49 protein-coding genes and 1 tRNA gene (1 of these 50 running past the window's edge) are annotated in these 54,387 nt (G+C 59.4%); 22 read left to right on the plus strand and 28 right to left on the minus strand.

The features are described from left to right. Positions 1–745, minus strand: the 5' portion of a protein-coding gene (locus B060_RS28060; RefSeq protein ID WP_018082474.1) for a PAS domain-containing protein. It extends 2,549 nt beyond the left edge of the window; the window shows 745 of its 3,294 coding nt (coding positions 1–745); it begins with the start codon at positions 743–745; the stop codon falls past the left edge of the window. A gap of 115 nt (positions 746–860) precedes the next feature. Beyond that, positions 861–1,532, minus strand: a complete 672-nt coding sequence (locus B060_RS26170) for a DUF6629 family protein (RefSeq protein ID WP_155847889.1) — start codon at positions 1,530–1,532, stop codon at positions 861–863. Positions 1,533–1,775: 243 nt separating this feature from the next. On the opposite strand from B060_RS26170, the gene dnaG reads away from it, so the two are divergent. The 3 genes from dnaG (at position 1,776) to B060_RS0114275 (ending at position 6,748) form a co-directional block, all read left to right on the plus strand. Next, the gene (gene dnaG / locus B060_RS0114265; protein WP_018082476.1) at positions 1,776–3,677 is read left to right on the plus strand and encodes a DNA primase; all 1,902 of its coding nucleotides are present in this window, start codon (positions 1,776–1,778) and stop codon (positions 3,675–3,677) included. 118 nt (positions 3,678–3,795) lie between these two features. Next, positions 3,796–5,895 (plus strand): RNA polymerase sigma factor RpoD, encoded by a 2,100-nt coding sequence (gene rpoD / locus B060_RS0114270; RefSeq protein WP_018082477.1) that lies wholly within the window; start codon positions 3,796–3,798, stop codon positions 5,893–5,895. A gap of 238 nt (positions 5,896–6,133) precedes the next feature. Next, positions 6,134–6,748, plus strand: a complete 615-nt coding sequence (locus B060_RS0114275) for a hypothetical protein (protein ID WP_018082478.1) — start codon at positions 6,134–6,136, stop codon at positions 6,746–6,748. A gap of 151 nt (positions 6,749–6,899) precedes the next feature. Here B060_RS0114275 and B060_RS0114280 read toward each other — a convergent pair whose 3' ends face one another. The 7 genes from B060_RS0114280 to B060_RS0114310 all read right to left on the minus strand — a co-directional run bounded on the left by B060_RS0114280 (position 6,900) and on the right by B060_RS0114310 (position 11,910). Next, positions 6,900–7,097 (minus strand): CsbD family protein, encoded by a 198-nt coding sequence (locus B060_RS0114280; protein WP_018082479.1) that lies wholly within the window; start codon positions 7,095–7,097, stop codon positions 6,900–6,902. 182 nt (positions 7,098–7,279) lie between these two features. Further along, positions 7,280–8,080 carry a hypothetical protein gene (locus B060_RS0114285; RefSeq protein WP_018082480.1) on the minus strand — a complete coding sequence of 267 codons (801 nt, stop codon included), beginning with the start codon at positions 8,078–8,080 and terminating at the stop codon, positions 7,280–7,282. Continuing rightward, entirely contained in the window at positions 8,077–8,364 is a 288-nt protein-coding gene (locus tag B060_RS0114290; RefSeq protein WP_018082481.1) for an HPr family phosphocarrier protein, read from the minus strand. Before B060_RS0114290 ends, B060_RS0114285 begins: the two co-directional genes overlap by 4 nt. A 76-nt stretch (positions 8,365–8,440) precedes the next feature. Further along, positions 8,441–8,845, minus strand: coding sequence for a PTS sugar transporter subunit IIA (locus B060_RS0114295; protein ID WP_018082482.1), 405 nt, complete (start codon positions 8,843–8,845; stop codon positions 8,441–8,443). A gap of 220 nt (positions 8,846–9,065) precedes the next feature. After that, the gene (locus B060_RS0114300; protein ID WP_031221152.1) at positions 9,066–9,491 is read right to left on the minus strand and encodes an HPr kinase/phosphorylase; all 426 of its coding nucleotides are present in this window, start codon (positions 9,489–9,491) and stop codon (positions 9,066–9,068) included. 83 nt (positions 9,492–9,574) lie between these two features. Continuing rightward, positions 9,575–11,128, minus strand: a complete 1,554-nt coding sequence (locus tag B060_RS0114305; RefSeq protein ID WP_236621668.1) for an ATP-binding protein — start codon at positions 11,126–11,128, stop codon at positions 9,575–9,577. A 71-nt stretch (positions 11,129–11,199) separates the two neighbouring features. Continuing rightward, entirely contained in the window at positions 11,200–11,910 is a 711-nt protein-coding gene (locus B060_RS0114310; protein WP_026172853.1) for a two-component response regulator ChvI, read from the minus strand. 252 nt (positions 11,911–12,162) lie between these two features. On the opposite strand from B060_RS0114310, the gene B060_RS0114315 reads away from it, so the two are divergent. Next, positions 12,163–13,875 (plus strand): hypothetical protein, encoded by a 1,713-nt coding sequence (locus tag B060_RS0114315; protein ID WP_018082486.1) that lies wholly within the window; start codon positions 12,163–12,165, stop codon positions 13,873–13,875. Here B060_RS0114315 and B060_RS0114320 read toward each other — a convergent pair. The 4 genes from B060_RS0114320 to B060_RS28250 form a co-directional block, all read right to left on the minus strand. Further along, complete coding sequence (locus tag B060_RS0114320; protein WP_018082487.1) at positions 13,872–14,264, minus strand: VOC family protein; 393 nt, start codon at positions 14,262–14,264, stop codon at positions 13,872–13,874. The genes B060_RS0114315 and B060_RS0114320 overlap by 4 nt on opposite strands. A gap of 70 nt (positions 14,265–14,334) precedes the next feature. After that, the gene (locus tag B060_RS0114325) at positions 14,335–16,017 is read right to left on the minus strand and encodes a methyl-accepting chemotaxis protein (protein ID WP_018082488.1); all 1,683 of its coding nucleotides are present in this window, start codon (positions 16,015–16,017) and stop codon (positions 14,335–14,337) included. Positions 16,018–16,206: 189 nt separating this feature from the next. Then, on the minus strand, positions 16,207–19,053 hold the full coding sequence (gene polA, locus B060_RS0114330) for a DNA polymerase I (RefSeq protein ID WP_018082489.1): 2,847 nt from the start codon (positions 19,051–19,053) through the stop codon (positions 16,207–16,209). Positions 19,054–19,142: 89 nt separating this feature from the next. Then, positions 19,143–19,265, minus strand: a complete 123-nt coding sequence (locus B060_RS28250) for a hypothetical protein (protein WP_018082490.1) — start codon at positions 19,263–19,265, stop codon at positions 19,143–19,145. Between the two features lie 246 nt (positions 19,266–19,511). On the opposite strand from B060_RS28250, the gene B060_RS0114340 reads away from it, so the two are divergent. Next, complete coding sequence (locus B060_RS0114340; protein WP_155847978.1) at positions 19,512–19,802, plus strand: hypothetical protein; 291 nt, start codon at positions 19,512–19,514, stop codon at positions 19,800–19,802. An 89-nt stretch (positions 19,803–19,891) separates the two neighbouring features. Continuing rightward, positions 19,892–20,182, plus strand: coding sequence for a hypothetical protein (locus B060_RS0114345; RefSeq protein ID WP_018082492.1), 291 nt, complete (start codon positions 19,892–19,894; stop codon positions 20,180–20,182). Here B060_RS0114345 and B060_RS0114350 read toward each other — a convergent pair whose 3' ends face one another. The 7 genes from B060_RS0114350 to B060_RS27230 form a co-directional block, all read right to left on the minus strand. After that, a complete protein-coding gene (locus B060_RS0114350) occupies positions 20,183–20,638 on the minus strand; it encodes a VOC family protein (RefSeq protein WP_018082493.1) in 456 nt (151 codons plus the stop codon). It abuts the gene before it with no gap. Positions 20,639–20,640: 2 nt separating this feature from the next. After that, the gene (locus B060_RS0114355; protein ID WP_018082494.1) at positions 20,641–20,856 is read right to left on the minus strand and encodes a zinc-finger domain-containing protein; all 216 of its coding nucleotides are present in this window, start codon (positions 20,854–20,856) and stop codon (positions 20,641–20,643) included. A gap of 252 nt (positions 20,857–21,108) precedes the next feature. Then, positions 21,109–21,720, minus strand: coding sequence for a glycosyl hydrolase family 8 (locus tag B060_RS26175; protein ID WP_023447476.1), 612 nt, complete (start codon positions 21,718–21,720; stop codon positions 21,109–21,111). A gap of 171 nt (positions 21,721–21,891) precedes the next feature. Beyond that, positions 21,892–22,572: a glycosyl hydrolase family 8 gene (locus B060_RS26180; protein WP_155847976.1), complete on the minus strand. Its 681-nt coding sequence runs from the start codon at positions 22,570–22,572 to the stop codon at positions 21,892–21,894. Positions 22,573–22,752: 180 nt separating this feature from the next. After that, positions 22,753–22,962 (minus strand): hypothetical protein, encoded by a 210-nt coding sequence (locus B060_RS0114365; protein ID WP_018082495.1) that lies wholly within the window; start codon positions 22,960–22,962, stop codon positions 22,753–22,755. Positions 22,963–22,974: 12 nt separating this feature from the next. After that, complete coding sequence (gene aceA / locus B060_RS0114370) at positions 22,975–24,306, minus strand: isocitrate lyase (protein ID WP_018082496.1); 1,332 nt, start codon at positions 24,304–24,306, stop codon at positions 22,975–22,977. Further along, positions 24,303–24,461 carry a hypothetical protein gene (locus B060_RS27230; protein ID WP_018082497.1) on the minus strand — a complete coding sequence of 53 codons (159 nt, stop codon included), beginning with the start codon at positions 24,459–24,461 and terminating at the stop codon, positions 24,303–24,305. Before B060_RS27230 ends, aceA begins: the two co-directional genes overlap by 4 nt. A gap of 164 nt (positions 24,462–24,625) precedes the next feature. Between B060_RS27230 and B060_RS0114380 the strand changes: the two genes are divergently transcribed. The 3 genes from B060_RS0114380 (at position 24,626) to B060_RS0114390 (ending at position 27,322) form a co-directional block, all read left to right on the plus strand. Next, positions 24,626–26,032 carry a helix-turn-helix domain-containing protein gene (locus B060_RS0114380; protein WP_018082498.1) on the plus strand — a complete coding sequence of 469 codons (1,407 nt, stop codon included), beginning with the start codon at positions 24,626–24,628 and terminating at the stop codon, positions 26,030–26,032. Between the two features lie 160 nt (positions 26,033–26,192). Next, on the plus strand, positions 26,193–27,185 hold the full coding sequence (locus B060_RS0114385) for a LacI family DNA-binding transcriptional regulator (RefSeq protein WP_018082499.1): 993 nt from the start codon (positions 26,193–26,195) through the stop codon (positions 27,183–27,185). A gap of 60 nt (positions 27,186–27,245) precedes the next feature. Beyond that, a tRNA-Arg gene (locus B060_RS0114390) sits at positions 27,246–27,322 on the plus strand. A gap of 120 nt (positions 27,323–27,442) precedes the next feature. On the opposite strand, the gene B060_RS24670 is transcribed toward B060_RS0114390, so the two are convergent. From B060_RS24670 to B060_RS0114415, 4 genes are all read right to left on the minus strand, one after another. After that, positions 27,443–27,736, minus strand: coding sequence for a Dabb family protein (locus B060_RS24670; protein ID WP_201768133.1), 294 nt, complete (start codon positions 27,734–27,736; stop codon positions 27,443–27,445). Between the two features lie 368 nt (positions 27,737–28,104). Next, positions 28,105–29,508: an efflux transporter outer membrane subunit gene (locus B060_RS0114405; protein WP_018082502.1), complete on the minus strand. Its 1,404-nt coding sequence runs from the start codon at positions 29,506–29,508 to the stop codon at positions 28,105–28,107. Continuing rightward, positions 29,508–32,741, minus strand: a complete 3,234-nt coding sequence (locus B060_RS0114410) for an efflux RND transporter permease subunit (RefSeq protein WP_018082503.1) — start codon at positions 32,739–32,741, stop codon at positions 29,508–29,510. Before B060_RS0114410 ends, B060_RS0114405 begins: the two co-directional genes overlap by 1 nt. A gap of 242 nt (positions 32,742–32,983) precedes the next feature. Then, complete coding sequence (locus B060_RS0114415; protein ID WP_018082504.1) at positions 32,984–34,171, minus strand: efflux RND transporter periplasmic adaptor subunit; 1,188 nt, start codon at positions 34,169–34,171, stop codon at positions 32,984–32,986. Between the two features lie 338 nt (positions 34,172–34,509). Between B060_RS0114415 and B060_RS0114420 the strand changes: the two genes are divergently transcribed. The 8 genes from B060_RS0114420 (at position 34,510) to B060_RS0114455 (ending at position 41,575) form a co-directional block, all read left to right on the plus strand. Next, the gene (locus B060_RS0114420; RefSeq protein WP_018082505.1) at positions 34,510–35,193 is read left to right on the plus strand and encodes a TetR/AcrR family transcriptional regulator; all 684 of its coding nucleotides are present in this window, start codon (positions 34,510–34,512) and stop codon (positions 35,191–35,193) included. 105 nt (positions 35,194–35,298) lie between these two features. After that, entirely contained in the window at positions 35,299–35,538 is a 240-nt protein-coding gene (locus B060_RS0114425; RefSeq protein WP_018082506.1) for a FeoA family protein, read from the plus strand. A 1-nt stretch (position 35,539) separates the two neighbouring features. Continuing rightward, positions 35,540–37,375, plus strand: a complete 1,836-nt coding sequence (gene feoB / locus B060_RS0114430) for a ferrous iron transporter B (RefSeq protein ID WP_018082507.1) — start codon at positions 35,540–35,542, stop codon at positions 37,373–37,375. 1 nt (position 37,376) lies between these two features. Then, entirely contained in the window at positions 37,377–37,637 is a 261-nt protein-coding gene (locus B060_RS0114435) for a DUF6587 family protein (RefSeq protein WP_018082508.1), read from the plus strand. A gap of 72 nt (positions 37,638–37,709) precedes the next feature. Then, positions 37,710–38,129, plus strand: coding sequence for a GlcG/HbpS family heme-binding protein (locus B060_RS0114440; protein WP_018082509.1), 420 nt, complete (start codon positions 37,710–37,712; stop codon positions 38,127–38,129). A 5-nt stretch (positions 38,130–38,134) separates the two neighbouring features. Then, positions 38,135–39,175 (plus strand): L-glyceraldehyde 3-phosphate reductase, encoded by a 1,041-nt coding sequence (mgrA, locus tag B060_RS0114445; RefSeq protein ID WP_018082510.1) that lies wholly within the window; start codon positions 38,135–38,137, stop codon positions 39,173–39,175. 107 nt (positions 39,176–39,282) lie between these two features. Continuing rightward, a complete protein-coding gene (locus B060_RS0114450; protein ID WP_018082511.1) occupies positions 39,283–40,317 on the plus strand; it encodes an ABC transporter substrate-binding protein in 1,035 nt (344 codons plus the stop codon). Between the two features lie 112 nt (positions 40,318–40,429). Beyond that, on the plus strand, positions 40,430–41,575 hold the full coding sequence (locus tag B060_RS0114455; protein WP_018082512.1) for an aminotransferase: 1,146 nt from the start codon (positions 40,430–40,432) through the stop codon (positions 41,573–41,575). Between the two features lie 47 nt (positions 41,576–41,622). Here the strand turns inward: B060_RS0114455 and B060_RS0114460 are convergent, their stop codons facing one another. Then, positions 41,623–42,726: a cupin-like domain-containing protein gene (locus tag B060_RS0114460; protein ID WP_018082513.1), complete on the minus strand. Its 1,104-nt coding sequence runs from the start codon at positions 42,724–42,726 to the stop codon at positions 41,623–41,625. 524 nt (positions 42,727–43,250) lie between these two features. Here B060_RS0114460 and B060_RS0114465 point away from each other — a divergent pair. The 4 genes from B060_RS0114465 (at position 43,251) to B060_RS0114480 (ending at position 51,530) form a co-directional block, all read left to right on the plus strand. Continuing rightward, on the plus strand, positions 43,251–46,703 hold the full coding sequence (locus B060_RS0114465) for a TonB-dependent receptor (protein ID WP_018082514.1): 3,453 nt from the start codon (positions 43,251–43,253) through the stop codon (positions 46,701–46,703). A 191-nt stretch (positions 46,704–46,894) separates the two neighbouring features. Further along, positions 46,895–48,442 carry a tryptophan halogenase family protein gene (locus tag B060_RS24675; RefSeq protein ID WP_051081085.1) on the plus strand — a complete coding sequence of 516 codons (1,548 nt, stop codon included), beginning with the start codon at positions 46,895–46,897 and terminating at the stop codon, positions 48,440–48,442. Beyond that, positions 48,435–49,952: a tryptophan halogenase family protein gene (locus tag B060_RS0114475; RefSeq protein ID WP_018082516.1), complete on the plus strand. Its 1,518-nt coding sequence runs from the start codon at positions 48,435–48,437 to the stop codon at positions 49,950–49,952. The genes B060_RS24675 and B060_RS0114475 overlap by 8 nt, the downstream gene beginning before the upstream one ends. Positions 49,953–49,991: 39 nt before the next feature. Further along, the gene (locus B060_RS0114480; protein ID WP_018082517.1) at positions 49,992–51,530 is read left to right on the plus strand and encodes a tryptophan halogenase family protein; all 1,539 of its coding nucleotides are present in this window, start codon (positions 49,992–49,994) and stop codon (positions 51,528–51,530) included. 7 nt (positions 51,531–51,537) lie between these two features. On the opposite strand, the gene B060_RS0114485 is transcribed toward B060_RS0114480, so the two are convergent. Both B060_RS0114485 and gabT read right to left on the minus strand, forming a co-directional pair. Continuing rightward, positions 51,538–52,239: a DUF6445 family protein gene (locus tag B060_RS0114485; protein WP_018082518.1), complete on the minus strand. Its 702-nt coding sequence runs from the start codon at positions 52,237–52,239 to the stop codon at positions 51,538–51,540. Positions 52,240–52,276: 37 nt separating this feature from the next. After that, a complete protein-coding gene (gene gabT, locus B060_RS0114490; protein ID WP_018082519.1) occupies positions 52,277–53,554 on the minus strand; it encodes a 4-aminobutyrate--2-oxoglutarate transaminase in 1,278 nt (425 codons plus the stop codon). 111 nt (positions 53,555–53,665) lie between these two features. Here gabT and B060_RS24680 point away from each other — a divergent pair, with 111 nt between their 5' ends. Continuing rightward, positions 53,666–54,154: an esterase/lipase family protein gene (locus tag B060_RS24680; protein ID WP_157405645.1), complete on the plus strand. Its 489-nt coding sequence runs from the start codon at positions 53,666–53,668 to the stop codon at positions 54,152–54,154. On the opposite strand, the gene B060_RS0114500 is transcribed toward B060_RS24680, so the two are convergent. Further along, on the minus strand, positions 54,126–54,387 hold a 262-nt coding region (locus B060_RS0114500), incomplete at its 5' end, for a transposase (RefSeq protein ID WP_018080771.1). The genes B060_RS24680 and B060_RS0114500 overlap by 29 nt on opposite strands.

The raw sequence follows: 54,387 nt of genomic DNA on the forward strand, positions 1-54,387 counted from the left end.
TGCCGCGGGCTATCCGTCTCTCGCCGGTCGTATAGACCTGATCAAGCAGTTCAAAGTACCCCTGGTCAGCCAGTTCAGGGAAGACATCGCGGAAGCGCTGCCCGATAAACTCGCCCTGACGCTCCGCTATCCGGACATAGGCGTCGTTGACATAGTCGTAGACGTAGTCGGGGCCAGAGACGACCGCGACGAAACCCGGCATCTGCTGCAACATGGCCTGCTGGCGTTCACGCTCGGCCCTTGCCTGTCGTTCGGCCAGGATGCGCTGTGTGGTCTCGTTGACGATAGCGATGACCCCCGCCGGTTTGCCGGTCTCGTCCGGCACCGGCGAATAGTCGAGGTTCATCCACACCTGTTCGGGCTTGCCGTTGCGCAGCAGGGTCAGTTCCTGATCGGTATAGGCCAGGGTGCCGCCCGCCAGGCAGACCTTCATGACGTTGTCGTTGAAATCGGCGACCTCCGGCCAGCCCAAACGCACGGGTGAGCCCAGAAGCCACGGGTGGCGGCCGCCGGCGAAGACCGAATAGGCGTCGTTATACAGCATGAAGCCGTCCTCGCCCCACAGCATAACGATCGGCAGGGGGGAGCGCAGCACCATGCCGGTGGCGGTGCGCAAGGACGGCGACCACGTCTCGATAGGCCCCATGGCGGTGCTGGCCCAGTCATAGTCGGCAATCAGCCGGCCGGTTTCGCCGCTGTCATTACTCAGACTTTCGATAAAATGGGCGGCCGGCGTGTCAGTCATGACGGCTCTTTACGCACGAAAGCAATGTCGCCATGACCATAGATGAAGCCCCGGAGTATCTTCTGAAATATCGAGAATTATGGGCAAGCCATATAAGGGATCAATAAGAAAATGCTCAGCTCGCTTCGGTGGTGGCTGTGTCGGCGGGGGCAGCGGCTATGCGCGAACGGCGGAAATGCAGGTAGATCAGCGCGCTGACGATGGCGGCGAAGAAGCACCATACCGAAGGCCAGTTGAGGCGATAGAAGCTGAAAGCGACGCCAAAGCCTGCCACCATGGCGACGCCGATCCAGCGCACCGATTTGTGCGACGACACAAAGTAAGCGGCGCAGGTGGCGATGACATAGGCCGAGCGGATCACGAAGCCGCCGCCAACCGGATTGCTGTAGACCAGGCACTGATTGACCACTTGTACGCCGACGCCATAGCGCACGATGATGCCGAAGGTGCCGAGCGCCACGATGACGCCGATGGCCAGCACGGCCATCATCAGGCGGCGGCGGATCAGGCCGGGCTCGATCATGAGGATGCCGAGCGGTATCATGATCGGCCAGATGACCCCGATGAAAAAGGCATAGATCTGCACCAGCCCGTGCGTCGTGGGCGCGGTCCCGACATGGGGCAGCAAAAGCCACAAAACCCCTTCGATGAATTGCTGGATGGCGAACAGGATAGGCACGCTGGCGAAGGGGCGCTCGGCCGGTTTTTGCGTGGCGCGAATGGCCAGGATCCCGGCGGAGGCGACAAAGGCGCTGGCGGCGAAACTCACCGGGGCGGAAAAACACATGAACACCAGAACCTTGTTGAACGGTATTTTGTTGTGAGTGAACCAGACCGCATTTCCCAAGGGATGTAAAGGCGATCGTTGGCGCGGGTCACATTCTTGCGCCTGTGCGCATGATATAGGTCCGCAAGCCGCCAACAGGAAAAACGAAGCCGCTAAACTGGATGGCCTGCGCAAGGTCGAAACTTCTGTTAATATGTGTTAATTCCGTTACCCAGCCGCCAGCCTAAGGCCTATAGAGATACTGTGCGTTTTGACGATCATTTCCTCGAAGAGCTGAAACAGCGTCTGCGGCCCTCCGAGGTCATAGGCAAGAGCGTCAAGCTGCGTAAGCAGGGCAACGAATGGGCTGGCCTGTCGCCTTTCACCAAGGAAAAGACGCCGTCCTTCTACGTCAATGACGTCAAGGGGTTTTACCACGACTTCTCGTCGGGCAAGCACGGCGACATCATATCCTTTTTGCAGGAAACCGAGCGCTTAAGTTTCAGCGAGGCGGTTGAGAAGCTGGCCGGCATGGCCGGCATGTCGCTGCCCGCCGTCACGCCGCAGGCCATTGCTGCGGATATGAAGCGCCAGTCGCTCAATGACTGGATGGAACTGGCGCACAAGTGGTTCATGGCGCGCCTTCAGGATAAGACGCCGGCTGCGCAGAATGCCCGCGAGTATCTGGAGCGGCGCGGCCTTTCCGCCGAAGACATCGCCACCTTTGGCCTTGGCTATGCGCCGCGTGATCGCACGGCTTTGAAGGACGCGCTGGTGCAGCGCGGCGCCAAGGTGTCCGAACTGGTCGAATGCGGCCTGCTGATCGAGGTCGAGAACGGCAGCGCGCCCTATGACCGTTTCCGTGATCGCCTGATGTTTCCGATCGAGGATCAGCGCAACCACGTCGTCTCGTTCGGCGGACGCGCGCTCAATCCGGATGACAAGGCGAAATATCTCAACGGGCCGGAAACGACGCTGTTCCATAAGGGCAATATGCTGTTTGGCCTGCCCAAGGCCTTGAAACTGCTCGGCGCCGAAGAGACCAAGTCCGAACTGGTGGTGGTCGAAGGCTATATGGATGTGATCGCCTGCCAGCGCGCCCATGTGGCGGCCGTGGCGCCGATGGGCACCGCCCTGACCGAGGAACAGATCGATATTCTGTGGCGTCGCCACCCTGAGCCGACCCTGTGTTTCGATGGCGACAAGGCCGGCCAGCGCGCCGCCTTCCGCGCGCTTGATCGCGCCCTGCCAAAGCTCAAGCCTGGCCGCTCGTTCAAGGTCTGTCTGCTGCCCGGCGGTCAGGACCCCGACGACATGCTGCGCGAAAAGGGGGCGCTTGCCCTGCGCGAGGCGCTCAAGGAGACCAAGCCATTCGTCGAGGTGCTGTTTAACCGTGAGGCCGACCTGGAGCCGCTCGATACGCCGGAGCGCAAGGCGGGCTTCAAAAAGCGCCTGCGTGCCCTGGCGGCCCTGATCGAGGATAAGGATCTCGCCGAGGCCTATCGCAATGACATGCTGGAGCGTTACGATGTTCTGGTGACGCCCCAGCGTCCGACCAAGGCGCCATTTGTGCCCAATCAGGGCGGGAATAATTTCAATGGCCAGCGCCAGCCGTGGAAGCCGGGTCAAAAGCGCGAGGTCTACATCCCGCCGGCCATGGAAGAAACCCGCCGCGCCGCGCACAATCTGAAGGTGGGGATCGACCCGACCTGTGCGGGGCTGGCGCAGGGGCTGATCGACAATCCCGACTGGATGATGGATCAGGTCGAGGGTCTGGAAGCCTACGGTTTTGGCGATGAAGCGCTCAGCCCCCTGTCGAATGCCCTCATAGCGATCAGTTTTCAGCACGAGGGGCTTGACAGGGAAGCTTTGAGTCGCCATCTGCACAGACAAGGACTTGGAGCATTGTTAAGCGAGATTCAGAAGGCGGCCCTCAAGAGCGGCGCGCCATTCCTCTCACCGGACATATCTTTAGCTGATGCCCATGCCCGCTGGTTACAGGCGTTTAACGCGGTCTCGCGTTTGACGGCCTTGGATCGTGCCTTGAATTCGGCCCGCGAACAGGTGGGGACAGAATTTTTTTCACGGCTCAAGCTCGAACGCGATGCCCTGCGGCGGTCCTTGCGAAGCGGACAAATCTGGCAGGATGAGGCTAACAACGCCTAACCTAAATGCTATGGCATTTCATGGGGTTAAGGTTTCGTTTAGACTAGTCCTTAATAAGACATAACAGCAGCCCTGAACTTTTCAGGTTCGTTGCGGAGACCCATATGAGCGTGACAAAATGAGCACACCTGCGGATAAACCGGAAAATGAGTCCTCATCCGACGGCCCCTTGCTCGACCTGACCGATTCCGCGGTCAAGAAGTTCATCAAGGCCGCCAAGTTGCGCGGCTACGTGACCATGGACGAACTCAACAAGGTTCTGCCGTCTGAGGAGTTTACCTCCGAACAGATCGAAGACACCCTTGCCATGCTCACCGAGATGGGCGTGAACGTCATCGAGTCGGAAGAAGACGCGCAAGAAGGCGGCGAAGTCGTCGTGCGCGAAGAAGCCGGCGCGGTGGTCGAAACCACCAAGACGTCCAACTATGATCGCACCGACGATCCCGTGCGCATGTATCTGCGCGAAATGGGTTCGGTCGAACTGCTGTCACGCGAAGGCGAAATCGCCATCGCCAAGCGGATTGAAGCCGGTCGCGACACCATGATCCGTGGCTTGTGCGAATCCGCCCTGACCTTTGAAGCCATCATGATCTGGCGCGAGGAACTGGGTTCCGGCCGCATCCTGCTGCGCGAAATCATCGACCTGGAAGGCACCTACGGCGGTGGCCCGCAGGAAGGCCCGCCTCCGGGCGCGCTTGGCGAAGAGGTCGAAGAGGGCGAAGTGCCGGTCGGTGCGCCTGTGCGCCCGATGCCCGCCGTTGCCCCCGCACCGGTGGTGAGGGCGCCTGAGCCTGTGGTCGAGACTAAGGCGGTTGTCGAAGCGAAACCCGTTGAGCCGAAGAAGGCCAAGGGCGACGATGACGACGATGACGATTACGTCCCCATGGACGAAGAAGAGAAGAAGCCGGAAGTCGTCGAAGAAGAAGACGAAGACGATTTCGATGACGGCGCCGGCCCCACGGTTTCTGCCATGGAATCCGAACTGCGCGAAGGCGTGATGGAGACCCTCGACGCCATCGCCGGCGAATTCGAGACCTATCGCCATACGCAGGAAAAGATGCTGACCGCCAAGCTTGAGGGCCTGCCCCTCGATCCTGCGGACCGCGCGGCTTACGATGAAGTGACGGCCACCATTACCCGCCACCTCAAGACGCTGAAACTCAACAATCAGCGTATCGAAGCGCTGGTCGAGCAGCTTTACGGCATCAACAAGAAGCTGATCGGTCTGGAAGGCCGCCTGCTGCGTCTGGCTGACAGCTACGGCATTTCGCGTACCGAATTCCTCACCGCCTACTACACCCGCGAACTCGACCCATCATGGAGCGAGAAGGTGCGTGAAATGGGTATCCGCTGGCAGAAGTTCATCGATAACGACGGCGCCGCGATCAACCGCATCCGCGCCGAAGTGACGACGCTGGCCACAGATATGGGCGTGGCAGTCGATGATTTCCGCCGCATCGTCCAGACCGTGCAGAAGGGCGAGCGCGAAGCCCGTCAGGCCAAGACCGAGATGGTCGAGGCCAATCTGCGCCTCGTGATCTCGATCGCCAAGAAGTACACCAATCGCGGCCTGCAATTCCTCGATCTCATTCAGGAAGGCAATATCGGCCTGATGAAGGCGGTCGATAAGTTCGAATACCGTCGCGGCTACAAGTTCTCGACCTATGCGACCTGGTGGATCCGGCAGGCGATCACCCGTTCGATCGCCGACCAGGCCCGCACCATCCGTATCCCGGTGCACATGATCGAGACGATCAACAAGATCGTCCGCACCTCGCGCCAGATGCTGCATGAAATCGGCCGCGAACCGACCCCGGAAGAACTGGCCGAAAAGCTGGCCATGCCGCTGGAAAAGGTCCGCAAGGTGCTGAAAATCGCCAAGGAGCCGATCTCTCTGGAAACGCCGATCGGCGACGAAGAGGATTCGCACCTGGGTGACTTCATCGAGGACAAGAACGCCATCCTGCCGATCGATGCGGCCATCCAGTCCAACCTGCGTGAAACCACGACACGGGTTCTGGCCTCGCTGACCCCACGTGAAGAACGTGTGCTGCGGATGCGTTTCGGCATCGGCATGAACACCGACCACACGCTGGAAGAAGTTGGCCAGCAGTTCTCGGTTACCCGCGAACGTATCCGTCAGATCGAGGCGAAGGCGCTGCGCAAGCTGAAGCATCCGTCGCGGAGCCGCAAGCTGCGGAGCTTCCTCGACAGCTAAGCAGGGATACGTCACTGCAGCCATAAGCTGGAAGATCAAAACCCCGTCGATGTAAATCGGCGGGGTTTTACGTTGGCGATGTGCGAACCTTTTGGAATTCGGGTATTTGGGCGCCGCGTGCTTCCAATGCGAAAAGAGTTTCTGGCCCCTCTTCCTTCTTTGTAAAGCAACCGGTTTCATGACGGCTGGACAAGCGGTCAAATCCGGCGTTTCATACAGGCAAACACGGGGAAATATCATGCGCACCAGTCTGAAACTTGTCTTATCTGGCGCCCTGATCGCGGTGAACGTGGCGGGCTGCAATAAGCCGGCTGAAAAGGTCGCCGAGCCGTCGCAGGTCATGAAAGATACCTTCGCAAGTTGCACATGGGAAAAGGTCGAGGGCAAGTCTCTGTCGATCTGGAGCTATGCCTGCGGCCCGGACATGGGTAATGTCCGGCTGGTGGCGGATGATAAGGTCGGTGGATTTTCGCTGGCCGCCATGCCGCCCGATGCCCTGACGCCGCGTGTGGTCATTCGCACCTTTGCCAAGGATAAGGCCGCAGCCGTGACGTCAGTTCTGCCGGCGGTGCTCAAGGCTACAGGCGCGCATGGCGCTTCCTGTCAACTGGTCGAGACCGATTACGGCGATTGGGGGAAAGTGTACCTGCTTGAGCCCACTGGCGCTGAAAAAGCGGGCTATGACAAACTTAATGCCATTGAGCCTCAGCCTAACCCGTGTGGTGAGCTAGGCATCGGTCCGGCGGGCGATCGGTTTTTCAGGGTCATGGCCGATGATCCGGCCAAGGTCATCTATTATGACATGGGCAGCGAAATTCAGATCTTCGATCCGGACACGCTGCACTCAAAGTAAACAGGGCGGGCCAAATAAAATAGGGCGGGCCAAATAAAATAGGGCGGGCCAAATAAAACAGGACGGGAAAGCGCATCTGAGGAAACGCCTTCCCGCCCTTATCGTCGCAACCATCCGGCGGGAAAGAAGCGACAATCTCTAAAAGAATGAATTAATCCCGGCTGTTCCAGTCCTTGATCTGCTTTTCAGCCTCGTCTTGGGCGATGCCGTAGCGCTCCTGCAGCTTGCCGGCTAAGAGCTTGCGGTCGCCTTCGATCACATCGAGATCGTCGTTGGTGAGCTTGCCCCATGCCTTCTGGACATTGCCCTTGACCTGTTCCCAGCTGCCTTGAATGCGGTCGTTGTTCATAATTCGCTCCTATATTCAATATGTTAGGTTGGGTTTCATCTTAGCCGCAGCGCACCTAAATTTTCGACGCTTGAGGGGGGCTGCTTCATAAGAAAGGCATAAGGCGCGCAGGGAGACAGGCTTAGCGCCTGCTTGAAAAGCAGGGCTAAGGGACAGAGCGCAAGTGCGCTGAACGTTAGAGTTTAGAAAAGGGCGTTGGGCAGCTTTTGCGGCTTGCAATAGCCTTTTTCGCCGCGATGGGCGTCCTTGCCGATGCGTTTGCTGTCGGTCTCTTCGGCGTAGAAGGCGCCGTTGGAGCGATCAAGCGTGATGCGCAGGGCGCTGCCGCGTTTGGTGACGCGATTGACCAGATAATAGGCCGTGCCGGTCACATTGGCGGAGCACATCGTGTCGAGGCAGATCGACTCGCGGATCAGCGACGGGTGCGCCGGGTCTACGAACAGGAACTTGAAATCGGCCTGTTCATCTGGGAAGACGGCCGAGGGAAAGAGGTCGATAAAGAAGGTGCCCTGCGAGAGGAAGCGCTTGCCTTCGGTCAACTGGGTTTCGCATTTCAGGCTGATCTGAGCGCTTTGCCAACTGCTGTTTTGGGAGGGCTGAGGCGTTGAAAGAGGTGCTTGTGGCGGCGGCGCGGTGATCGGCTGCACCGCGAGGGGCGCAGGTATGATGGCCACGGGCGGGGGCAGGGCGGGCAGAGGCGCGGGCTCATGCGCCACGCCCGGTGCCATGCTTGGTGTCTTCCCGGGCGTAAGAGCCTTGGCGATATCTGGACTGGCGGCATAGGCACTGTAGGCAATCGGCGCGGCTGGGGTGCTGGCGACCGGCGCAGGTTTGGGCTTCGGCTTAGGTTTCGGGCGCTTTTTGACCACCGGCTTTGGGGCGTCTTCGGCGGTCGGGTCACCGTGTGGCGTACCTTCGGCGTGGACGATACCGCCCATCGTTAAGGCCAAGAATGAAAGGCTTAAGGGGATGAGGCGCTTCATGCGTCTTCGTCAAAGCGGTTGTTGACCAGGTCGACTAGGGCACTGACGGCTTCATCGGCCTGCGCGCCCTCGGCTTCTATAGCGATCGAGGTGCCCTTGCCGGCGCCGAGCATCAAAAGGCCCATGATCGACTGGGCATCGACCTTGTTGTCGTCCTTGATGACGTAAATCTGCGCATCGAACGACGAGGCCAGCTTGACGAACTTGGCCGACGCCCGCGCGTGCAGACCCTTGTTGTTGCAAATTTCGACGTCCGCGCGCACGGTCTGTTCAGTCTCGCTCACTCATGCCTCCCTCTTGGCAAGGCTTATACGCGCGGAGAATGCGTTCGTTCGGGACTTTAGTCCAGAGGGAAAAGGCTTAGTTGTCGCCCGACAAAACGTAGGAGGCGACGGTGACATATTTACGGCCGGCTTCCTGAGCGTGACAAACGCAGGCGCCGAGATCTTCGTTTTTGCGCAAAGATGCCAGCTTGATGAGCATGGGCAGGTTGAGGCCGGCGATCACTTCCGCCTTGGTCTGCTCCATCACCGAAATGGCGAGATTGGAAGGGGTGCCGCCGAACATGTCGGTCAGCAGGATGACGCCGTCCCCGGTATCGCTGGCAAACGTAGCGTCCAGAATATCCTTGCGGCGCTGAGCCACGTCGTCGTCGGGACCGATACAGATGGCCGAGACCTGACTTTGAGGGCCGACCACGTGTTCCATCGCCGATACGAACTCGTCAGCCAGCTTGCCGTGAGTAACGATGACCAGTCCGATCATAAAGCCCTAATCCTTACACATTTTGTGCTACTCCGCGCCGGTCATGAGGCCGGCAGGCAGGGGTAGCCCATGATACTAGTCCCGATTTCATCGCACTGCAAAACGAGATTTGCGACTGACCTGCAAATTTCGCGCCGCATCATGGCAGGTGTGTCAAATATGACAGAGGGCACATTTACAGAACATCCGTGGCGGGCGCCTGGTCTCTAAGTGGGTATTTTTAAGGGACTTTCAAGCGGGTCAGGAGTTTGCTTAAGGAAGAGGCTTCGCGTGGGTTGAGACGTATGGTGGGGATGGTCTGTCCCAGAACGGTCGTGGTCTCATGCTCCGGCATGCGCTCGATCGGATCGGATTGTGCCAGGACGGCGAGGTCGATGCGGGTCAGGTGGCGGGCATTTTCGGCCACTATCCCCAATCCGCGCACTTCCATGCGTCCGGCGATGGATTCGGGCGCCGAGGCATAGAGGCGTCCGCCGGAGATCCACAACAGGCTGTAATCATCGCTGACGAGCGCGCACCCCTTTTCCAGCGCGCGAAGGGCCAGATCGCTCTTGCCGCTGCCGGAGGGGCCCATGATCAGCACGCCGCGCCATACGTGCCCGACCAGAAGGCTTAAGGAGGTGGCGTGGATAACGAGCTTACTCATGGCCATATTTAGGCACAGACCCGCACGGAATGCAAAAGGGGATGCGTATCTCCAGCTTCTCTCGCAATCTGGCGAGGCACGCCTTAGTGCAGGTTCGGCAGCAGGATGGTGAAGCGGGCGCCGACGATCTGGCCATTGTCGTCCTTGCGGTTTTCAGCCCAGATGCGGCCGTGGTGGGCCTCGATGATCTGGCGCGAGATCGACAGGCCGAGACCTGAATTCTTGCCGAACGACGTGCCCTTGGGGCGTGAGGTGTAGAAACGCTGGAAGACGGTCTCCAGATTGTCCTCCGGGATGCCGGGACCATCGTCTTCAAACACGATGCTGATGGGCAGGGCCGGATCAACGCCGGGTGCGATGGTGACGCGGACCTGGCCGCTTTCCGGCGAGAAGGAACGCGCATTGTCGATCAGATTGCGGAACACCTGTCCGAGCGGGCCTTCGCGGCCATTTACGGTCGAGGCGGCCGGCGGCAGGGTGCGTGTCAGGATCACGGCGGTCTCGCCCATGACGTGGCTCTGCTGATAGAGCGAGATAATGTCTTCGAGCAGGGTGCCGATCTCGACCTTTTTCGGCGTGTCGCGTGACAGTTCGGCGTCGAGGCGCGAAGCGTTGGAGATATCGGTGATCAGGCGGTCGGCGCGGCGGACGTCCTGATTGATGACCGCCATCAGGCGTTCGCGCGCTTCGTCAGTCTTGACCAGCGGCAGGGTTTCCAGCGCCGAACGGATGGAGGTCAGCGGGTTCTTGATCTCGTGCGACACATCCGCGGCGAAACGGTCGATTTCCTCCATGCGCCGCCACAGGGTATCGGTCATGCTTTCCAGCGAACGCGCCAGCACGCCAATCTCATCGTTTCGGCTTTCCAGATCGGGCAGGGAGATGGCGCGGGTGCGGGCCATGCGGACGTTATCGGCAGCGGCGGAGAGGCGATGGATCGGCCGGCTGACCAGCCAGGCCAGCAGCAGCGACGACAGCATGTTGACACCGAAAGCGATCAGGATAAAGGGCAGCATGGCCCAGCGCTGGTCGGCCACGATCTTGTCAACGTCGCCACGCTCGATGGTGAGGACGCCCAGCACCTCCTTGACGCGGCGCAGGGGAATGGACACCGACACCACCTTGATGCCCCGCTCATTGGTGCGGACGCTGGCCACCGGCGGGGAGCCGGAGAGCGCCATCATCACCTCGGTATGGAGCTGGTTGTCGGCCGCCAGGCGGCGGGCCTCGCGCTTGGCGGTCTTGTCCTTGGGCTGGGCCTCATCAGGTTTGCGCGCATCGGGCAGCTTGTAGACGTCTATAGTGTCCGACACCTTGTAGGAATCGGAGATCAGCCGACCTTGTGCATCGAACAGGCGCGCGCGCTGGCCGGCCGGAATGAAACGCCCGAGCACGAAGGCGGCGTTATCGGCTTCCAGATGCGGTTCGGCATCGCCCTCGCTCGTGGCGACTTCGGCGATGACCTCGCCCATCAACTGGGCTTGCGAGGTCAGGGAGTCCATCTGGGTCTTGATCAGGCCGCGGCGCAGATCACTCAGCACCAGCGCCCCGATCACCAGTATGACCAGGCCGAGCAGATTGAGCCCGAAGATCAGCCGTCCGAGACGTGACTGACCGAACGGGAGCTTCCTGAGCAAGGGCCTGAGCATAAAGAGGGGATTCCAGAAAAATGCCGGGAAGCGGTGTTCACCTCCCGGCTTGGTACTTTTTAGATTTCGCGGTAGCGATAGCCGACGCCATAAAGGGTTTCGATCGAATCGAAGGTCGGATCGACAACACGGAACTTCTTGCGCATGCGCTTGACGTGGCTGTCGATGGTGCGGTCATCGACATACACCTGGTCGTCATAGGCGGCGTCCATCAGGTTGTCGCGGCTCTTGACGAAGCCGGGGCGCTGGGCCAGGGCGTGCAGCAGCAGGAACTCGGTGACGGTCAGGCGGACCGGCCTGCCTTCCCAGGTGCATTCGTGACGGGCGGCGTCCATCACCAGCTTGCCGCGTTTCAGCGACTTGGCATTGAGCGCCTCGGTGACTTCCGGGGCCTCGCCCTGTTCGACGATGCCGGCGCGACGCAGCACGGCCTTGACGCGTTCCAGCAGCAGGCGCTGCGAGAACGGCTTGTGCATGTAGTCGTCGGCGCCGAGATTGAAGCCCAGCACCTCGTCGATCTCATCGTCCTTCGAGGTCAGGATAATGACCGGCAGGTTCGAGGTGTTACGCAGGCGGCGCAGCACTTCCATGCCGTCCATGCGCGGCATCTTGACGTCGAGGATGGCCAGATCGGGCGGATCTTTTTCAAGAGCGGCCAGACCGGCGGCGCCATCATAGAAGGCATTGACGGTGTGGCCGCCGCTTTCCAGAGCTAATGATACGCTGGTGACAATGTTTTCGTCGTCATCCACCAAAGTAATTCTGGCCATAAGGTCTCCATTCTTGGGGCGCTCAAGCGCTGCGGGGCTTACCTCGCAACGGCTCGGGCAGCCTAAAATCGTCAATTGCCGCCCTTGCCGATCCGGGGCGGATCGGAAGCGACCGTGGTTATGCTTTCACCCTTAAGCTAGTTCTTTTAAAGGCGTCAACGCGGCGAATTCGCGGCTCTCAATCATAATTTAACACGATATGTGTAAGATTTGTAAGATTATCAAGCCCGTATACCAGTCTGCAGGGACAAGATGAGCCACCATAAGGTGCATTTCGAATTGTTTTCCCGCCGCACGCCTCAAGCCGCGTGGGCCCTGGAAATGGCGTCCGAGACGCGCGCAACGATCATGCAGAACGCTGAGGAGATGCTGAAAAGCGGCCGCGCCGCTGTCCGCGTAACCAAGGAGGTCTTCGATCAGGACAGTGGTGAATTCAGCAGCGTCACGGTTTTCGAAAAAGGCATATCGGCGCCGGTCAAGGCCGCCAAACTGGCGCCCACCACGGATTCGGTCTGCACGAGCCCGCACGATCTCTACACCCCTATCGCCCGTGAGAAGATCGCCCGCCTGCTCGAAGACTGGCTGCACAAGCAGGGCGTAACCCCTTTCGAACTGTTGCACCGCCCCGATCTGGCCGAACGTCTGGAAGCCTCCGGCAGCGAACTGCTGCACGTCGTCCAAAAACTGGCGGTGCCGGAAGCGCAGGAGTCCGGTCACAATCTGCATGAGTTGATGCGGCGCTGGAGCGCCTTGTTTGATCGCGCCTGTACCCGCCTGATCCAAGACGGCCGCAAGAAGATCTTTCCGACCATCACCCCGACAACCTGTCTGGCGACCGTCGATAGCCTGAAAGACCATGCCGACCGCGCTTATCTCTTCGGCGGTGCGCTGTCGGCAGCCCTGGCCGAACATCGCAAGCCAGCGGCCAAACTGGAATTGCTGCTGGCTCACGCCGGTATTTTGGCGGCCAATTTGCCGGGGCGTGAATGGGCGCTGCAAATGGTTGAAATGCCGGTGGTGGAAATCTTCTCGGCGCGCAATACCCTCAACGATGTGCTGGGCCGTGAGCCCGATCCCGGCGGCGCTATGATTGTGCTGATCCACGTGGCGGCCGGCCGCGAGGTCGAGCTGATTTCAAAAGCCGACCCCCGCGTGGCGCGTCTGATGCCGCCGCTTGAAGGCGTGCTCGGTGGTTATCACGATCTGATCCGCGCCGGTCATTTCCAGAACCTGCGCTACAGCCTGTCCAAGCGCCTGATGCACGATCTGAAAAGCCCGCGCCGCCTCAAGCCGAACGACGCCGAAGCCGAAATCGAAACGCTTCGTGTGCTGGCCCTGTGCATGACCGCCGCCGGCCGTGACGAAACCCAGCGCGAGGACATCACGAACGCCTTTGCCGAACGTTCGAAAAAGCTGGTCTCGGCCGATTTCGTCACCAGCCTGCTGGAAGGCGCCGGTGATCCGGCTCTTGAGGTTGAACGCCTGATCTGGCTATGTGAAAACATGGTCGGCGTGTCCAACAAGCGTCAGGCCGCGCGCTGGCTGCAACAGACGATCAGCGCGGCTAAATTCGAGCGCCATATGCGCGAAAGCTGCCAGTCTGCCGCGCAGCGTTTGCTGACCCTGGCGCAAATGCAAGGACGCATTGTGGCGTCATCACTGATTGATCAGGATGGGCACGATATCAGCCAGAAACTCGGCCAGATCGGTGCGCTGATCGCTACCGACGTCAAGCTGCTGGCGCATATTCTGCGCGGTGGTGCGTCGCCGATGCAAAAGTTTTCCATGCTGCTGAGCTTCGCTTCGGGGCAGTCGGCGCCGATGGGACCGCTCAGCGAACAGGCCAAGGGCGAAGTTATGCGGATGATGCGCGATCCTGATATCCGCGCCGGTCTGTCAATGCAGCCACAGATTCTGGCCTCGCTCAAACCGATGATGCAGGCGGCGGGCGTTCTGGCGGCTTAATATCGAAAGTTAAGTTCCAGAAGTACATTGTTGGGATCGGTGACGAAGAGTTGCGTCAGCTTGATCTCCGGCAGTTCGGCGCGCTCAAAGCGCAGGCCACGTGCCTCCAGGCGGACGATGGTGTCGTCAAGCCCGTCACATTCAAACGCCACATGATGAATCGCGCCGGTCGGGCCGCCGGAGATGACCTCGCGTGGGTAGGTGTTATCGGTGCCGAAGAGATTAAGGTGGATGACGGCGCGATCTCCCGCATAGAGCCACTGGCGCTCTTCCGGCTTGCGGCGTGGGGCGGTCTTGGCCACTAAACCGAGCAGGTCGCTATAAAAGGCGATGGTGGTCGCCATGTCGCGGGTCTGGATATTGACGTGATCGAGGGTTTTGACGGTCATGCCGCCAGCATAGAAGAGGGCGCGACGATGATCAATCGCCGCGCCCTTCAGATATGTCCGCAGATTACTTTTACGCCGCTCTCACATGCGCGAGGAAGCTGTTGATCTGGTTGCGCAGATTGGCGGCCTGATGGGCCAGTTCGCCGGAGGCCGACAGCACCTGAGCGGCGCCGGCGCCGGTTTCTTCGGCCATGCGGGCCACGCCTGTGATGTTGGCGGTGACCTCCTGCGTGCCCATGGACGCCTGATTGACGGCCTGGACGATCTCGTTGGTGGCCGAGCCCTGTTGCTCGACGGCGGCGGCGATGGTCGACGAGGAGTCGTTGATGTCGCGGATCGTGCCGGTGATGTTGCTGATGGCCTCGACGGCGCGGCGGGTGGTCGACTGGATGCTGCCGATGTGCTGGCTGATCTCGGCGGTGGCGCGGCTGGTCTGGCCGGCGAGAGCCTTGACTTCCGAGGCGACGACGGCGAAGCCCTTNCCGGCTTCCCCGGCGCGGGCGGATTCGATGGTGGCGTTGAGCGCCAGCAAATTGGTCTGCGAGGCGATGCCGGTGATCATGTCGACAATGCCGTTGATGCGGTCGGCGGCTTCGGACAGTTCCTGCACGATGGCGGCGGTGGAATCGGCCTCACGGACGGCTTCCCGCGCCTTGATCGACGAGTGCTCGACCTGACGGCCGATTTCCTGCACTGAAGCGCCCAGTTCTTCGGCCGAACCGGCGACCGAGGTGACNTTGGTGCCGGCTTCTTCGGCGGCGGCGGAAACCGAGGTGGCCTGCGCGGCCGATTCATGCGCCGACGAGGTCAGTTGCTGAGCCGTGGCCTGCATTTCGGTAGCGGCGGAGGACACCATATCGACAATGCCGCCGACGGCGTTCTCAAACTGGTCGGCGAGGTCGTACATGGTCTTCTTGCGCTGTACCTCGGCATCTGCGCGGGCCTGACGGGTTTCTTCTTCGAGGGCACGCGTGCGGATCAGATTGTCCTTGAAGACCTCGACCGTTTTGGACATCTCACCGATTTCGCTGCGTTCGCCGACATTGGGTATCACCACGGCGGTGTCGCCATTGGCGAGCATACGCATGGCGTCGGTCATCTTGCGGACGGGGTTTGAAATGCTAGTGATCATCACCCAACCGATCATGCCACCGATCAGGGCGACCAGGGCCATGGCGCAATAGATCAGGTTTGAAGCCGATTTGCCGAGCGCGGTGCCGCGAGCCGCTACCGCAGTAACGTTCTTTGTCTGGAAGTCAATTTCAGCGTTGAGCGCAACGCGCAAGGGGTCAACCAAAGGCTGCATATCGTAGATATAGCTGTTTCGGGCGGCCGTTTCATCGCCTGACCTGATTTGTGCGGTCACACCATCGGAGCCCTTGAGATAATCATCGATTGCTTTTTGCAAATCGGCGGCCAGCTTTGTTTCCTCGCCTGGCGCGACGAGGGGGGCATAGGTCTTCATGTCGGCGACGAGGAGTTCACGGGTCTGCGCGGATTTCTTCAGGTATTCGTCACGCTTATCGCCGCTTTGCATCAGGGCGATGCCCTGCTGCATACGGTAGCGCTCGAAATGCGTGCTGACCAGGCCAATGACCTGGGTCGATGGCAGCCAGTTATTCGCCATATCCATCGTCGTGGCATTGACCGCCGACAGGCGATTGACGGCGAACAGGCCTACGCCACCCGATATCAGAACCAGAACAGCGACTGCCGCGATGACGCGAGCACGGATAGTGAAATTCTTAAGCATGACGCCCCAGTTCCCTAACGGCCAACCCAGCCGAAAACCGATGAATTAAGTAGATGGCGTTGTTTTGGCCATGCGCCGGTTAAAAGGACGTTAAGTATATATATTGTGTGAAATTAAGTCGCGGCTGGTTTAAATGCAAAAACACCTGTAAACGTTATTTTGCAGGTAAAGCGGCAGCACGTTTGAGAACTAATGCGCCTCATCCCAGTTGAGCGCGGCATGGGCCTCGACGACCAGCGGCACGCTGATCTCATAGGCCGGCAGGTAAGCGTTCGACATGATGTCCTTGATCAGTGGCATCACGGTCTCGACCTCGGCATCCGGCGCCTCGAAGATCAGTTCGTCATGGACCTGTAGCAGCATTTTTGTGGCGAAACCGGCATCCAGCAGCGCCTTCGGCATCCGCATCATGGCGCGGCGAATGACATCGGCAGCGGTGCCTTGGATCGGCGCATTGATGGCGGCGCGCTCGGCGAAGGACTTGATCGCGCCCTTGCCGTTGATTTCGGGGATATGGATCTTGCGGCCCATCAGGGTGGTTACGAACCCGTTCGCATTTACGAAGGCCTTGGTCACGTCCATATAGGCCTTGATGCCGGGGAAGCGGTCGAAATAGGTCTCGATGTAACGGCCAGCCTCGCCGCGCTCTATGCCGAGCTGGTTGGCCAGTCCGAAACCGGAAATGCCATAGATAATGCCGAAATTGATCGCCTTGGCGCGACGGCGGATTTCCGAGGTCATCTCATCCATCGGTACGCCGAACATTTCCGAGGCGGTCATGGCGTGGATATCATCACCGCGCGCAAAGGCTTGTTTTAGCTGCGGAATGTCACCGATATGGGCCAGGATGCGCAGTTCGATCTGGCTGTAGTCGGCGCTGATCAGCTTGTGGCCAGGTTTGGCGATAAAGGCCTGGCGAATCTTGCGGCCTTCGGCGTTACGGATCGGGATGTTTTGCAGGTTCGGCTCATTAGACGACAGGCGTCCGGTCGGCGTAGCCGCCAGGTGGAAGCTGGTATGGATGCGCTGGGTCGTCTTGTCGGCATATCCCACGAGCGCGTCGGTATAGGTGCCTTTCAGCTTGGCCATCTGGCGGTAATCGAGCAGCATTCTGGCGAGTGGCTGACCGCTTTCCGCCAGTTCTTCCAGCACCTTGACGTCCGTGGCCCATTGGCCGGACGCCGTGCGCTTGCCGCCAGGAAGCTGCATTTCGTCGTAAAAGATGGCGCCGAGTTGTTGGGGGCTGTTCATGTTGAACGGCCGGCCCACCAGCGCCTGTGCCTCCTGCTCGATGGCGTTCATGCGCGTGCCGAAATCGTGCGACAGGCTTTGCAGAATGGCGGGATCAATGCGGATGCCGGCCAGTTCCATTTCGGAGAGTGTGGCAGGCATCTGGCGTTCCAGGGTCTCATAGACGGTCAGCAGACCTTGCTGGGCCAGGCGTGGCTTAAGAATGTGCCATAGGCGCAAGGTGACGTCGGCGTCCTCGGCGGCGTATTCGGTTGCCTCTTTCAAGCCGACATATTTGAACGACTTGGCCTGTTTGCCGGAGCCCGCTACCTGCTTGAAGGTGATCGGCGTATGGCCAAGGTGCAGTTCGGAAAGTTCGTCCATGCCGTGACCGTGCACGCCGCCTTCGAGTACATAGGAGATCAGCATGGTGTCGTCGTAAGGCGTAACATCAATGCCGTGGCGGTGCAGCACCGACAAGTCGTACTTGATATTCTGGCCGACCTTGAGAATGGTCGGGTTTTCGAACAGTGGTTTCAGGGCGGCTATGGCCTGTTTGAAATCGATCTGCTGGAGACCGCCGCCATCTCCAAAATCAAAACCCTCATTGGAGGTGTGCGCCAGCGGAATATAGCAGGCCTGATTGACACCGACTGCCAGCGAAATGCCGACCAGTCCGGAATGGGAGGCCGAGAGATCATCGGTCTCGGTGTCGATGGCGATGACGTGGGCTTCATAGGCGCAGGCGATCCACTTCTCTAACGCTTCCATCGTCTGGACGCATTCGTAGGTTTCGCGGTGCACCGGCTGGATGGCAGCCTCGGCAGGGCCCTTTTTCGGCGCGCCGTAGAGCGGACGCAGGATCGGCGCGGTGGGGAGCTTGTCGAGCGCTGACGAAGCCTGCAGCAGGCTTAAGCTATTGCCGCCAACACGCTTGGCCAGCGTATTGAACTCCATCAGCGCCAGAAAGGCCGCCAGCACGTCCTGCTCGGGTTCTTTGAGGATAAAGGTATCGATATCGACCGGCGTAGGCGAGTCGCATCGCAGGGTCACCAGTTGGCGTGACAGAAGAATCTGCTCCCTGAAGTCGATCAGCGTCTGGCGGCGCTTCTCCTGCTTGATCTCGGAGGCACGCGCCAGCACATTATCGAGATTACCGTATTCGAGCAGCAGTTGCGCGGCGGTCTTGACGCCGATGCCGGGGGCGCCCGGCACATTATCGGCGGAATCCCCGATCAGGGCCTGGGCATCGACCACCAGTTCGGGCGGCACGCCAAACTTCTCGATCACACCTTCGCGGCCGACCAGCGTGCCCTTGACCGGGTCCATCAGGCTGACATCATCATCGACCAGTTGCATCAGGTCCTTGTCGGACGAGATGATGGTGACCTTGAAGCCGTCTTTCTTGGCCAGATGGGTGTAGGTGCAGATCAGGTCGTCGGCCTCGAAATTTTCCATCTCGACGGCTGGCAGGCCGAAGGCGCGCGTGGCCTCGCGGATCAGCGGGAATTGCGGGATCAGGTCTTCCGGCGCCGGCGGACGGTGGGCCTTGTACTGATCATAAAGCTCGTTGCGGAAGGTCTTCGAGCCGGCGTCAAAAATGACCGCCAAATGCGACGGCGCGTCGTCGCCGCGGTTTTCCTTGATCAGCTTGAACAGCATGTTGCAGAAGCCGCTGACGGCGCCGATCGGCAGGCCGTCCGACTTACGCGTCAGGGGCGGCAGGCCGTGATAGGCACGGAAAATATAGCCGGAGCCATCGATCAGGACGAGGCGTTTTTGCTTTTCGGGTGTGGCTTCTGACATTCAAGGCTCTGTTCGGCTGGGAATCGACGTTGGCCTTTCATAAGGCCATATGATCCCTATACCAAATCAAAGCTGCGGGCCAAATTAAGTCACCATCGTTCGCGGCAGGCGAGATAGATGACGAGCGCCAGACCCACCGGCAAGAGCGCAAAGGCTTTGGCGGCGTCTAAAAACGATGAGCGGTGATCGGCGGCGATAGCGGCCTTGGTCATGTCAGCACCTCAAACGGAGTATGTGCGGACGTCGCAACCCTGCGGCTGTCTGGGCCGTCTTTTTGCGGCGACCTTACACCTTACGAAACGCCGTTATGGCGGCAAAGGCAATCCACAAGTCCGTGATAGCTAACTCTGCGTTAAGCTTATCGGGCGGGTGTTGCTATTGGGCAATATGCCGCAGTGCAGCGGCAGAGGTTTCGTGCATAATATCCATAATCTTAATAAGGAAATGGAAGTCGCCTCATGTCTATGCTTAAGGATGCCGATCACACAGCCTTGCGGATTAATATCAGCCGCATTCTCGAACTCTTCCAACGCGGGGATATCGATCCGCCTGACGCGGTCGCTGACCTCTTGAAGCTGTGCCATCCTGACTTTGTCGGTCATGACGGCGAAGGCCTGGATAGCTATCTGGCCAAGACCCTGGCCATGGTCACGGTCGGAGAGGTGAGCACGGATAGCGCCCTGACACATCTCATCCGGCTGGCGACGGCGAAGACCGTGGAGGCGGATCACCTGTCGGTTTTGGGCTGATCCCGCTCGGGGCGGATGACGTTATGCCGCAGTGCAGCAAAGTGCCTTTTCGGCTATGAACATGGCAGTATAAAAACCGGAGTTCCCCCATGTCCATGATGAAAGAGACCGACCCAACCCGCCTGCGCATCGCTGTGAGCCGCGTGCTTGAGGCCTTTCTCGACCGGCGCGTTGATGGGCCCAAGGCGGTCGCGGATCTTGTGCACTTTTGTCGCCCTGACCTGTGCCACCTGAACGGCCCAGGTATTGAGACCCGCCTGGCCGATACCCTGGCGCTGGCCGCGACGGGCGAGATCGGTCCGGATTTTGCCCTGACGCATCTAGTGAGGCTGGCGACCGCGCATGTACTGTGCGTTGAGTCATCCTACGCCTTCGGCTGATTACCAGCTTCCGGTATTGGCCATCGAAACCCACGGTTCCGCCGGCGCCAGCGATCCATTCTTTTGCAGCAGTTCGACCGAAACGCCGTCCGGCGAGCGCACAAAGGCCATGTGGCCGTCGCGCGGCGGACGGTTGATCACCACGCCCATGTCGGCGAGGTGCTGACAGGCGGCATAGATGTCGTCAACCTCATAGGCGACGTGGCCGAAATTGCGGCCGCCGGTATAGACCTCAGCCTTGCCGTCGGTATCCGGCCAATTCCAAGTCAGTTCCAGTTCGGGGGCCTTGAAGGCGTTGGCATGGTCTTCGTCGAGCTTTGCTGCCAGATAGACCAGCGTGAAACGGCCCGCCTGAGACTCCATCCGACGGGTCTCGATCAGGCCTAAGCCCTGACACCAGAAGCTCAGCGCGGCGTCGAGGTCATGTACCCGCACCATGGTGTGCAGAAAACGCATATTTAGTGGTCGCCTTCCGGACGCGGCGCCGGATCGACATAGTCATGCGCGTGGTCTTTATGGACAAACTTGCGGTCGCAATAACCGCATTCAGCCGTACCGTCTTCACCGAGATCGTAATAGGTCAGTGGATGACCGAGCGCGCCGCCACCGCCGTTACAGGCGACCTTGTGGGCGTCGACATAGATGACTTCGGGGGGAGGGATGATGTCGCTCATGATGCGCAAAGCCTTTGGGACAAATTAGAAACGTTCCAAATTCAATTGAACTTATTCGATTGAATTTGGCAAGCACAAGCGTGCGCCGCTGCTGTTGCGGCGAGCCTGCGCGGCCTGTGAGCGCCTTAAAGCAAATTGCGGCGGTGCGCAATTTGCACTTTCGCTCAAACCATGAAAACCTTGCCGCAAGGCATAGTGTGTGGCTCCTGCTCCCGATGCGAAGGTGAAAGCGGCCTTCCATCCGGATGAAGGCTAGTCCTTCCGCTCCGTCGTCGCTTCGATGATGCGGAACTCCCCGCTGAGGTGCATCAGGCTCATCAGGTAAACCAGACCGTCGAAATAGCGCTGCTCGCCGGCCGGCGCTGGCGTATTCCATAACTCTTTCAGAAAGGCGTCCGAGACCTCGCCCGGCGTGGCTGTAAGACTGCCAACCGCGGTGGCCGCCACCATGCCGGTGGAGTGACGATCAGGCAGCGGCTGGCCGTCAAGCGTATAACGATCGGCGAAGGTACTGATGCCCTGGCCGTACAGGAAGGCCTGGATACGATCGCTGCGCGTTTTCGCCCGCGCATCCTTGCCCCACCAGCTATAGTCTACTGACCAGTTGCTGGCCGTGCGCCAACTGTAATAGGCGAAGGTGCTGGGCTTGCTATCCCAGCCCATGGCCGGGGTGCCGTCAAATTCGCTGCGATCCGGCGCCAGGCCGGTTTTCGGATCGCTGACCTTGTCAAAAAAGTCACGACTGACATCGGCGGCACGGAGCCAGAAGGCGCGATCCTCGGCCGGACCCCAGCGGCCCCACAGTTCATAAAAGGCCGGCAGGTGATAGGAGGCGTCGGTGCCCGGAATGCTGGTTTCAGCCACACAAAGCGGATCATGGTGTGGGCTTGATCGACCATCGGGCCGACCGTTACCGAATGCGGCGTTCGCGGGGGGCGATAGGGCGGCCACGGCTTGCCATCCTTTAGCGCTTGGGCCTGCGCCGTGCGGTTATTGGGGCTGGGCCAGGGTGTCGCTGGCTCGACGAAGGGCGCGTCACCGGGGTGGATGCGGAATGACGTGGTGGCGGTGACGGCCGGGTGATGGCGCATCCCGCTCAGGATCTTGTCGGCCTCGGCCTGATAATTGTAGATGCCTTGGCCATTGCCCCAGCGGTGCGCCGCGAAATAGAGCGCCATGGCGTAATATTCCTCGCCATCGGGGGGGGGCGGCGCCCACCGCGCGCGCTGAGCCATCCGTGCCCATCGACCAGGCGAAATAGCCCAGCGACGGATTTTGCGGATCGGTGGTCAGCATATAGGTCTTCGACCAGTTCCACAGGGCGTCGAACTCACGCTTTTTATCAAGCTGCACGGCGATCATCATGCCATAGCTCATGCCTTCGGAGCGCGCGTCGTTATTGGCCCAGTCGGTGATATAGGCGAGCGTGCCATCGGCATTGGCGCTGGTCTCGAAATAGATGCGCTCTTCCTGACCATCGCCATGGAAATGCTGCTGGAACGTGTCCTCGATCCGTTGCGCGGTCTCGGCTTCACTGTGGCCCAGCCATTCCACGAACAGGTTGCGATAATGGCCGGTCTTGTAGGCGCCTGTGCCTTCGCCGGGATAGGCCTTGACCGCGGGGACAAGCGCTGCAAGGCGTTCGGCCAGGGCGGGCATGGCGAGCGTAAGTATGATAGCGGTAACACCGGTTGTCAGCACAAGGTGCTTTCTCATGTCATTTGTCTATCCTGGTCAAGTTACGCGGGGCGGGGTTGTCCCCGTTATGGCCGCGTCGATGGTCCCTGTGACGTCAGCATGACATGCAATCTGCGTCTGGGAAAGCGTGAACACGGCTGCGCCCTCTTCGCAGGTTTGAAGAGGGCGCATGGCCGGAGACCAAGCGGGTGCCAGGGCTTATTCGTAGCCGTGGGCCGCTTCATTGATCACGATTGGCGGCATGTTCGAGAAATCGACCGACACCGGTTGCGGAATTTTCGACTGGTAGGTTTTGATGACGTGTTCAAGCCGGCGATACACCTCCTGCGCGGCCTCGCTTTGCGGGTTGAGGTGCAGGGGCGCCAGGCAGAACTCGATGATGGCTTGCGGGCGATTGAGGGTTTCCATTTTCATGTCTCCTTATTCAGCTGCCACAGTTTGCGATGCGCTACCGCGCTGCTGTTTGAGCGCGAACTGTGCGGTTTCTGTTGAGGCCTTCATTGCCGTGGTGGAGGACTGACCGTTGCTGATGGTCAGGGCCACCTTGTCGAAGTAACCGGTGCCGACCTCGCGCTGGTGACGGGTGGCGGTGTAGCCGGCCGCTTCATTGGCGAATTCACGCTGTTGCAGTTCCGAATAGGCCGCCATGCCGCGATCGCGGTAACCATCGGCCAGTTCGAACATGGAATTGTTCAGCGAGTGGAAACCGGCCAGGGTGACGAACTGGAACTTGTAGCCCATGGCGCCGAGTTCGCGCTGATATCGGGCGATGGTGGCGTCATCGAGCTTGGCCTTCCAGTTAAAGGACGGCGAGCAGTTATAGGCCAGCAGCGTGCCGGGATGGACCTTGTGGACGGCTTCCGCGAACTTGCGGGCATCTTCGAGATCGGGGTGCGAGGTTTCCCACCACAACAGGTCGGCCACGCTGGCATAGGACAGGCCGCGGGCAATGCAGTGGTCAAGGCCGGTGCCGGGCTTCAGGCGATAAAACCCCTCGGGCGTGCGGTTTTCACGCTCGATGAAGGGATGGTCCCGCTCATCGATATCCGAGGTGATCAGTTGCGCGCTTTCTGCATCGGTGCGGGCGACGACGAGGGTTGGCACACCCATGACGTCGGCGGCGAGACGGGCAGAGGTCAGGGCGCGTTCGTGGGCTTGCGTCGGGATCAGGACCTTGCCGCCCAGATGGCCGCACTTCTTCTCCGAGGCCAGTTGATCCTCGAAATGGACGCCGGCAGCGCCCGCTTCGATAAAGGCCTTCATGATCTCGAAGCAGTTGAGCGGCCCGCCGAAACCGGCCTCGGCATCGGCGACAATCGGCGCGAACCAGTCGCGTTTAGCGCCGCCTTCGGAATGCTCGATCTGGTCGGCGCGTTGCAGGGTCTTGTTGATGCGCTTGCACAGTTCGGGCGCGGCATTGGCCGGATAGAGCGATTGGTCGGGATACATGGAGGAGGCGGTGTTGCTATCCGCCGCGACCTGCCAGCCGGAGAGATAGATGGCCTTCAGGCCGGCGCGAACCATCTGCATGGCCTGATTGCCTGTCATGGCGCCTAAGCTGTTGATGAAGGGTTCGCTGTGCAGCAGATCCCACAGCTTGTTGGCGCCGCGTTCAGCGAGCGTGTGCTGGATGGGGAAGGAGCCGCGCAGACGCAGGACGTCTTCGGCAGAATAGGGACGGGTGATGCCGTCAAAGCGGCCTTGTGGAGCGGAGGGAACCAAATCCTGGAAGGTGGTCTTAGACATAATCATGTCGATTGTCCTTGTGAGGGTTGCGGTGTGGATGCGGTCATTTGGCGGCGGGCGGCCATGAGCAGGCCTGGCGCAAACAGTCCGAAGGCGGCGGCATAGAGCGTGGCCATATCGAACGGGCTGGCAAAAGGTGTGGGTATGGGCACTTCTGTCATAATATGTCTCATCATCTGCGGCGTGCCGCTGTTGAGTGTGAAGACATGAAGCGCTTAAAATTTAAGGAAATATAGGGTTCTTGCAGCCAAAATGGCGTCATTTGGAAAATTGTGACATTGTAAGGTTTGTAAATTCATGACAATACTTGCATCTGGAGGGCGTCATGGCTGAACTCGATCGCAAACTCTTCCTTGGCGGACGTCTCAAGCGGCTGCGCCATGATCTCAGCCTGACCCAGACGCAGATGGCGACCGATCTCGGCGTTTCGGCCTCCTATCTCAATCATCTTGAGCGCAACCAGCGCCCGGTGACGGCGCAGGTGCTTCTCAAGCTGGCGGCCACCTATGATCTCGATCTGCGCACCTTTACGGATGATTCAGAGCCGGCGGGTGAGGCCGATCTGGTCGAAATCTTCGCCGATCCGCTTTTCAAGGATCTGCACCTGCCGCGCCGTGAAATCTCCGAACTCGTGGCCTCTTCCCCGATGGCCGCTGAAGCGGTGACGCGGCTCTATCGTGCCTATACCGAACGCCGGAAACGCGACGCGCTGGTGGCAACTCCGGAAGAGGCCGAACAATCGCCGACCGACTGGGTGCGTGACCAGATTCAAAGCCATCACAACTTCTTCCCCGAACTCGACGAACTGGGCGAGCAGCTTTTCGCCACCCTCGGCGGCGATCCGCATACGCTGGAAGAGGCGGCGCAAAGGCGGCTCAAGGACCAGTATGGCATTGATATCCGCTTCATGCCGGCGCAGGTGATGATGATGTACCAGCGCCGTTACGATCCGCACCGTCGCCGGCTCATGATCTCGGAAACGTTGGGCCCATCGTCGCGGCGTTTCGCGCTGCTCTATCAACTGGCGCTCAGCGAATACGCCTCTGACATCAATGCCATGACAGACAAGGCAAAAGCCCCCGATCTTGCCACATCGCGGCTCTACAAGATTGCCCTGCTGAACTACCTGGCCGCGGCCGCCCTGATGCCCTACGGCCGCTTTCTGCATGAGGCGGAAAGCAATGCCTATGATATCGAGTTGTTGCGCGCACCCTATCAGGTGTCCTACGAGCAGGCGGCCCAGCGCCTGACCACCTTGTCACGGCCCGGCAGTCGCGGCGTGCCCTTCTTCCTGATGCGGATCGATTCCGCCGGCAATGTGTCCAAGCGCTTCGCCGCCGGACACTTCCCATTCTCCAGATATGGCGGCGCCTGTCCGCGTTGGAACATCCATCAGGCCTTCCAGACGCCCGGGCGCATCATCACCCAGGTCATTGAAACACCCGACAAGCTGCGTTATTTTACCCTGGCGCGCACGCTGGATCGCAATTTGAGCGCCTATGCCGACGGCGCCTATTCGCAACAGGCGATCGGTTTGGGCTGCGAGTTGAAATATGCCGAGAAGCTGATCTATGCGCGCGGTCTGAACCTGGCTCAACCCAATGCGGTCGAGACCGGCCCGATGTGCCGCCTGTGCGAACGGCCCAATTGCCGCGAACGCGCCGCGCCCCCGGCGGTCAAGGCACTACAGATCGATGAATGGATCAAGGGCGTGACGGCTTTTCCGTTTTAACATTTTACAGCTCAGGCGCCGCCAAATTCTTTCGAAGGGCTGGGCTTCCTCGTATATGCTCGGGCGGCCTTTGGCCTTGCCAGGTTTCATACTGAAACCTGGAGAGTAACTTTACACTTCGTCTTCAACGCCCTACACCTGATTCAACAAAGGAGAGCATATGGCAGGGGCCACTCTTAAAGATGTTGCGCGTGAAGCCAATGTGTCGATCGCCTCGGCGTCGCGCGCCATCAATGGCCTCGATAATGTCGCCGAGGCGGTGAAAGTGCGCGTGCTCGAAGCCGCCGCCCGCCTTCGCTATGTGCCGCATGGCGGCGCCCGGTCTCTGGTCACCTCGCGCACCAATACGATCGGCGTGTTGCTCCCCGATATCTATGGCGAGTTCTTTGCCGAAATCATTCGCGGCGTTGATGTGGCGGCGCGGGCGCGCGGCCTGCACCTGCTGGTCTCCGGATCGCACGGTAACCCCGATGAGGCCGTGCGGGCGATGCGCGCCATGGGGGGGCGTGTCGATGGCCTGCTGGTCATGTCGCCCTTCGTGGAATCGCATGATCTGGCGGCTATCTTGCCGCTCAGCCTGCCGGTGGTGACCATCGCCAGCCGCATCGGCAGCGGGCAGGGCTCGATCAGCGTCGATAATTTCGGCGGCGGCGTCACGGCGGTCAAGCACCTGCTGGAGCAGGGCTGCAAGCGCCTGGCGCATATCTCCGGTCCGTCGCACAATTTCGAGGCCGAGGAGCGCAAGCGCGGCTTTTTGTCGGCGGTTCGCCAGCCCTCACCGGTAGTGTTCGAGGGGGATTTCACCGAAGAGTCCGGCTATCGCGGCGCCAAGGCCTTCCTGGCATCGGGGCCATTGCCCGACGGTATCTTCGTGGCGAACGACATGATGGCGGTTGGCTGCCTGCTGGCTCTCAGCGAAGCCGGGGTGAAGGTGCCGCAGGACGTGGCGCTGGTTGGTTTTGATGATATCCCGATCGCGCGTTTCACTTCGCCCCCTCTGACCACGCTGCGGGTGGGCATCTTTGATCTCGGTCGGCGCGGACTGGAACTGCTGGTTGCCGCGCTCGATGAAGGCGGTATGCAGGAGCACGAAGGTCTGGTCGTCACGCCGGAACTTGTGCTGCGCGACAGTTCGCGGCACAAAACAGGATAAGGCGATTTTTGCGGTTGAGTGTGGCTGCGCTTTAGCTTAGGTAGCTTGATCTGGCCACAGGCACCCATAGCTCAGCTGGATAGAGCGCTGCCCTCCGAAGGCAGAGGTCAGAGGTTCGAATCCTCTTGGGTGCGCCAGGGCCACAAGCCTTGGACCCTTTACTTATTGGCTTGTTTTTTATCAAATAATTTCAATTGTAGTGATTAGATCATACGTTAGATCAAATCTATTTCCATGAAATCAACGACTTCCGGAAGTCAGCGGGTCTGGACGAAATCCACATGCGCCGGGTGGATATTATAGGCGTCATAAGCGGCCCGATCGGCGAAGGCCATGGAGACGCAGAAGGTAAAGGCGTTCTTCGGGCTGACCTGACGCGATAGCTCAAAGGCCTGCACGCCCGGAATATCGGCCAGCTTGCGATTAGCGCTCAGAAAGTCGGCCTCTTCGGCAGAGTTGGGTGCGTGTTGGAGGCGGAACGGTACGACATGGCGAATCGTGGCGTGCTCCGTGAGTGGCTTGATGCCATCATTCCAGTTTAAAAGAGGCAGAAGCGTTGCATCTTTGCGTCGTTTTTACCGCCCCCTTATAAAATGGAGCTCAGAAGAGTCGCAAACTTCATTTTTTGGCCTCAACGATTGCATATTGCGGTGCAACAAATTATGGCTTTAACACTTGGATAAGGATGAATCGTCGTGGCGAAACGCAATTCAATTGTAAAAATTCTGCTGTTCCCCATCGCGGCCACAATGTGGGCTGTACTTGACGCGGCGGCCTGGGCTCTGCAACTGCCACGCCCGAGCACGCGCCATGCGCGCCGCCGTCGTTCGATTTATCGCAGCTAACCTCTCCCAAGCATAAAAACAGGCGCGCCACACTTTGGATGACGCGCCTGCGAAGAACCAGCCTGTCCGCCAGGTCAGGTGGTCCAACCTCCGCCGAGCGCCCGGATCAGACCGACCGTCGACTGATACTGTGAAGCCCGCACGCGCAGGGCCTGCCGGCGGATCGCCAGCAATTGCCGCTGGGCATCCAGAACCTCAAGCTGAGACGATGAGCCGTTGGTGTAGCGTGATTGCGACATGGCCATGGCCCGGGTGGCGGCCGCAACTGCCTGATCCTGCGCCGTCTGCTGCTGTCTCAGATAGCTGATATCCGATAACTGATCCTCGACATCGGCAAAGGCCGCCAGCACCGATTGCTGATAGCCGGCGAAGGCGATATCAAGTCCTGCCTTGCTGTAATCGATATTGGCGTTGCGACGGCCGCCATCGAAGATGGCTTGTGACAGGATACCGGCCAGCGACCAGTTCTTAGCCACGTCTTCAAACAGATTGCCGGCGTCACCGGCGGCATAGCCGCCATTGGTGGTCAGGCTAAGGGTGGGGAACCACGCCGCCTTGGCGATGCCGACCCGGCGCTGTGCCGCATAGAGCGAAGCTTCCGCCGCGATGATGTCCGGGCGGTCTTCGATCAGCCTGGCGGGCAGGCCGGCCGGGATGACCGGCACAGAACCGGCCCAGGGCTGCGATGCCCAGGAAGCCGTGGTCACGTCGAAGGTGCTGGCGGGTTCGCCGAGCAGCACAGCCAGCGCATGGGCCAGTTGGGCGCGTTGCTGGTCGAGCGCAGCGCCCGCGGCCTCGGTAGAGGCCACCTCGGTTTCCAGGCGGGCGACGTCGAGTTCGGCAACATCGCCTTCCTCGAAGCGCCGCGTGGTCACCGACAGGCTGCCGCGATAGGCCTCCAGCGTGTCGCGCACAATGGCGCGGTCTTCATCGAGTGCGCGCAGGGCGAAATAGCTCTGGGCGACGCGCGACTGGATCAGCAATTGTGTATCGAGTAGCAGGGCCTGGCTCGACTTGGCGTCGAAATCGGCGGCCCTGGCGGCGTTGCGGATGCGCCCGAACAGATCGACCTCATACGACAAGGTGGCGCCGATGGCGTGACCGGTGGCCGGCTTTTGTGTGCCGGCGCCGATCGTGGTGGTGTTGGCGCCGTGGATGACCTGATAACCGGCGCCGAGTTGCGGCCACAGATCGGCTTTCGAAGCGCCGAGCAGGGCTTGTGCCTGATCAAGACGGCCATAGGCGACCTTGATGTCGTTGTTCTTCTCCATGGCGCGCGACATCAGAGTGTTGAGCACGTCGTCGTTGAAGACCAGCCACCAGGTTTGCGCCGTTTGCGAAGCCGCTGGGGCAGCGCTGGTGGGGGTTGCGCCCTTGAAAGCCGCGGGCGTCTCGAAGGAAGCCTGTTGTAGCGGGGCGGTGGCGCAGCCGCTCAAAAGAGCGGCTGCGAAGGTGAGGGGGATAAAGAAGCGGCTCATTAGAAAGCCTCCGGTTTAAGCTTGGCGGGAGCGGGCTGAACGGGTGGCGGCAGGTCGTCGTGGTCGTCTTCACCGGCCAAGGTGGAGGTGTGTGACTTCAGAGGACGGTTGCCGGACAGGGCGCGCAGCAGCACGTAGAAGAAGGGGGTCATGAAGAGGCCGATAATCGTGGCCCCGATCATGCCGGAGAAGACGGCGATCCCCATGGCGTGACGCATTTCCGAACCGGCGCCGTGGCTGAGCACCAGGGGCAGCACGCCCATAATGAAGGCGATCGAGGTCATCAGGATCGGGCGCAGACGCAGGCGGCTGGCACGGATGGCGGCCTCCAGCGGATTGAGCCCCGTCAATTCGAGTTCGCGGGCGAATTCGACGATCAGGATGGCGTTTTTCGCTGACAGCCCCACCAGAACGAACAGACCGATCTGGGTGAAGATGTTGTTGTCGCCATGGGACATCCACACACCGACCATGGCGGAGAGCAGGCCCATCGGCACGATCATGATGATCGAGATCGGCAGGACGACGCTTTCATACTGGGCGGCGAGCACGAGGAAGACGAGCAGGATAACCAGCGGGAAGACGAGCGACGACGAGTCGCCGGCCAGGATCTGCTGATAGGTCAGTTCGGTCCATTCATATTCGATGCCGGCGGGCAGGGTTTCGGCGGCGATGCGCTTGACGGCGTCCTGGGCCTGTCCGGACGAGAAGCCGGGCGCCGGTCCGCCGGAGATGTCGGCGGACAGATAGCCGTTGTAGCGGCTGGCGGTGACCGGGCCGGAGGTCGGGTCGACCTTCAGCACGGCGGCCAGCGGCACCATTTCGCCGGTGTTCGAGCGGACCTTCAGCTTGCCGATATCCTCGGACTGGGCGCGGTAGGGTGCGTCAGCCTGGACACGGACGCTGTAGGTGCGACCGAAGCGGTTGAAGTCGTTGACATATTGCGAACCGAGATAGATCTGCATGGTCGAGAAGATATCGCTGACCGAGACGCCCAACTGGCGGGCGCGGGTGCGGTCGATATCGGCGTAAAGCTGCGGCGTGTTGACGTTATAGCCCGAGAAGACGCCAGCCAGTTCCTTGGTTTGCGCCGCCTTGGCGACGAAGGCCTTGGTGGCTTCGTCAAGCTTCTGGTAGCCGAGGCCAGCGCGGTCTTCGAGCTGGAGCTTGAAGCCGCCGGTGGTGCCGAGGCCAAGCAGTGGCGGTGGCGGGAACATGACCGAATAGCCTTCCTGAATGCCGCCGAGTTTGGCGTTCAGTGAACCGGCGATGGCGCCGGCGCTGAGCGCTGCCCCTTTGCGTTCAGCGAAGGGTTTCAGCGGCATGAAGACGACCGCTTCGTTGGAGGCGATGGTGAAGCCATTGATCGACATGCCGGGGAAGGCGAGGGCATGGGCGACGCCCGGTTCCTTGCCGGCGATTTCCGAGACCTTGCGGGCCACGGCTTCGGTGCGGTCAAGCGTGGCACCATCGGGCAGCTTGACCATACCGACGAGGTAGGCCTTGTCCTGCTGCGGGATAAAGCCGCCGGGAACGACCTGGAACATCAGGAAGGCCAGGCCGGCGAGACCGGCATAGAGGCCGAGCATGAGGCCCTTGCGGCTGGCGATCTTGCCGACGCTTTTGCCGTAGGATTCCGACGACTTTTTGAAGGTGCGGTTGAAGGCGCCAAAGAAGCCGCCCAGCCACTTGTCCATAAAGCGGGTCAGGCCATCCTTGGGGGCGTCGTGGCCCTTGAGGAGCAGGGCTGCCAGAGCCGGAGAAAGCGTGAGGGAGTTGACGGCCGAGATGACGGTCGAGATGGCGATGGTCAGCGAGAACTGGCGATAGAACTGGCCGGAAAGGCCGGTGATGAAGGCCAGCGGCACGAAAACCGCGACGAGGACAAGCGCGATGGCGATGATCGGGCCGGAGACTTCGCGCATGGCCTGATAGGTGGCTTGGCGTGGGCTCTTGCCGGCTTCGATATTGCGCTCGACGTTTTCGACGACGACGATGGCGTCATCGACCACGATCCCGATGGCCAGAACGAGACCGAACAGGGTGAGAGCGTTGATGGTGAAGCCGAAGAGGTGCATCACTGCGAAGGTGCCGATGACCGAGACGGGCACGGCGAGCAGCGGAATGATCGAGGCGCGCCAGGTCTGCAGGAACAGGATGACCACGATCACGACGAGGATGATGGCTTCCAGCAGGGTGTGGATGACCGAGTCGATCGATTCGTGAACGTATTCAGAGGTGTCGTAGGCGATGGTGTAGCTGACGCCTTCGGGCATGGCCTTCTTCAGCGTCTCCATGGTCTCGTGAACCTCCTTGGAGAGCTGGAGCGAGTTGGCGCCGGCGGTCTCGAAGATGGGGATGCCGACGGCGTTCTGGTTATCGAGCAGCGAACGCAGGGCGTAATCCGAAGCGCCCATTTCGACGCGGGCGATATCACCCAAACGGGTCACCGCGCCGTCAGCGCCGGTCTTGACGATGATGTTGCGGAAGTCTTCCTCGGAGGACAGGCGGCCTTGCGCATTGACCGAGAGGGTCAGGGCGACGCCGGGCAGTCCGGGCGAACCACCGATGGTGCCGGCGGCGGCCTGGACGTTTTCTGAACGGATGGCGTCGGCGACATCGGAAGGGGACATGCCGCGCTCGGCAACTTTTTGCGGATCGAGCCAGACACGCATGGCGTAATCGCCGCCACCGAACATCTGGATCGGGCCCACGCCCTTGATGGCTTGGAGGCGGTCCTTGATGTGCAGCAGGGCATAGTTGCGCAGGTAGGTGACGTCATAGCGGCCGTTGGGCGAGGTGATGTGGACGACCAGCGGCAGCGACGATTGCGATTTCTGCGTGGTGATGCCGAGCGCGCGGACGTCGGCCGGCAGGCGGGCCTCGGCCTGCGATACGCGGTTCTGCACCATCTGTTGCGCCAGGTCGGCATTGGTGCCGAGCTTGAAGGTGACGGTGAGGGTCATCTGGCCGTCGGCTGTCGCCTGAGACGACATGTAGAGCATGTTTTCGACGCCGTTGACCGCTTCTTCGATAGGGGCGGCGACGGTTTCGGCGATGACGGCGGGTGAGGCGCCGGGATAGGCGGCGTGGACCACGACCTGCGGCGGCACGACTTCCGGATATTCCGAAACGGGCAGAACGCGCAAGCTAAGCAGGCCTGCCACGAGGATCAGCAGGGACAGGACGCCGGCGAAGATCGGCCTGTCGATAAAGAATTTGGAGAGGTTCATTTGGGTGGCCCCTTTGTGCGGGCGAAAATGGAACTGGCGGATTGGGAGGAATTGGGGGAATTTGAAGCAAGAAACCCCACCACCCCGCGAGCAAGCTCGCGCGGTCCCCCTCCCCAAATTTCTGCGAAATTCAGGGAGGTATTAGGAGGGGCAGGGAGTTCATACCTCCCTGAAACCTCTTGGTTTTGGGGAGGGGGACCGCGCCCAAAGGGCGTGGTGGGGGGTATCTTACTTAAGCAGGTTTAAGCTTCAGGCTTGGTTTTTGCGTCCATGGCGGCGACGGTCTCGGTTACGACCGAGCCCGGACCGACGTGCTGGATGCCGCTGACCACGACGCGGTCGCCATCTTTCAGGCCTGAGGTGACGATGCGCAGGCCGTTGGCCGTACCGCCGAGCGCCACTTCACGATAGGCGACCTTGTGATCGGCGCCCACCACATAGACGAAGCGCTTGCTCTGATCGGTGCCAAGCGCGAGTTCGGAGACCAGCACGGCCGGCTTGGTTTGCGCCGCGCCCATGCGGACACGGACGAACTGGCCGGGGATGAGCTTGCCTTCGGTATTCTGGAACACGGCGCGGGCGCGCAGGGTGCCGCTGGTGCCATCGAACTGGTTGTCGATCAGTTGCAGGTGGCCGTCGATCGGCGCACCATTATCGGCCTCGACCGTCACCGGGATGGTTTCTAGTGAAGCGGTGCCGAGGTCAGCGATGGTGCGGTTGATGACCGTTTCATCGGCGTCGAAGCTGGCATAGATCGGGCTGACCGAAACGAGCGTGGTCAGCATTTGGGCTTGCGGACCGGCGGCGACGAGGTTGCCGACCGTGACTTCGATGCGGCCGACACGACCCGAAACCGGGGCACGTACCTGCGTATAGCTCAGGTTCAGATTGGCCGATTGCAACGAGGCGCGGGCCGCGGCCAGATTGGCCTCGGCGGCTTTCAGATCGTTGGTGCGGCTTTCCAACTCCGACTGCGCTATGGCGTGATCGTTCCATAGGCGCTGAGCGCGGGCCTGTTCAGAGGTGGCCAGGGTCAGGCGGGCGGAGGCGGCGGAGACATCGGCCTGGGCGCGGGCGGCTTCGGCCTGATAGGTGGCCGGGTCGATGGTGACGAGCAGGTCGCCCGCCTTGACCAGCGCGCCTTCGCGGAAGTGGATGGCCTTGACGGCGCCGGCGACGCGCGGGCGAATTTCCACGCGGTCAACGGCTTCGAGGTGGCCGGAGAAATCATCCCAGACGCTGACGTTTTGCGTGGCAACCACCGCAACCGTAACGGGTGTGGCGGCGGGGGCGGCGGCTTGTGACGCGGCCTGGGTGGTGAGGGCGGTGCCGATACCGGCGACGGCGAGTACGCTCAAAGAGACGGCGGCCACGACGAGCGCCTTACGGTAGCGTTCAAGCTTGATGGAAGAGACAATGGGGTCGAACATAACAAAGATCCTTTGGGGAGAAAGGAAGGAGAGGGGAGGTACACTTAACTTGGCTGCATGGGGTGGCGGATGAGGGCTTGTGATCTCGGCACAAAAACCTAATTTAATGCGGCGTCGCATTTAAATAGTCCGACGATGTCATTTTGTAAACATATTTTTATGCGACATCGCAAATAAATATGTTATACCCCTCAAACGCGAGCGGAAAACCCTTATATCCATATGGATTTTTTAGGGTGGCCCGTGCGCTTAAAGAGGATTAGTCTGGACTTGTGCCAAAAACTGGCAACTGACACATTTAGGTCAGAACAGTTTTGGTTTGGGAGTAGCGTGCCGTGATGGATGATCTGAAAACGTTCGAGCTGCCCGATGCGGTGTGTGGCGGACAAGCCGTGGATGCGGAAGCCTGCGCCGGTGTGCGCAAGCGCGGCCGACCGCGTGCCTTCGATCCCGATGTGGTGCTGGAAACCGTGCTGGAAATGTTCTGGATGCGCGGCTTTGCCAACACCTCGCTCGATGATATTTCCGCCGCCACCGGGGTCAGCCGACCCAGCCTCGCCGCCACGTTTGGCGATAAGGAAGCCCTCTACCTCAAGGCCATGGAGCGCTATCGCAACAACATCAGCCGCCAGCTTGATGTCGTGCTGCAATGTACGGGTAACGATGGCACGCTGCGGGATATCATCAATCGCTATTTCGATATCATGATCGGCTCCTACACGGGTGAAACCGAGGAATGCCTGGGGTGCGCCTTCATGTGTACCGCGCTTAACGAAGCGCCGCGCCACGAATCGATCATGAGCGTCTTGCAGGGCACGATCGAGGAATTCGATTTGCGCTTCGAGCGCTTCTTCACCAAGGCGCAGGAACTGGGCCATATCGGCTCCAATCAGGACCCGAAGGTGATGTCGCAGATGATTACCTCGCTGACCTCCAGCCTGGCCGTACGCGCCCGCGCCGGCGCCAGCCGTGCGGATCTGCAAAAGATCGTCGATGCCACGACGAGCTTCCTCTTTCCCTGAGCTGTTTCGCGTGGCAAATGGCCGTAAGCCCTGAGAATAGAACGCAGTCGCTTGACCTGCTATGCCCATAAATGATAGTCATTCGCAACCGTGTGAGTGACGCTTATGAAATTGACTGAACTGCCCGCTTTTGCCCCCGGCCTGGTGACCGGCGTGATCGATACCCATGACGGGGATCTGATCAGCAACCGCTTGCGTGAACTGGGTTTCGTCGATGGCGAGCCGGTGCGTGTGGTCGGCCGCGGTCCCATCGGCGCCGATCCGTTGCTGATCCAGATCGGCTTTACGCGCTTCGCCCTGCGCCGTTCGGAAGCCGCCAGAGTGATGGTGGAGCAGGCCGCCTAGAATGGATACGCTCACGATCGCTCTTGTCGGCAACCCGAACTGCGGGAAGACGGCTCTTTTCAATCAGCTTACCGGCGCCCGTCAGAAGGTGGCCAACTATGCGGGCGTCACCGTCGAGCGCAAGCAGGGCCATTTCATTGCGCCCTCTGGCCGCAAGGTTCAGGTGCTCGATCTGCCGGGCACCTACAGCCTGGATGCCATGGGGCCGGACGAAATCATCACCCGCGATATCTGCCTTGGCCGCCGCGAAGGCGAGACCATGCCGGATCTGATCGTGTGCGTGGCCGACGCCACCAACCTGCGTCTGCACCTGCGCTTTGTGATGGAGGTCAAGCGCCTCGGCCGGCCGATGATTCTGGCGCTCAACATGATGGACGCGGCCCGCAAGCGCGGCATCACCATCGACACTGCCAAGTTAGAAGCCGAACTCGGCGTTAGGGTGATCGAAACCGTGGCTGTGAAGGCCAACGGCACCGCCGATCTGGTGGCGCATCTCGATGCTAACGTCGCGCCGCATGTGCCGGATATCCGCGAGACCGGTGATCTCCACGGTGATGTCCGTCGTATTCTGAATGCCGCCGTCGTCATGCCGCAACGAACATCGCTGATCGATGACCGGCTTGATGGCATCCTGCTCAATCCCTTCCTCGGCATTCCGATCCTGATGGTCATCATGTTTGTCGTCTTCCAGGCGGTGTTCACCTGGGCGACGCCGGCCATGGAAGCCATCGAGGCCAGCATGGCGTGGCTCGGCGGCGTGGTGACGCAAACCCTGCCAGACGGTCTGCTGAAAAGCTTCATCGCCGACGCCCTGATCGGCGGCTTAGGGGCGGTCATCGTCTTCCTGCCGCAGATCATCATCCTGTTCTTCTTCATCCTGATCCTTGAAGAGTCGGGCTATCTGCCGCGCGCGGCCTTCCTGCTCGATAACCTGATGTCGAAGGCCGGCCTGACCGGGCGCTCGTTCATTCCGCTGCTGTCCAGCCATGCCTGCGCCATTCCGGGCATCATGGCCACGCGGTCGATCCATGATATCCGTGACCGCATCACCACGATCATGATCGCGCCGCTGATGACCTGTTCGGCGCGCCTGCCGGTCTATGCCCTGCTGATCGGCGCCTTCCTGCCCAACACCAAGGTGTTCGGTTTCCTGAGCTTCCAAGGGCTGGTGCTCTTCGCCATGTATATCACCGGCATTTTCAGCGGGCTGATGGTGTCGCTGGTCATCGCCCTGTTCCGCAAGGACAAGAGCGAGCATCCGCTGATCATGGAACTGCCGTCCTACCGCCTGCCGCACGTCAAGAACTTGGCCATCGGGCTTGGCGAGCGCGCCATGATCTTCATGCGCCGCATCACGGGCATCATTTTCACCGTCAATACCCTCCTGTGGGTCGCCAGCACCTTCCCCGGCAAGCCCGAAGGCGGCACCCTGCCCAATATCGACTATTCCTTTGCCGGCATGGTGGGGCACTGGATCGAGCCGATCTTCGCGCCCATCGGTTTCAACTGGCAGATCTGCGTGGCGCTGATACCGGGCCTTGCGGCACGCGAAGTCGCGGTTTCGGCGCTGGGCACGGTCTATGCCATTTCCGGCAGCGATGACACCGTGGCGACGCAACTGGGCTCGCTGATCTCGTCGCAATGGACGCTGGCGACGGCCCTCTCGCTGATGGCGTGGTATGTCTTCGCGCCGCAATGCCTCTCCACGCTGGCCGTCATCAGGCGCGAAACCAATTCCTGGAAGATGGTCGGCGTCACGGCCGGTTATCTCTTCGCGCTCGCCTATGTGGCGGCCTTCATTACCTATCAGATCACTCATTTTTTTGTGGGGCACTGACATGATCTATTCCGTCGTTCAGGCAGTGATCATCACGGCGATCGTCGCCTTCTGCGCCCTGCAGATGTTGCGTCGGCTGATGCCGAAGCTGAGCCATGATCTCCAGGTCAGGGGCTCAAAAGCGCTCAATCGCGCCGATCTGCCGGCGGTGGTGCAGTCCATCGGCCAGAAGCTGCAGCCGGTCGAAGCGCCGGATAGTGGCTGCGGTTCGGGCTGTGGAAGCTGCAAGGGCTGCTCGACTAGCTTCGAGATCAAGGACTGATTGTCGACGGGCTGGCTTGACAGTCCTGCCGGCGGCTCCCTATTCAGGTTGATATAAAAACCGGGAGCGAACATGCAAACCACACTGACTCTGGGCGAGGCCGAGGCGCGATTGGCTATCGATGCCTGCGTGGCCGAACTGAAAAACCGCGGCAAGCCCGGCGTGGTGGCGGTCGGTGACAGCCACGGCGAATTGCTGGCCCTGTGGCGCACCGATGGCTGCGCTCTGCCGTCGATTGTGATCGCGCAAAACAAGGTCTATACCGCTGCCCGCGTGCGTGGTCCTTCCGGCGATCTCGGCCGTAACGCCCAGGCGGATGGTTCCGACGTTCATTATCACGGCGATTCGCGCTATGTCGGCTGGGACGGCGGCGCGCCGGTCATGTACAAGGGGCAATGCCTTGGCGCCGTCGCGGTCAGCGGCCTGTCGGGCGTCGAAGATCTTGATATCGCCACTATCGGCATCACCGCAATCCTTAACGCACTGGACTGAAACTCATGGCTTTTCCCGTTCCCTATGTCGCCGCAAGTGACCGTTACATCTCCATGCCCTATCGCCGCTGCGGCCGTTCGGGTCTGAAATTGCCCGCCATTTCGCTGGGCCTGTGGCAGAACTTCGGCGGCGTCGATGTCTTCGAGACCGGTCGCGCTATTCTGCATCATGCTTTTGACCATGGCATCACGCACTTCGATCTCGCCAATAACTACGGTCCGCCCTACGGCTCGGCGGAAGAGAATTTCGGCCGCGTGATGGCCACCGATTTCAAGGCGCACCGCGATGAACTGATGATCTCGACCAAGGCCGGCTGGGATATGTGGCCGGGGCCCTATGGTGATGTTGGTGGTTCGCGCAAATACCTGATCGCAAGTTGCGACCAGAGCCTGAAGCGCATGGGGCTCGACTATGTCGATATCTTCTATTCGCACCGTGTCGATGCGGAAACGCCTTTGGAAGAAACCATGGGCGCGCTGGCCCATCTGCACCGCCAGGGCAAGGCGCTCTATGTCGGTATCTCGTCCTATTCGCCCGAACTGACCCGACAGGCCGCCGCCATCCTGAAAAGCGAGGGCGTGCCGCTGCTCATTCATCAGCCCTCCTATTCCATGCTCAACCGCTGGATCGAGGAAGGCCTGCTCGATACGCTGGGCGAACTGGGCACGGGCTGCATCGCTTTCTCGCCCCTGGCGCAAGGCATGTTGTCGAACAAGTACATTCATGGCGTTCCGGCCGATGCCCGCGCCGCCAAGGCCGGTTCGTTCAATCAAAAACTGATCACCGACGACAATATCCGCCGTATCGGCGAGCTTAACAAGATCGCCGAAAGCCGTGGTCAGACCTTGGCACAGATGGCGATTGCCTGGGTTCTGCGCGATCCGCGAGTCACCTCGGCGCTGGTGGGCGCACGCACGGTCGAGCAACTGGCCGACACGCTGAAATCGCTCGATAATCTCGCCTTCTCGGAGGCCGAATTGGCCAATATCGACACCTTCGCCACCGAAGGCGGCATCGACCTGTGGAAGGTGTCGTCAACCCTGTAAATTTTTTTGACAGGGTTTAATTTAACTCAACTGTCGGGCGATATTTCATCGCCCGACAAAACCACACTGATTTGATATGGTATTGCCTGTAGTGAAGGTAATTGCCTATGTCGAAATTTCGCACCTCTGAACCGCCGAGGCCTGCCCCCCTCATCTGGTACGCCCGCTGCCCGACCCTGACCGCCATGGGGCTGGTGGCTAACCGCGGCGTTTTCCAACGTGAATTCCTGCGTGAAAATGTCCATCTGGTGTCGGTGCGTGAAAACTCGACGCCGAGCGTGCGGCAGGGGCACCTCGATCACAGTCTACCGAACCTGATCCGCGAAGCCGACGCTGCCACCGCCTTATGGGCGCATGGTCAGAACGAACGTTCGCGCCTGCTGGCGATCGGCCAGACCTATCACTCGGTCAGCGTGGTGACCCGTCCTGGCCAGCCGATCAACGGTTTGCGCGATCTGGTTGGGCGTCGCCTTAGCCTGATCAAGGAAGCGGGTAATTTTTCGCCGGCGCAGGTGCGATCCTTGCGCGCCTGGGAAACCGTGCTCGATGTTGCCGGCACTACCAAATCCGACATCGAGTTCGTGCCGGTGGTGGCCGATCATCCGAGCGTGCCGTTTGGCGATGTGGCGCGGCGCGAGGTTGAGGCCTTGCTCGGTGGCCAGAGCGATGTCGCCATCCTGTTCGGTGCCAAGGGCCTGGAACTGGTGCGTTCCGCGCATCTGAAAGAAGTGCATCGCTTTACGGCCGAGGATATCTACAGCCATCCGCGTCTTGCTGGTCTGGTCGAACTGCGCGCCGTCACGGTGGATCACGTGCTGCTCGAAGGTCGCGCCGATATCGTTACGCGCCTGCTTGGCAACCTGATCGAGGCCGCGCACTGGGCGGAGGCTTTCCCGAAAGAGGCCATCAAACAGGCCGCTATCGAGGGCAAGGTCGAAAGCGATGACGCGGCGACCGCCTATGGTGACCTGCTCGGCGCCAGCGCGAAGCTGGGGCTGGAGCCGGAACGGCTGGCGGCTCTGGAAGATTTGCAGGACTGGCTGAAACACCGCCACCTGCTGCCGGAGCACCGCCAGATTGCCGCTTGGACCGATCCGTCCGTCTTGCAGGCCGCAAAACAAAATTTGAGCGTCGAGGCCTGAGGTCCTTATCCCTCCCGCAGGTCATCCGTTCAAATCAGGGCCCGAAGCTTCTCCCCAGGCTTCGGGCCTCTTATGCTATGGATGAGGCGATTCCTTTCCTCCGAGGCCCGCTATGAACCCTGTCTTCGGCAATTTGCCCGTCAGTATTTTCGAGATCATGTCGCTGGAAGCGAAGACGCGTGGTGCGATCAATCTCGGTCAGGGTTTTCCCGAAACTGACGGTTTCCCGGAGGTGCTTGAAGCCGCCGCGCGCGCACTTATGGAGCAATCCAACCAGTATGCGCCGATGCGAGGACTGCCGGTTTTGCGTCAGGCGGTGGCAGATTTTTACGAGCGTCAGCAGGGGCTTAAGCTCGATCCCGATACGCAGGTGCTGATTACCTCCGGCGCTACCGAGGCCATCTGCGCGACGATCTTGTCTATGATCACGCCGGGCGATGAGGTGGTGGTGTTCGAGCCGATGTATGACGCCTATGTGCCGCTGATCCGGCGCGCTGGCGGCATCCCGCGCATCGTCCAGCTTTCACCGCCATACTGGCAATTCAGCGATGACGACCTGAAAGCGGTCTTTACCAGCCGGACGAAACTGGTGTTGATCACCACGCCGAACAACCCGACGACCCATTGTTTTACGCGTGAGCAACTCTCCCTGTTGGCTGACTATTGCGAGCGTTTTGATGCTTACGTCATGAGCGACGAGGTATGGGAGCAGGTCGTTTTTGATCGTCATCATGTCAGCGTGCTGCATATTCCGGGCCTGGCGCGACGCTCGATCAAGATCGGTTCGGCCGGCAAGATCTTCTCGCTCACCGGCTGGAAGGTCGGGTTCGTGGTCGCCGACAAGGCGCTGATCGATCAGGTGGCGCGGGCGCACCAGTTCATCACCTTCGCCACGCCGCCAGCCTTGCAACACGCTGTCGCCTTTGGGCTTGACCTGCCGCAGACGCGTTTCGATACGGCGCTGGATGAACTGAAAAGACAGCGTGACTATCTCAGCCGTCTGCTGACCGAGGCGGGCTTTCATCTGCTGCCGGCTGAAGGCACCTATTTCCTCAATATCGACCTGCGCGCCTCCGGCATCACCGGTTCGGGTCTGGATGTCGCCTATGATTTGGTCAGGCATCATGGCCTGGCCACCATCCCCTTGCAAGCCTTTTGCGAGACGGGTCGCGACCTGGCGGTCTTGCGTCTGTGCTTCGCCAAATCACGCGAGAGCCTGAACAAGGGTGCCGTGGCTTTAAGCAAAGTCAATCGTTGATTCGCACAAAAGGGTTAACGAAAACAACGGTTGAATCTTAACCCTGTTTAGCCTCGACCCTCGATGAGGTCTTTGAGGGACGCGAAAATTTCAGCGCGTTGTTTTGGGGTCTGGCGGCCGAGCCCACCCTGATAGGCGGGTGGGATATGCGCCATTGGATCGCCTTCGGTCTGGAAGATGTAATGATCGAACATTGTCTTCCAGTAGATCTTGTCGCTAGGGGGGAGATTCTTGAGTGACAGCAGGGCGGCCAGAAACGACGACATGGGGTTTTCCACTGTTCCTGCGTTGTTGCCCCACCAATAATTCACCAGCACATTGAAGGGCGTCAGGGATTTTACCTGATGCCACCAGTACTTTGGCAGGTAAAGTGCGTCGCCCGGTTCCATGTCCGCGACCTGAGCGGTGGCCAGGGCTTCGCGAAACTTCGGAAATCTGTCGAAATCCGGATTCGCCAGATCCACAAGCGATATGGCGCGGCCGGAAGGTGTGTGATCCATCGGCCCGATATAGAGATTGGGCAATTGCTCTGGCGGAAAGAGCGTGAAGCGGCGCCGCCCGGCGACCACGCAGGCAATATTGTGATCGTTATCGTTATGCGTCTGGGCCGTGGTGCCATTGCTGATCCATATGCGCGGCTGAATGGCCGGCGGCAGCAGCAGGCTGACATTCTCTTTCAGGAATGCGGGCAAATAGTCCTGAATAACTGTCGATTGGATATAGATGTAAGGGGGATTGGGGTGTTCCAGGACGTTGAGCAACTGATCCAGCCCGGCGGAAATCGATTTCAGGCGCTTGTTGAAATTGAAGTCGCTCATATCGGGCCCGTAGGTGAAGCGGCCCTGGCTGGTGTTATAGGACTCCAGAACTGTGGTGGGCCTGCCGGTGTCCATAGCTTTCAGATAATCAGCCATGGCGGCAGGGCCTTTGCAACCCACAGCCACAGCCGGCCATGACGTTACCAAACCCTTGATGAGGACGGGGCGGGCGGAAGGCAGGATATCGCGCGCAAAGGCTTCCGGTGTCAGGCTCTCAACTGTGTCGACAGCCGGAAGAGATGGGTGTGTAGGCGTTTGTGACATGGCGGTGATCTCGAAAAGTGGCGCAATGCCGGTATTGAGGGCGACAAACTGCTCTTTGAGGTACGTCATGGCTGTAAGCTTGACAAGGCTCTAGGCAAGGGCTGAGCCCAGGCCTGCCTTTTCAAGTGGGACCTCATTTGGTTAGGCGGCTTGGTGTTGGCGTGCAAAATATCAGTCACAACCATAAGGTGGCTTTTAAAGAAAGTGCTTTAAAAGCAAACTGACGTCACGCCTGATAAACTGCATCAAGGGTGTGGCATTCGTGCCATTATCAGGGGCGATTGTGGCGGAAACGACATATTTGCGTAGAAATCGCGGTCATCTTTGTATAACAATGAAAAACGAAATAATTAATCGGGTTGAGAAACGTCACTAGGTTACCTCCGAAAATTCAAGATGCGCCGCAGATCGAGCCAAATTTGACTCATGAGTCAAAATGTCGATCTGGCATAAAACAAGCGTGCGGAATGCCACTCGGAAATGCCTGCTATTACCAATGGCGCTCGTAATTCAGATTAGTATTTTTGGTAAAAAACGGTTTTTTGCGGCAGAATCTCGGGTCTGCGGCAAGGAACGATCAGGGAGAAGATATTATGAAATCTACAAATGGCAAAGCCCGCTCGGGGCTTGCTGTGCTGAAGGCTGGCGTGTCTGTTGTCGCGCTTACCGCACTCGCAGCCACTTTAGTTACGCCTGCCTATGCGCAGGATGCTGCCCCATCGGATGACGCGGCGGCCGGCGCTCAGGAAGTTGTCGTTGTCGGCGTGCGCCGTTCGTTGAAAAACGCGCAGCAAATCAAGAGGGATGCCGATACGGTCGTTGACTCGATTACGGCAAGTGACATTGGCTCTTTCCCTGACAAGTCGGTGGCTGAAGCGCTTCAGCGCGTCGCGGGTATCACCGTCAATCGCTTTGCCGCTACGGGCGACACGGCCCACTTCTCGGCCGAACCTTCGGGCGTCGTCGTCCGCGGTCTGCAGCAGGTGCGTTCGGAATTCAACGGCCGCGACATCTTCACCGCCGACTCGTCGCGTGGTTTGAGCTGGTCTGATGTGTCGCCGGAACTGATGGGCGGCGTGGACGTTTATAAGAACCAGACCGCCGAACTGATCGAAGGCGGCATCGCTGGCACTGTTAACCTGCGTACACGCCTGCCGTTCGACCAAAAGGGTCGTGTTTTGGCGGTCAGTGCCGATTATACTTGGGGTGATCTTTCCAAAGATGGTGCTGGAGCAGTCTCAGGCATTTATTCCGACCGCTGGGAAACGGAATACGGCGAATTCGGCCTGATGGTCAACGGAGCTCACTCGCAGGTTATCACGGCGTCGCAAGGCATCCAGTTTGGCCGTTACGGCGCTATTGTCAGCCCGCCCTTCGGGGGTGTTGTGACTGATCCACAAGCGGATCTGTGGATCAACCCCACAAAGAAGTATATGCCAGGTAGCGCCGCCATCCGTGACAATGTTTATGATCGCGTGCGTGATGGTGTTGCCATTGCAGGTCAGTGGCAGAACAACGAACACACCATGCTGCTGACGCTGCAATACCAGCAGTCCAAGAAGCGCGAGCAGATGGAAGAGCACGTGCTGTCCGCAAGCTCAGGCATTGACACCTTTGCGAAGCCGCTTACCTGGGTAAGCAACAACCTTGATAGTACAGGTAAGGTCTCCACGGTCTGTCATCCGGACACCAACTGTACGTTTAACGAAAACGGGGGGCTCACATCGGGCACACTGGTTACCAACCTTGATTCTTGGATGGCGACCTATGGGGCGAATGCAGGCGCCGAGAATCCATCAGGCGCTCTTACCTGTTATGACTGGACTTGTGCCGAAGATCGAGACGCAAGTAAGCCTTATACGGCCAAGGGCGTTCGCGGCACTCGTTACGGCACAACTGCGCGCTACAGCGATAGTGTGAACGATACCAAGGATCTGGCGCTTAACTTCAAATGGGATGTAACGGATCGCCTAAAGCTGAACTTCGATGTTCAGCACGTCGAGGCCACGCAATCCAATTATGATATTGATGGCTCGCTAAAAACATTCGCGAATGTCAATTATGACCTGTCGGGTAGCCACCCGGTGTTTACGGTTTCAGATCCCAGCAGCTTTAACGATTCGCCCGGCAATATCTCCAACCCGGAGAACTATGCCGGCGCTTACGTCATGGACCACATTACCGATTCTGACGGTAAAATGGATGCCGTTCGTTTGGACATGCAGTACAGCTTCGATTCGCCCTGGATTAGCAATCTGAAGGCCGGCGTTCGCTTTGCGGATCGTCAGCAATCGGTGCGCTGGTCGACCTACAACTGGAAAGTTAGCATTCGCGACTGGCAAGACTATAATCGAGACAATTATTTCATAACCGGTTCGGCTTTCCCCAAAGGAAGCTATGAGTCCGTGACCCTGTCTGACGATTTCTATGGTGGTGGCGTTACCAATGCCCCAACAGCTATCTTCTACGCCATGGATCTGATCAAGGATCGCGCTCTCTTTGCGTCCACTCTTGGGAATCAGAATTATAAGCCGACAAATGCCGCCGGCGTTACCAATGAATGGGTGCCTGTCGGGTATCGTACCGGAGAAGATGCCCGTGGCTTCCTCCCAGCGGAACTATCGGATGTTCAGGAGAAAACCAAGGCGGCTTATATACAATTGAAGTTCGGTGGCCCTGACGCCACCATATTCAATGGTGTTACGGTCACAGGTAATATCGGCGTCCGTTATGTTGAGACGCAGAATATCGCTACCGGCGGGGTCAATTACTCAACCATGACCTATGCTGCAGATCCAACCACCAGAAGCGAGACTGCGCCCGGCTCAAATAATTTCGTTACGACTCTTAACTGGAGTTACTTTGTTCCTGGTCTTAAGGGCACTCCCCCTGCAGTTACCGCGGATCAAGGCACTGACCTAAATACATATAACGCACAGGTTGCTGCCCGGAATGCATATGTGAACAATCCGGCGAATTTCACGGATGACCGCCTGTTTATGCAGCCTTCCGCTGAAAAAGTTACGTCCGATATTACGCATAAGAACTGGTTGCCAAGCTTCAATGTTCGCTTAGGCCTTTCCGATAAATGGTTCGTCCGTCTGGCTGCTTCACGAGCCATGTCACGCCCGGATATCGGTAATCTTAAAGCTTATTCTTCGGTTTCGGGCACCACTCCGTCACTCAATGATCAAGCGTGTGGCAAGGCCTTGGAGTGCACAGGAAATGTTATCACCAAGGCGGTTGTGCCCTACACAGGTGAGGCGCAGAACCCATATCTGAAGCCGGTAACGGCCGATCAATTTGACGTGTCTGTGGAAAACTATTTCTCAAGCACAGGCTCGCTGACCTTCAACGCCTTCTACAAAAAATTCCACGACTATATTCAGTTTGGCTCCTATTATCGTAACTATACGAACAATGGTGTAACTCGCGAAGTTCTTATGAACGGGCCAGTGAATGGTGACGGTGCCTCCATCAAGGGTTTTGAAGTTGCCTATCAAGGCTTCTTCGACTTCCTTCCGGCACCTTTCGACGGCTTCGGCATCCAAGCCAACTATACCCGTCTGGTCAATTCCGGCATCAACAGTGCGGGTGTTGCACGCGAAACGGCTGATCCGACTGGTTCGGCCGATCCTAACACCGGCGGCATCAGCCGTTCAGCCAACGCCTTTATTAAGCTGCCTCTGGAAGGCTTGTCAGATAATTCATACAATTTGATTGGTATGTATGAAAAGGGCGCATGGTCGGCACGTTTGGCTTATAACTGGCGTTCAAAGTTCATGGTTACGGCTCAGGATTGCTGCACGACCTTCCCGGTCTGGCAGAAGGACGCGGGCTATCTTGATGCCCGTGTCGCCTATCGTATTAACGAGCACATTGAACTGTCTGTTGAAGGCTCTAACCTGTTAAATACAGAAACGCGGCTTCAGCAGCAGGTTGATGGTCCGACGACAATGTATCCGGATCGTGAAGTCCGCTTCCTCGATTCGTCCTGGTTCCAGAACGACCGCCGCCTGCAAGCCTCTATCCGCTTGAAGTACTAAGAGCGTTCTTTGATGACTTAGGAAAGGCGCGCTGCCCGACAGGACGGCGCGCCTTTTTTATCTCGCTTGCACGCATCGCTCCTAGTCGGTGTCTGAGGCGCGCATGTGAGGCAAAATGTCTGGCTTGAAGGAAGGTCATCTGTGTGATCATCTCCGTAAGGCTATTGTGACCCAAATCCGAAAGATTCCCTATGAGCAGTCCTGCGATGAAAATCGTCATTCTGGGCGGCGGAACCGCCGGCTGGATGAGCGCTGCGGCCCTGACCCGCGCCTTCAAGCCTGAGTTCTGTTCTGTTCGTCTGATCGAATCCGATGACATCGGCATTGTCGGAGTGGGTGAAGCCACACTTCCACAAGTACATGATTTCAATCAGTTCCTCGCCATAGACGAGGCTGAATTTATGCGCGAAACCAACGCGACCTTTAAGCTCGGCATTGAGTTCCGCGACTGGGCGCAACGCGGCGACAGCTATATCCACCCGTTTGGCGTCCATGGTCAGGCTATGGGGGGCGTACCCTTCTTCCAGTACTGGCTGCGTGCCCGCCAAAATGGCCATGATCTGAATATCGAGGACTATTCTTATCCGATCGCGGCCTGTCGCCACATGAAGTTCGACATGCCGTCCGACGATGAAAAGTCGATCCGTTCGACCTATTCCTATGCTTATCATTTCGACGCCACGCTCTATGCCAAGTTCCTGCGCAAGTGGTCCGAAGGCCAAGGCCTCAAGCGCACTGAAGGTCAGGTCGTTGATGTGACGCTCGATGCGGAGAGCGGTTATATCCGGGCGCTTACACTGAAGTCGGGCGAAGTGGTCGAGGGAGATCTGTTTATCGATTGCTCCGGTTTCCGCGGCCTTCTGATCAGCCAGACACTGAAAATGGGCTGGGAAGACTGGACGCAATGGTTGCCCTGTGACCGCGCTCTGGCCGTGCCGTGCGAACGCGTCGGCGACCTGACGCCCTTCACACGCGCGACAGCGCGTGAAGCCGGCTGGCAGTGGCGCATACCCTTGCAGCACCGCACGGGTAACGGTTACGTCTTTTCCAGCCAGTTCACCACCGAAGAACGGGCGGCTGAGGTTCTTCTGGCCAATCTCGATGGCAAACCGTTGGCCGACCCACGTCTCATCACGTTTCAATCCGGACGGCGCCAGCAGTCCTGGTACAAGAACTGTATCGCTATTGGCCTGGCCAGTGGTTTCCTTGAACCCCTGGAATCGACCAGCATCTATCTGGCTCAGATCGCCGCGTCCTATCTGATCGAGCTCTTCCCTGGCAAGCAGATTGATCCCAGGATATCCGGTGAATTCAACCGCCTGGTCGATATCGAATATGAAAGGGTGAGGGATTTCCTGATCCTGCACTATCATGCCACGGCGGGCCGCGATGAGCCCTTGTGGCGGCATGCGCAATCCATGCAGGTGCCTGAGTCTTTGGTCGAGAAGATGGCCATTTTCAAGCGGCGTGGCCATGTGCATCGCTACAAGGACGGGCTGTTCTCGCCGGCAAGCTGGATCGCCGTCTATACCGGACAGGGCATAACCCCGGTGGGTTATGACCGTCAGGCGGATAATTTGAGTGCGTATGAGCTTTTAGCCAGATTGAGCGAGATGAAAGGACGCATTGATGTGAATGTCGCGGCCATGCCATCGCACGCCGATTTCGTCCGCGATTTTTGCTTCGATGCGAAAGCCGCTTCCAAAGCTGCGATGATGGGGGAGACGGCGCATGGCTGAGCCAAAGCGGGTGCGTAAGGTTGTGGTTCTTGGCCGCGATGAGTCGCTGTGGCTGGCGGTCAACACACTGGAGCGGGCCTTTTCCAAATCGGACATCGAGATTACGGCTATTGAGCTGCCGTCCCTTCTGCGCGCCGGTGATGTCTATCCCACCCTGCGCGCTCAGGAAGCTTTTCACAGCCTCATGGGGCTGAAGGAAGACGCTCTCATGCGCGCGTCACAGGCCACGTTCAGCCTGGGTCAGCGCTTTTCCAACTGGGCCAAGACACGTCCGCCGTTCTTCCATGCCTACAGCACCTATGGCGCCAAGTTCGAACGCGTGCAGTTCCATCACTATTGGCTAAAGGCGCGGGCTAACGGTCTTAAGGCCGAATTTGACGATTTCTCCTTGTCGGTCGCGGCGGCGAAACACGGACGCTTTTTCGTACCCGATGAAGAGACGGACAGCTTTTCCAACAACGACTATGCCTACCATCTCGGCGCCATCGGTTATTGCCAGGTTCTGAAACAGGTCGCCTTGCAACGGGGTGTCATACATCGCACGGGCCGGCTGGCAGAAGCCTTGCGCGCGGAGAATGGCGATATCACCGGCTTGTTGCTTAATGATGGCCAAGTGGTGGAAGGCGATTTCTTTATTGATGCCTCGGGTGCAGAAAGTCTGTTGCTCGGCCAGGCCATGGGGGTTGGGCTCGAGTCCTGGAGCCAGTGGTTCGCGTGTGACCGCATCCTGACGACCTATGCGCCGCCGCTTACGCCATTACCCTCTTTCAGTCAGGCATCGGCCTTCCGTTCCGGCTGGCTGGGGCTTTATCCGCTGCGCGATCGCACGGCGGTACAGCAGGTCTATGCCAGCGTCGATATGGGCGAACAGGAAGCTTTTGACACGGCAGGAATCGTATCAGCCTTGAAACTGCATGGCGATGCGGTGGTGACCCCTTATAGCGCCGGCTGTCGCACGCAGTTTTGGGCAGGCAACTGTCTGGCCGTCGGGGAAGCGGCTGTCGTTTTCGATCCGATCGACAATGTTCGCCTGCATGCCAATCTGGTGGGGATGTCGCACCTTATCTCTCTGTTCCCGATTGACAGCGATATGGCGCTGGAACGCGATGAATATAATCGCAACGTTACAGCGGCCGTTGAGCGTATTCGCGATTTCCAGATCTGCCGCTACAAACTTAATCAGAGGTTCGATCAGCCGATCTGGGATCACTGCCGCGCCATGATCCTGCCGGACAAGCTACAGTATAAACTGGATGTGTTCGAGGCGCGCGGTATGCTCATCGCCTATGATGACGAAACCTTTGAAGATCCTGAGTGGATCGCCATGCTGATTGGCCATGGCCTGATGCCGAAAACCTACGATCCCCTGGTGGACCAGGTGAACGAAGCCGAAGTCATTCGACGCTTCCAGCAGATGCTTGGCTTTATCCGCCACAGTGTCGAAAAGATGAGGCCTATGGAGCAGCATCTGGGTCTGTCACCTGCCGCGGGCATGTCGGCACAAGGCTGAAAAGCTATATAAATAAGAGTGTATCATCGGGAGACGTGCGTGGAGTCCAAGGTCAGGAAGATTGTCATTGTTGGCGGCGGCACAGCCGGCTGGATGTCGGCGGCGTGCTTCGCCAAGGCGCTGGGGACGCAGGGCTATGACATTACTCTGGTGGAATCCGAGGAGATCGGAACCGTCGGTGTCGGCGAGGCGACTATTCCGGCTATTATCCGCTATAATCGCTTTCTGAATATCGACGAGGATGAGTTCATCCGCGAGACCAATGCCACCTTCAAGCTCGGCATCCAATTCGTTGATTGGCAGAAGGAAGGCGTCAGCTATTTCCACCCTTTCGGCTATTTTGGAGTCGATATCGATGGCTTTACGTTCCCCAACTATTACCTGCGCGACTATTACCGGCGTGGCGGCGGCGTCATCGATCTCGGTCGCTATAATGCCGAGACCGAAGCCGCGCTTCAGGGACGGTTCGGACGCGTCAAGCCGGAGAACGGCAAGCCAGACCTCAATTATGCGTTTCAGTTCGACGCGGCGCTTTACGCGCGTTTCCTGCGCAAATATTCCGAAGCGCGCGGCGTAACACGGCGCGAAGGCAAGATCGTCAAGGTGCACCAGAACCCGGAGACGGGCTATGTTACGTCTGTCGAGCAGGAGAATGGTAGTCAGATTGCCGGCGACCTGTTCATCGACTGCTCGGGGTTCCGCGGCCTGTTGATCGAGGAAACGCTCAAGTGCGGCTATACCGACTGGAGCCAGTGGCTGCCCGTCAATCGCGCGGCCGCTGTGCCCTGCGAACGCGGTGACGATCTGATCCCCTACACGCGCGCGACGGCGCGCGAGGCCGGTTGGCAATGGCGAATCCCCCTGCAACACCGCACAGGTAACGGGTATGTTTTCTGCAACAGCTTTATCAGCGAGGATGAGGCCTCGGAAAAACTGTTGTCGCGGCTGGATGGCAAGCCTATGGCCGACCCGAAAATTCTGCGCTTCGTTACGGGCCATCGCAAGCGCTTCTGGGACAGGAATGTCGTGGCTCTGGGGCTGGCCAGTGGCTTTCTGGAGCCGCTCGAATCGACGAGTCTTCACCTTGTCCAGGCCGGCCTCTTCAAGTTTCTGGCCCTGTTCCCGCGCCAGGGATTCAACCCGCGCATTGTCGAAGAATATAATCGCCAGATGTTGTTCGATTATGACAACGTCAAGGACTTCATTATTGCTCACTACAAGGTGACCGAACGCGATGATACGCCGTTCTGGAACTATGTGCGTAACATGGAGGTGCCCGATTCCTTACGCGAGCGGCTCGACGTGTTCCGTTCCACCGGCCAGACTCTGAGCAATGAGCGTGAACTGTTCCGCGAGGTGAGCTGGTACGCCGTCCTGACAGGACAGGGCCTGGTGCCGGAAGACTATCATCCCGCCGCCGATACGCTCGACGATGATGATATCAGGCTGCGGCTGGGGCGCTGGCGCACCGCAGTGGTTGACCGCGTCAAGACCTTGCCGATGCACGAGGACTTTATCCGCAAGAGCTGTGCCTCTGCCGCCCTGAAACAGCGTGATGAGGCGCGCGCCGGAGGCTAAAGCGGCCTTACGTGTTCAGGAAGGTATTGGCCGTCAATCGCCCGTATTTCGGGTCTAAGCTGAGGGCATCGGCATTTTCGAGACGCATGGCGTGGAGCTGGGTGGCGCGATACAGGATCAGCCGGTTAAACACAGGTTCGACATGGGCGATCTCTTCGTAGAGATGGGCCAGGGTTTCGCGCGGCTGCGCGTCGTGGCTGTCGATTTCACGTGTGCGCACGGTCTTGAATGCGTTGGCGCGGACATTCGAGATCACTTCAAAACCGGTCGCCTTGTGGCGATAAAAGGCTGTTCCGCCAAAGCTTGCGCTGAGAAAATGCACGCTGGCGAAACTTCTGGCATTGGCGGAATCGGTATGCGGCAGGCCCTGGCGCACCGCCATCTGCGCGGGGGATAGGTTGGTAAGGCCGAAAAAGCCGTAGGACCGCCCCAGCCGCCCCGGCAGGGCGTCGAAAATCTCAGTCAGCGGGCGTTCCAGCGCCGGGAGCAGGGTCGGCAGATAATTGGCAGGCAGGTGGGCGTTGAGGCCGGGATAGTAAGATCCGGTGGTGGGCGGCACGAAAGCGGATCGTGCCGCAAACTCGACCAGGTCCTCGCAGCCATTGAACGCCTCATCGACCACAAAGACCGGCTGTTTTTCCTCACCGATGCGCCTTACCTCGATACGGGCGTTGCGGTTGAGGGAAAGAGGGGGCAGGCTCTGGGTCATGAATCCATTTTTAGAGCCGCCGGTGCGAAATGCAAGCTCACAGGGTCAGGGCTTTTTCCAGGATGGCAATCCCCTCGTCCATGACCTCATCTGAAGCCGTGAGTGGCGCCAGTATGCGGATGGTGTTGCCATAGACGCCGCACGACAGAAGGATCAGGCCATGCGCCTGCGCTTTCGTCGTCACCGCCTTGGTGGCCACGGCGTCGGGCGTATGACTGCCAAGCTCGGTCACGATATCGAAAGCGATCATGGCGCCTAAACCGCGAATGGCGGTGATCGGCACGATATCATTACGCCCGGCCAGGGCTTCGAGCCGGGCTTTCAGCCTGGCACCCTGGGCGTTGGCGGCGTCGAGCAGTTTCTCTTCCTCGATCACCTCCAGCACGGCCAAAGCCGCGGCACAAGCGACGGGGTTGCCGCCATAGGTGCCGCCAAGGCCGCCTACCTGCGGCGCATCCATCACCTCGGCGCGACCGACCACCCCGGAAAGCGGATAACCACCGGCGAGCGACTTCGCCATGGTCATCAGGTCGGGTTTGACGTCGTAGTTTTCCATGGCGAACAGCTTGCCGGTGCGGCCGAAACCGGTCTGGACCTCATCGGCGATCAGCAGGATGCCGTGTTCGTCGCACTTTTTGCGTAAAGCGCGCATCAGTTCCGGCGGCGTGATCAGGAAGCCGCCTTCGCCCTGTACGGGCTCGATGATGATGGCGGCCACCGCGTCCGGCGCGATATCGGCCTTGAAGAGATAGTCGAGCATTTTCAGCGTGTCGTCGGTGTCGATGCCGCTGGCTTCGACCGGGAAGGGGAGATGATAGACGCCGGGTTGCTGCGGCCCGAGGTCCTTTTTGTAAGGCACCACTTTGCCGGTCAGGGCCGAGGTCAGGGCGGTGCGGCCGTGGAAGCCGCCGGTGAAGGCGATGACGCCATCGCGCTTCGTGTAGCAGCGGGCGATCTTGACGGCGTTTTCGACTGCCTCGCCGCCGGTGGTGAAGAAGGCGCACTTGGCCGGACCTTCGATCGGCGCCAGCGCGTTGATCTTTTCGGCCAGGGCGATGTAGACCTCATAGGGCACGACCTGAAAGGCAGTGTGGGTGAAGGCGTCCATCTGCTTCAGCGCGGCGGCCTGCACCTTGGGGTGACGGTGGCCGGTATTGAGCACGGCGATGCCGCCGGCGAAATCGATGAAGCGGTTACCGTCGGCGTCCCACAGTTCGGCGTTTTCGGCGCGGCTGGCGAAGAGGGTGGTGGCATGACCGATGCCGCGCGCTACGGCGGCGGAACGGCGGGCGGTGAGATCGGCATTGTGGGTCATGAGACATCTCCGGCTGGACTGCAGGGAGAGTACATATTGTGATCACAATTTGCCAGTTGAATTTGAGCACAATATATCGACTATCTCCGGCAGGCAAGAATGGGGCGCAGCATGAAGCGGATTGGAGACAGTGTCGTCCTGCTGCATGGCACAGGCCGGACACCGCGTAGCCTCCGCGGCCTTGAAATACGGCTGCAAAGGGCAGGCTTCCAGACGCTCAACCTGGCCTATCCGTGGCGTCGTCTCGATATTGTCGGTCTGGCAAACTATGTTGCCGATGCGCTCGATGCGGAAGGTATTTTCAACGGGTGCAACCGGCTTCATTTTGTCACGCACTCGATGGGCGGACTCGTGGCTGCCTGTCTGCTCGGCAGGTTGCGCACGCGAATCCCTGTCGAAGTGGGTCGCGTCGTTATGCTCGGGCCACCTTTACGCGGCAGCGAGGTGGCTGATGCTCTGTCAGGTTTTTCACCCTATCGTTGGCTTTATGGACCTGCGGGTCTGGATCTGACCACGAGTTCCGATCTTCTTGAGGGTATCCGGCCCGATTATGCGCTAGAGCATTTTCCGATCACATTGACTGGTAGCCAGAGTTTTTGAGGTAGTTGGTACATTCCGGGCTCTCGAAAAGTTTGAGGATTTCCCCAATCCGCTTAAACAGTCCGTCTACGGTTCTTTCGGCAGCTTTTCTCAACAAGGTTTTGAGTTTGGCAAAGACTTGCTCAATAGGATTGAAGTCTGGGGAATAAGGGGGAAGATAGAGTACCTTTGCGCCAATTGCCTCTATGATATCCCTGACCCCTGCAACCTTGTGAGCCGGCAGATTGTCCATG

This window comes from Asticcacaulis benevestitus DSM 16100 = ATCC BAA-896 (genome assembly GCF_000376105.1).
GTDB classification, from domain to species: domain Bacteria; phylum Pseudomonadota; class Alphaproteobacteria; order Caulobacterales; family Caulobacteraceae; genus Asticcacaulis; species Asticcacaulis benevestitus.

Coding starts and splice junctions, on each gene's coding strand:
- B060_RS0114440 (WP_018082509.1), top strand. CDS start 37,710: ATGCAAACCACACTGACTCTGGGCGAGGCCGAGGCGCGATTGGCTATC.
- B060_RS0114320 (WP_018082487.1), bottom strand. CDS start 14,264: ATGACCGTCAAAACCCTCGATCACGTCAATATCCAGACCCGCGACATG.
- B060_RS0114465 (WP_018082514.1), top strand. CDS start 43,251: ATGAAATCTACAAATGGCAAAGCCCGCTCGGGGCTTGCTGTGCTGAAG.
- gabT (WP_018082519.1), bottom strand. CDS start 53,554: ATGACCCACAATGCCGATCTCACCGCCCGCCGTTCCGCCGCCGTAGCG.
- polA (WP_018082489.1), bottom strand. CDS start 19,053: ATGTCAGAAGCCACACCCGAAAAGCAAAAACGCCTCGTCCTGATCGAT.
- aceA (WP_018082496.1), bottom strand. CDS start 24,306: ATGATTATGTCTAAGACCACCTTCCAGGATTTGGTTCCCTCCGCTCCA.
- B060_RS0114285 (WP_018082480.1), bottom strand. CDS start 8,080: ATGAAGCGCCTCATCCCCTTAAGCCTTTCATTCTTGGCCTTAACGATG.
- B060_RS0114275 (WP_018082478.1), top strand. CDS start 6,134: ATGCGCACCAGTCTGAAACTTGTCTTATCTGGCGCCCTGATCGCGGTG.
- B060_RS0114410 (WP_018082503.1), bottom strand. CDS start 32,741: ATGAACCTCTCCAAATTCTTTATCGACAGGCCGATCTTCGCCGGCGTC.
- B060_RS0114460 (WP_018082513.1), bottom strand. CDS start 42,726: ATGACGTACCTCAAAGAGCAGTTTGTCGCCCTCAATACCGGCATTGCG.
- B060_RS0114450 (WP_018082511.1), top strand. CDS start 39,283: ATGTCGAAATTTCGCACCTCTGAACCGCCGAGGCCTGCCCCCCTCATC.
- B060_RS0114350 (WP_018082493.1), bottom strand. CDS start 20,638: ATGCGTTTTCTGCACACCATGGTGCGGGTACATGACCTCGACGCCGCG.
- B060_RS0114310 (WP_026172853.1), bottom strand. CDS start 11,910: ATGGCCAGAATTACTTTGGTGGATGACGACGAAAACATTGTCACCAGC.
- mgrA (WP_018082510.1), top strand. CDS start 38,135: ATGGCTTTTCCCGTTCCCTATGTCGCCGCAAGTGACCGTTACATCTCC.
- B060_RS0114300 (WP_031221152.1), bottom strand. CDS start 9,491: ATGAGTAAGCTCGTTATCCACGCCACCTCCTTAAGCCTTCTGGTCGGG.
- B060_RS0114280 (WP_018082479.1), bottom strand. CDS start 7,097: ATGAACAACGACCGCATTCAAGGCAGCTGGGAACAGGTCAAGGGCAAT.
- B060_RS0114475 (WP_018082516.1), top strand. CDS start 48,435: ATGGCTGAGCCAAAGCGGGTGCGTAAGGTTGTGGTTCTTGGCCGCGAT.
- B060_RS0114405 (WP_018082502.1), bottom strand. CDS start 29,508: ATGAGCCGCTTCTTTATCCCCCTCACCTTCGCAGCCGCTCTTTTGAGC.
- B060_RS0114365 (WP_018082495.1), bottom strand. CDS start 22,962: ATGGAAACCCTCAATCGCCCGCAAGCCATCATCGAGTTCTGCCTGGCG.
- B060_RS26170 (WP_155847889.1), bottom strand. CDS start 1,532: ATGTGTTTTTCCGCCCCGGTGAGTTTCGCCGCCAGCGCCTTTGTCGCC.
- B060_RS24680 (WP_157405645.1), top strand. CDS start 53,666: ATGAAGCGGATTGGAGACAGTGTCGTCCTGCTGCATGGCACAGGCCGG.
- B060_RS0114380 (WP_018082498.1), top strand. CDS start 24,626: ATGGCTGAACTCGATCGCAAACTCTTCCTTGGCGGACGTCTCAAGCGG.
- feoB (WP_018082507.1), top strand. CDS start 35,540: ATGGATACGCTCACGATCGCTCTTGTCGGCAACCCGAACTGCGGGAAG.
- B060_RS27230 (WP_018082497.1), bottom strand. CDS start 24,461: ATGACAGAAGTGCCCATACCCACACCTTTTGCCAGCCCGTTCGATATG.
- B060_RS0114385 (WP_018082499.1), top strand. CDS start 26,193: ATGGCAGGGGCCACTCTTAAAGATGTTGCGCGTGAAGCCAATGTGTCG.
- B060_RS0114435 (WP_018082508.1), top strand. CDS start 37,377: ATGATCTATTCCGTCGTTCAGGCAGTGATCATCACGGCGATCGTCGCC.
- B060_RS0114315 (WP_018082486.1), top strand. CDS start 12,163: ATGAGCCACCATAAGGTGCATTTCGAATTGTTTTCCCGCCGCACGCCT.
- rpoD (WP_018082477.1), top strand. CDS start 3,796: ATGAGCACACCTGCGGATAAACCGGAAAATGAGTCCTCATCCGACGGC.
- B060_RS0114295 (WP_018082482.1), bottom strand. CDS start 8,845: ATGATCGGACTGGTCATCGTTACTCACGGCAAGCTGGCTGACGAGTTC.
- B060_RS24675 (WP_051081085.1), top strand. CDS start 46,895: ATGAGCAGTCCTGCGATGAAAATCGTCATTCTGGGCGGCGGAACCGCC.
- B060_RS0114425 (WP_018082506.1), top strand. CDS start 35,299: ATGAAATTGACTGAACTGCCCGCTTTTGCCCCCGGCCTGGTGACCGGC.
- B060_RS26180 (WP_155847976.1), bottom strand. CDS start 22,572: ATGAGAAAGCACCTTGTGCTGACAACCGGTGTTACCGCTATCATACTT.
- B060_RS0114485 (WP_018082518.1), bottom strand. CDS start 52,239: ATGACCCAGAGCCTGCCCCCTCTTTCCCTCAACCGCAACGCCCGTATC.
- B060_RS0114355 (WP_018082494.1), bottom strand. CDS start 20,856: ATGAGCGACATCATCCCTCCCCCCGAAGTCATCTATGTCGACGCCCAC.
- B060_RS0114345 (WP_018082492.1), top strand. CDS start 19,892: ATGTCCATGATGAAAGAGACCGACCCAACCCGCCTGCGCATCGCTGTG.
- B060_RS0114420 (WP_018082505.1), top strand. CDS start 34,510: ATGGATGATCTGAAAACGTTCGAGCTGCCCGATGCGGTGTGTGGCGGA.
- B060_RS0114340 (WP_155847978.1), top strand. CDS start 19,512: ATGTCTATGCTTAAGGATGCCGATCACACAGCCTTGCGGATTAATATC.
- B060_RS0114415 (WP_018082504.1), bottom strand. CDS start 34,171: ATGTTCGACCCCATTGTCTCTTCCATCAAGCTTGAACGCTACCGTAAG.
- B060_RS0114455 (WP_018082512.1), top strand. CDS start 40,430: ATGAACCCTGTCTTCGGCAATTTGCCCGTCAGTATTTTCGAGATCATG.
- B060_RS28250 (WP_018082490.1), bottom strand. CDS start 19,265: ATGACCAAGGCCGCTATCGCCGCCGATCACCGCTCATCGTTTTTAGAC.